This is a genomic window from Paenibacillus alginolyticus DSM 5050 = NBRC 15375, assembly GCF_000422905.1.
Classification (GTDB): Bacteria; Bacillota; Bacilli; order Paenibacillales; family NBRC-103111; genus Paenibacillus_E; species Paenibacillus_E alginolyticus.
Map to the genome: position 1 here is coordinate 57,672 of NZ_AUGY01000016.1, position 57,513 is coordinate 115,184.

The 57,513-nt window shown below is 44.7% G+C and carries 52 protein-coding genes and 1 pseudogene (1 of these 53 cut by a window edge); 9 read left to right on the forward strand and 44 right to left on the reverse strand.

Annotated elements, in window-relative coordinates:
- The 3 genes from G519_RS0109080 to G519_RS0109090 form a co-directional block, all read right to left on the reverse strand.
- A protein-coding gene (locus G519_RS0109080) for an amino acid ABC transporter permease (protein WP_029194409.1) crosses the window boundary here: on the reverse strand, window positions 1-239 show its start. Its footprint begins 409 nt before the window's first position; the window shows 239 of its 648 coding nt (coding positions 1-239); its start codon is at window positions 237-239; its stop codon lies off the left edge, out of view.
- Window positions 240-321: 82 nt separating this feature from the next.
- Window positions 322-1,110, reverse strand: a complete 789-nt coding sequence (locus G519_RS0109085; RefSeq protein ID WP_409372001.1) for a basic amino acid ABC transporter substrate-binding protein — start codon at window positions 1,108-1,110, stop codon at window positions 322-324.
- Window positions 1,111-1,346: 236 nt separating this feature from the next.
- On the reverse strand, window positions 1,347-1,649 hold the full coding sequence (locus tag G519_RS0109090; protein ID WP_029194411.1) for a YunC family protein: 303 nt from the start codon (window positions 1,647-1,649) through the stop codon (window positions 1,347-1,349).
- Between the two features lie 181 nt (window positions 1,650-1,830).
- On the opposite strand from G519_RS0109090, the gene G519_RS0109095 reads away from it, so the two are divergent.
- A complete protein-coding gene (locus G519_RS0109095) occupies window positions 1,831-2,328 on the forward strand; it encodes a hypothetical protein (protein ID WP_029194412.1) in 498 nt (165 codons plus the stop codon).
- Between the two features lie 44 nt (window positions 2,329-2,372).
- Here G519_RS0109095 and G519_RS0109100 read toward each other — a convergent pair whose 3' ends face one another.
- The 7 genes from G519_RS0109100 to G519_RS0109130 form a co-directional block, all read right to left on the reverse strand.
- Window positions 2,373-4,238, reverse strand: a complete 1,866-nt coding sequence (locus G519_RS0109100; protein ID WP_051253273.1) for a sensor domain-containing protein — start codon at window positions 4,236-4,238, stop codon at window positions 2,373-2,375.
- Between the two features lie 14 nt (window positions 4,239-4,252).
- On the reverse strand, window positions 4,253-5,638 hold the full coding sequence (locus G519_RS42365) for a PAS domain S-box protein (RefSeq protein ID WP_051253274.1): 1,386 nt from the start codon (window positions 5,636-5,638) through the stop codon (window positions 4,253-4,255).
- Window positions 5,635-5,787, reverse strand: coding sequence for a hypothetical protein (locus tag G519_RS50075; protein ID WP_154669560.1), 153 nt, complete (start codon window positions 5,785-5,787; stop codon window positions 5,635-5,637). The genes G519_RS42365 and G519_RS50075 overlap by 4 nt, the downstream gene beginning before the upstream one ends.
- A gap of 135 nt (window positions 5,788-5,922) precedes the next feature.
- Entirely contained in the window at window positions 5,923-6,285 is a 363-nt protein-coding gene (locus G519_RS0109115) for a DUF423 domain-containing protein (protein ID WP_029194414.1), read from the reverse strand.
- Window positions 6,286-6,324: 39 nt separating this feature from the next.
- Window positions 6,325-6,627, reverse strand: a complete 303-nt coding sequence (locus G519_RS0109120) for a hypothetical protein (protein WP_029194415.1) — start codon at window positions 6,625-6,627, stop codon at window positions 6,325-6,327.
- Window positions 6,628-6,716: 89 nt separating this feature from the next.
- The gene (locus G519_RS0109125; protein ID WP_029194416.1) at window positions 6,717-7,637 is read right to left on the reverse strand and encodes an AEC family transporter; all 921 of its coding nucleotides are present in this window, start codon (window positions 7,635-7,637) and stop codon (window positions 6,717-6,719) included.
- A gap of 36 nt (window positions 7,638-7,673) precedes the next feature.
- Window positions 7,674-8,114, reverse strand: coding sequence for a MarR family winged helix-turn-helix transcriptional regulator (locus tag G519_RS0109130; protein ID WP_029194417.1), 441 nt, complete (start codon window positions 8,112-8,114; stop codon window positions 7,674-7,676).
- Between the two features lie 159 nt (window positions 8,115-8,273).
- On the opposite strand from G519_RS0109130, the gene G519_RS0109135 reads away from it, so the two are divergent.
- Window positions 8,274-9,206 carry a hypothetical protein gene (locus tag G519_RS0109135; protein WP_029194418.1) on the forward strand — a complete coding sequence of 311 codons (933 nt, stop codon included), beginning with the start codon at window positions 8,274-8,276 and terminating at the stop codon, window positions 9,204-9,206.
- Window positions 9,207-9,286: 80 nt separating this feature from the next.
- Window positions 9,287-9,526, forward strand: a complete 240-nt coding sequence (locus G519_RS0109140) for an NHLP leader peptide family RiPP precursor (RefSeq protein ID WP_029194419.1) — start codon at window positions 9,287-9,289, stop codon at window positions 9,524-9,526.
- Between the two features lie 47 nt (window positions 9,527-9,573).
- On the opposite strand, the gene G519_RS0109145 is transcribed toward G519_RS0109140, so the two are convergent.
- The 10 genes from G519_RS0109145 to G519_RS0109190 all read right to left on the reverse strand — a co-directional run bounded on the left by G519_RS0109145 (window position 9,574) and on the right by G519_RS0109190 (window position 22,147).
- Window positions 9,574-11,427 (reverse strand): sensor histidine kinase, encoded by a 1,854-nt coding sequence (locus tag G519_RS0109145; protein WP_244280075.1) that lies wholly within the window; start codon window positions 11,425-11,427, stop codon window positions 9,574-9,576.
- Window positions 11,428-11,634: 207 nt separating this feature from the next.
- Window positions 11,635-12,861 (reverse strand): amidohydrolase family protein, encoded by a 1,227-nt coding sequence (locus tag G519_RS0109150; RefSeq protein ID WP_244280068.1) that lies wholly within the window; start codon window positions 12,859-12,861, stop codon window positions 11,635-11,637.
- Window positions 12,862-12,914: 53 nt separating this feature from the next.
- Window positions 12,915-13,694 carry an ABC transporter permease gene (locus G519_RS42370; RefSeq protein WP_244280076.1) on the reverse strand — a complete coding sequence of 260 codons (780 nt, stop codon included), beginning with the start codon at window positions 13,692-13,694 and terminating at the stop codon, window positions 12,915-12,917.
- A gap of 131 nt (window positions 13,695-13,825) precedes the next feature.
- Window positions 13,826-15,163, reverse strand: a complete 1,338-nt coding sequence (locus tag G519_RS0109160) for an FAD-binding oxidoreductase (protein WP_244280069.1) — start codon at window positions 15,161-15,163, stop codon at window positions 13,826-13,828.
- Between the two features lie 21 nt (window positions 15,164-15,184).
- A complete protein-coding gene (locus G519_RS0109165) occupies window positions 15,185-15,982 on the reverse strand; it encodes an ABC transporter ATP-binding protein (protein WP_029194423.1) in 798 nt (265 codons plus the stop codon).
- A gap of 47 nt (window positions 15,983-16,029) precedes the next feature.
- The gene (locus G519_RS0109170) at window positions 16,030-16,851 is read right to left on the reverse strand and encodes a creatininase family protein (protein WP_244280077.1); all 822 of its coding nucleotides are present in this window, start codon (window positions 16,849-16,851) and stop codon (window positions 16,030-16,032) included.
- Between the two features lie 139 nt (window positions 16,852-16,990).
- Window positions 16,991-18,370: an amidohydrolase family protein gene (locus tag G519_RS0109175; RefSeq protein WP_244280070.1), complete on the reverse strand. Its 1,380-nt coding sequence runs from the start codon at window positions 18,368-18,370 to the stop codon at window positions 16,991-16,993.
- Window positions 18,371-18,407: 37 nt separating this feature from the next.
- Entirely contained in the window at window positions 18,408-19,508 is a 1,101-nt protein-coding gene (locus G519_RS0109180) for an ABC transporter substrate-binding protein (RefSeq protein WP_029194426.1), read from the reverse strand.
- Between the two features lie 200 nt (window positions 19,509-19,708).
- Window positions 19,709-20,704 (reverse strand): aromatic ring-hydroxylating dioxygenase subunit alpha, encoded by a 996-nt coding sequence (locus tag G519_RS0109185; RefSeq protein ID WP_029194427.1) that lies wholly within the window; start codon window positions 20,702-20,704, stop codon window positions 19,709-19,711.
- Window positions 20,705-20,761: 57 nt separating this feature from the next.
- Window positions 20,762-22,147 carry an amidohydrolase family protein gene (locus tag G519_RS0109190; RefSeq protein WP_029194428.1) on the reverse strand — a complete coding sequence of 462 codons (1,386 nt, stop codon included), beginning with the start codon at window positions 22,145-22,147 and terminating at the stop codon, window positions 20,762-20,764.
- 268 nt (window positions 22,148-22,415) lie between these two features.
- Here G519_RS0109190 and G519_RS0109195 point away from each other — a divergent pair, with 268 nt between their 5' ends.
- The gene (locus G519_RS0109195) at window positions 22,416-22,877 is read left to right on the forward strand and encodes an Lrp/AsnC family transcriptional regulator (protein ID WP_244280071.1); all 462 of its coding nucleotides are present in this window, start codon (window positions 22,416-22,418) and stop codon (window positions 22,875-22,877) included.
- A 62-nt stretch (window positions 22,878-22,939) separates the two neighbouring features.
- Here G519_RS0109195 and G519_RS0109200 read toward each other — a convergent pair whose 3' ends face one another.
- The 13 genes and pseudogenes from G519_RS0109200 to G519_RS0109255 form a co-directional block, all read right to left on the reverse strand.
- Window positions 22,940-23,896: a 3'-5' exoribonuclease YhaM family protein gene (locus G519_RS0109200; protein WP_029194430.1), complete on the reverse strand. Its 957-nt coding sequence runs from the start codon at window positions 23,894-23,896 to the stop codon at window positions 22,940-22,942.
- A gap of 142 nt (window positions 23,897-24,038) precedes the next feature.
- Entirely contained in the window at window positions 24,039-24,884 is an 846-nt protein-coding gene (locus G519_RS0109205; RefSeq protein WP_161632913.1) for a stalk domain-containing protein, read from the reverse strand.
- Window positions 24,885-24,960: 76 nt separating this feature from the next.
- Window positions 24,961-26,172 (reverse strand): VWA domain-containing protein, encoded by a 1,212-nt coding sequence (locus G519_RS0109210; protein WP_029194432.1) that lies wholly within the window; start codon window positions 26,170-26,172, stop codon window positions 24,961-24,963.
- Between the two features lie 3 nt (window positions 26,173-26,175).
- On the reverse strand, window positions 26,176-28,548 hold the full coding sequence (locus tag G519_RS0109215; RefSeq protein WP_051253276.1) for a DUF5682 family protein: 2,373 nt from the start codon (window positions 28,546-28,548) through the stop codon (window positions 26,176-26,178).
- Window positions 28,506-29,597, reverse strand: a complete 1,092-nt coding sequence (locus G519_RS0109220; protein ID WP_029194434.1) for an ATP-binding protein — start codon at window positions 29,595-29,597, stop codon at window positions 28,506-28,508. The genes G519_RS0109215 and G519_RS0109220 overlap by 43 nt, the downstream gene beginning before the upstream one ends.
- A complete protein-coding gene (locus tag G519_RS0109225; protein WP_029194435.1) occupies window positions 29,573-31,387 on the reverse strand; it encodes a HEAT repeat domain-containing protein in 1,815 nt (604 codons plus the stop codon). Before G519_RS0109225 ends, G519_RS0109220 begins: the two co-directional genes overlap by 25 nt.
- A gap of 24 nt (window positions 31,388-31,411) precedes the next feature.
- Window positions 31,412-32,851 (reverse strand): hypothetical protein, encoded by a 1,440-nt coding sequence (locus G519_RS0109230; RefSeq protein ID WP_029194436.1) that lies wholly within the window; start codon window positions 32,849-32,851, stop codon window positions 31,412-31,414.
- Window positions 32,852-33,416: 565 nt separating this feature from the next.
- Window positions 33,417-33,941 (reverse strand): annotated as a pseudogene (locus tag G519_RS42375) (TatD family hydrolase); the annotation flags it as partial.
- A complete protein-coding gene (locus tag G519_RS0109240) occupies window positions 33,934-34,512 on the reverse strand; it encodes an RNA 2'-phosphotransferase (RefSeq protein WP_029194437.1) in 579 nt (192 codons plus the stop codon). The gene G519_RS0109240 and the pseudogene G519_RS42375, both read right to left, overlap by 8 nt.
- Window positions 34,513-34,711: 199 nt before the next feature.
- Entirely contained in the window at window positions 34,712-35,701 is a 990-nt protein-coding gene (locus G519_RS42380) for an AAA family ATPase (RefSeq protein WP_244280072.1), read from the reverse strand.
- A 6-nt stretch (window positions 35,702-35,707) separates the two neighbouring features.
- Complete coding sequence (locus G519_RS52080; protein ID WP_244280073.1) at window positions 35,708-35,866, reverse strand: hypothetical protein; 159 nt, start codon at window positions 35,864-35,866, stop codon at window positions 35,708-35,710.
- Window positions 35,863-37,284: an RtcB family protein gene (locus G519_RS0109250; protein ID WP_029194438.1), complete on the reverse strand. Its 1,422-nt coding sequence runs from the start codon at window positions 37,282-37,284 to the stop codon at window positions 35,863-35,865. Before G519_RS0109250 ends, G519_RS52080 begins: the two co-directional genes overlap by 4 nt.
- Window positions 37,285-37,299: 15 nt before the next feature.
- Complete coding sequence (locus tag G519_RS0109255) at window positions 37,300-38,082, reverse strand: nucleotidyltransferase domain-containing protein (RefSeq protein WP_029194439.1); 783 nt, start codon at window positions 38,080-38,082, stop codon at window positions 37,300-37,302.
- A gap of 409 nt (window positions 38,083-38,491) precedes the next feature.
- Between G519_RS0109255 and G519_RS0109265 the strand changes: the two genes are divergently transcribed.
- Both G519_RS0109265 and G519_RS0109270 read left to right on the forward strand, forming a co-directional pair.
- Window positions 38,492-38,716, forward strand: coding sequence for a hypothetical protein (locus G519_RS0109265; RefSeq protein WP_029194440.1), 225 nt, complete (start codon window positions 38,492-38,494; stop codon window positions 38,714-38,716).
- The gene (locus G519_RS0109270) at window positions 38,706-39,104 is read left to right on the forward strand and encodes a PIN domain-containing protein (protein ID WP_029194441.1); all 399 of its coding nucleotides are present in this window, start codon (window positions 38,706-38,708) and stop codon (window positions 39,102-39,104) included. The genes G519_RS0109265 and G519_RS0109270 overlap by 11 nt, the downstream gene beginning before the upstream one ends.
- 238 nt (window positions 39,105-39,342) lie before the next feature.
- On the opposite strand, the gene G519_RS0109275 is transcribed toward G519_RS0109270, so the two are convergent.
- Both G519_RS0109275 and G519_RS0109280 read right to left on the reverse strand, forming a co-directional pair.
- Entirely contained in the window at window positions 39,343-39,798 is a 456-nt protein-coding gene (locus G519_RS0109275) for a DIP1984 family protein (protein ID WP_029194442.1), read from the reverse strand.
- A 26-nt stretch (window positions 39,799-39,824) separates the two neighbouring features.
- On the reverse strand, window positions 39,825-41,243 hold the full coding sequence (locus tag G519_RS0109280; protein ID WP_029194443.1) for an RtcB family protein: 1,419 nt from the start codon (window positions 41,241-41,243) through the stop codon (window positions 39,825-39,827).
- A gap of 156 nt (window positions 41,244-41,399) precedes the next feature.
- Here G519_RS0109280 and G519_RS0109285 point away from each other — a divergent pair, with 156 nt between their 5' ends.
- Together G519_RS0109285 and G519_RS0109290 are read left to right on the forward strand one after the other, a co-directional pair.
- Window positions 41,400-42,725 carry a helix-turn-helix transcriptional regulator gene (locus G519_RS0109285; protein ID WP_029194444.1) on the forward strand — a complete coding sequence of 442 codons (1,326 nt, stop codon included), beginning with the start codon at window positions 41,400-41,402 and terminating at the stop codon, window positions 42,723-42,725.
- Window positions 42,700-43,500: a WYL domain-containing protein gene (locus G519_RS0109290; protein ID WP_029194445.1), complete on the forward strand. Its 801-nt coding sequence runs from the start codon at window positions 42,700-42,702 to the stop codon at window positions 43,498-43,500. The genes G519_RS0109285 and G519_RS0109290 overlap by 26 nt, the downstream gene beginning before the upstream one ends.
- Window position 43,501: 1 nt before the next feature.
- Here G519_RS0109290 and G519_RS0109295 read toward each other — a convergent pair whose 3' ends face one another.
- From G519_RS0109295 to G519_RS42385, 6 genes are all read right to left on the reverse strand, one after another.
- A complete protein-coding gene (locus G519_RS0109295) occupies window positions 43,502-45,025 on the reverse strand; it encodes a solute symporter family protein (protein ID WP_029194446.1) in 1,524 nt (507 codons plus the stop codon).
- Window positions 45,026-45,165: 140 nt separating this feature from the next.
- Window positions 45,166-46,686, reverse strand: coding sequence for a solute symporter family protein (locus G519_RS0109300; protein WP_029194447.1), 1,521 nt, complete (start codon window positions 46,684-46,686; stop codon window positions 45,166-45,168).
- Complete coding sequence (locus G519_RS0109305) at window positions 46,683-47,000, reverse strand: DUF485 domain-containing protein (protein ID WP_036632469.1); 318 nt, start codon at window positions 46,998-47,000, stop codon at window positions 46,683-46,685. Before G519_RS0109305 ends, G519_RS0109300 begins: the two co-directional genes overlap by 4 nt.
- A 135-nt stretch (window positions 47,001-47,135) precedes the next feature.
- Entirely contained in the window at window positions 47,136-47,897 is a 762-nt protein-coding gene (locus G519_RS0109315; protein ID WP_029194449.1) for a LytR/AlgR family response regulator transcription factor, read from the reverse strand.
- Window positions 47,884-49,656 (reverse strand): LytS/YhcK type 5TM receptor domain-containing protein, encoded by a 1,773-nt coding sequence (locus G519_RS0109320; protein WP_029194450.1) that lies wholly within the window; start codon window positions 49,654-49,656, stop codon window positions 47,884-47,886. Before G519_RS0109320 ends, G519_RS0109315 begins: the two co-directional genes overlap by 14 nt.
- Window positions 49,657-49,695: 39 nt before the next feature.
- The gene (locus G519_RS42385) at window positions 49,696-50,511 is read right to left on the reverse strand and encodes an RQC-minor-1 family DNA-binding protein (RefSeq protein ID WP_064743411.1); all 816 of its coding nucleotides are present in this window, start codon (window positions 50,509-50,511) and stop codon (window positions 49,696-49,698) included.
- A gap of 143 nt (window positions 50,512-50,654) precedes the next feature.
- Between G519_RS42385 and G519_RS0109330 the strand changes: the two genes are divergently transcribed.
- Window positions 50,655-51,863, forward strand: a complete 1,209-nt coding sequence (locus G519_RS0109330; RefSeq protein ID WP_029194451.1) for an SEC-C metal-binding domain-containing protein — start codon at window positions 50,655-50,657, stop codon at window positions 51,861-51,863.
- A gap of 736 nt (window positions 51,864-52,599) precedes the next feature.
- Here the strand turns inward: G519_RS0109330 and G519_RS0109335 are convergent.
- The 3 genes from G519_RS0109335 to G519_RS51590 all read right to left on the reverse strand — a co-directional run.
- Complete coding sequence (locus tag G519_RS0109335; protein WP_029194452.1) at window positions 52,600-57,030, reverse strand: coiled-coil domain-containing protein; 4,431 nt, start codon at window positions 57,028-57,030, stop codon at window positions 52,600-52,602.
- Window positions 57,014-57,256 carry a DUF6063 family protein gene (locus G519_RS52085; protein ID WP_322786722.1) on the reverse strand — a complete coding sequence of 81 codons (243 nt, stop codon included), beginning with the start codon at window positions 57,254-57,256 and terminating at the stop codon, window positions 57,014-57,016. The genes G519_RS0109335 and G519_RS52085 overlap by 17 nt, the downstream gene beginning before the upstream one ends.
- A partial coding sequence (locus G519_RS51590) for an IS630 family transposase (protein ID WP_029194453.1) occupies window positions 57,189-57,513 on the reverse strand: 325 nt, incomplete at its 5' end. The genes G519_RS51590 and G519_RS52085, both read right to left, overlap by 68 nt.

The window sequence follows — 57,513 nt, forward strand, 5'->3', positions numbered from 1 at the left end:
GGAACGATTCCAAAGTGGACGAGTAATATTTGAACGAGCAGCGGTGTGCCGCGGAAGAAGTTTACATAAATACTAGTTGGCCATCTTAGGTAGCCACGGTGAGACATTTTACCCAACCCAACAGCCAACCCTAAAACCGAGCCGAAGAGGATGGAAAGAATGGATATGCCAATGGTCCAAAGCGTACCCTTCAGTAATAAAGGTATATATTCAATAATGATGTCAAAACGAAAATCCATTCCACACTTCCTTTCTTCTTTATTCTGCTATTTAAAGAACAAAAGCATGCGCGAGGTTGAAGTCACGCATGCTGTTGACCTATTATTTTTGTTCAAGTAATTTCTTTGTATCCGGATCTTGACCGAACCATTTTTTGTACACTTTTGCATAAGCGCCGTTCTCAATCACTTTCTTGATCGCCGGGTCTAGCTTTGCTTTAAGCTCGCTGCCTTTAGGAAGCAGAATACCGTAGTACTCAGACTCAAAGTTTTTCGGATCAGAAATCGTGACGAATTTCTTGTTTGGATTATTTTTCACATATTCACGAACAATAGCAATATCAGCGACAACTGCGTCTACACCGTTATTTTCAAGCTCCATTAAAGCTAATGTGTTATTATCCAGACGTTTCAAGGATGGGTTCTTCTCACCCATAATTTTGCTCATCAGCGTATCCGCCGTTGTAGAAATTTGAACAGCTACTTTCTTGTCTTTCAAGTCTGCCGCGCTTTTGATCGGGCTGCCTTCTTTAACAAGAATCATGTTCGTAGATTCGAAGTAAGGAATGGAGTAATCGTAAGTTTGTTTACGCTCGTCTGTAATTGAAACGCTGGAAATTCCTGCTTGAAACTCTTTACCTTGCTTCACACTTGTTAACATGGTATCCCAGCCTGTGTTCGTGACCTCGTAGGAAAGACCTGCTTCCTTCATCACTTCTGCAAGAAAATCGATATCAAAGCCTGTCATCTTATCTTTATCCATATATTCCATTGGTGCATAGGCAGCGTCAGTAGCGAATTTATACTTCGTGCCACCACTTTGTTTAGAACCACAACCTGCTAGAGCAACAACTAAAACTGCACTTAGTAATAAAAACATTAATTTTCTCAAAATTATTCCCCCGTTCTATGTAATGGACGAATCATATTTTAACACTTGGTCAATAAAATAACAACGCCTTTGTTAAGGAATTTTGTTAGAAATATATTGAAAATGGCTCATTTTTCACATTTTTAGGTATATGCACAAAGGTATGAAAACAGGTTGGTCATCATGCATGCTCAAATAAATAAAAACGCCGAGATCCTAAGATCCCCAGCGTTCTAATTTTATCATTCAAACTACCTTTACATCATTTTCAAAATGGCTTCCCTTCCTGTCATCCCAGCAACAATGCCCAAATCTTCTGCGGTGTGTGTTACCGATTCAAGCGGCGCTTCCAGAAGTTCCTCAATCGTGCGAACCCCCGTTGCCCGTGCCGCCACAATATTCCTATCCCTTAAGCGTTCATTGAGCAGCGCAACATCGAGTGCGCCACACATAATGTAACCTTTATCCGTAGTCACAACCAGCAGCGTTGTTTTCGGCAGTTTAACTTCTATAGCAATTGCTGTATGTCCTTCAAGGAGAATGGGTTCTACGCGCATCATGCTCTGCACAGCTCCTCTTCGCAGTCTTACGGTAGTATATGCGCGCTCGGCTAGTACGGTGTGAGAAAGGTTTGAAAAATTTCAGGCGAATTCCCAGATTCATGTAAAAAGCAAGCTATTTTTGGGCATGATATCATGATATAGTAAGTGCAAGAGTAGTTTTTGGCCGCAAGGAGGCTTTATGAGTCAAGGGAAAGCAAACACAAGTCCGAATGGACATCTATTTACCGTCGAAATTTTGATTGAAGACGCCACCAATGGCCTTGCCATGGAAAAGCTCCTTCATCTTCTGAATGTGAACACAGTCAAGGATTACCAAATCATTAAAGGCATTCAACTTGGCAAGTTGATTGAACTTAACACGAAAAATGAGAGCCCCCCTCCGTTACAACCAAGTAAAAAAACGACTGCTGTCCCACCTTCTAAGGAAACAGCTCCGGCGAAAGCCACCACCAACACTGGAGCTTCAGATAAAATTATTGAGCAATTGGAAAGTTTCAAAGCGAATAATACGTTAATCCGTTTAACGGTCATTAAAGGACAAGGAATCAAGCTTAATCTTCCTTGTCGTATTTTGAATTTTGATAGCAGTAATCAAAATGTATCGGTGTATCATGTAGATGAGAAGAAGGTCTACTTATTCAAATTGAATGAAATTGATGATTATGTCGCATTTTAAATAAAAGCAAGAGGGTATCCTAGAATAAGGATACCCTCTTGCTTTTATTTGGCATGAACAGACGCAGCTGAAGCGTTCGGAATACCCGTTTTTAGCATTTTTTCTAGTTCATCCGCACTTACGGGTGGACTAAACCAGTAGCCCTGCACCTCATTACAGCGATTCTCATGCAGGAAATGCAGTTGATCTTCGGTTTCTACGCCTTCAGCAATGACCTTCAAGTTCAGATGGTGCGTCATCGCAATAATCGTGGCCACGATGGCCGCGTCATTCGGATCCACCATGATATCTCGAACAAAGGAACGATCGATCTTCAGCTTATCAATCGGAAATTTCTTTAAGTAGTACAGCGAGCTGTAGCCTGTTCCAAAATCATCAATGCTTACATTCACACCTAGCTCCTTAAGCTCTAGTAAGGACTGAATGGCGTGATCAACATCCATTGTCATGCTTTCGGTGATTTCAAGCTCCAAATACTGCGGATCAAGTCCTGTTTGTTCTAAAACATGTCTGATCTTGCCTTTGAGATTATGCTGGAAAAATTGCCGCATAGATAGATTCACAGATATCGGCATCATCGGATACCCTTGATTCTGCCATGCTTTATTTTGCTTACATGCAGCGCGCAGTACCCACTCACCGATCGGAACGATCAATCCGGACTCTTCAGCAAAGGGTATGAAATAGTTTGGAGAGATGAGGCCTTTCTCCGGATGATCCCAGCGAATCAAAGCTTCAACACCGACAATACGCCCCGTCTCAATGTCGACCTGTGGTTGATAGTATAAGACGAACTCATCTCCGACAATCGCCCTGCGAAGCTCACTCTCCAGCTTGAGTCGATTTATTGAAACGGACTTCATGTCCGTATTGAAGATCTGAAAGTCGTTGCGCCCCTTCTCTTTGGCTCTGGCTAAAGCAATGTCTGCATATTTCATAAGTATATCCGCGTCATCGGCATCATCCGAGGATATCGCAACGCCGATACTAGCTGTTATATGTAATTCATATTGTTCTAAAAGAAACGGCTTCTCGAGGACACGATTAATCTCTGCTATAACCGCAATTACGTCATTAGAATCGGCTACGTTCGTATAGAAAAAGGCAAATTCATCGCCTTCCGTACGTGCCAAATAATCATTGTCCGTGACACACCTCGTGAAACGTTCCGCCAGCTGCAGCAGCAGCATATTTCCATAATCATACCCAAAGCTGTCATTGACCAGCTTGAAGCGATCGATGTCCAAATAGAAGACTGCTACCTTTTGTCCAATGGATTTGGAAATACTTAGCCGCTCATTCAAGTTATCTCGGAACATGCGCCTGTTCGGCAGACCTGTCATATCATCATAATAAGCCATATAGCGAACTTGTTCATCGCCGCGCTTACGTTCAGTGATATCCTGGCAAATCAGTATATTGCCTTTGGAATTAGGCTGCAAATCAACAGGAACAGCGGTAACGTTCAAATCCACTCGGTAGCCGCTTTTATGAATGACAGCTGTTTCGAAGGTAACAGGAGTCCCGCTTTTCACTTGTTCAAGCTGGCTGCTTGTCCGCTCCAGCTGTTCTTGTGTAACAAAGCTGATAAACGGTTGATTAAGCAGCTCATCTACGGAGTAGCCTAGGATCGTTTCTGCGGCTAGATTAATCCGAATAAATTTGCCCGCTTGATCAAAAATACCAATCGCATTCGGATTGTGCTCGAATAAGGAATCAAGCACATTCAAATACATGTGATCTCGCGGCATGTCCTTTTTTAAGGATTGTGTACTTCCACCCTTTCTAAACAGAACGACTAGCAGCACTAGTGAGGTAAGTAAACAATTCCATACAGCATACGGCTTTACGTAAAAGCTTACGAATATCGCGACTAACAAATATCCGCCAATATAGAGCCGGTTTTTCACAAATTAGCCTCCTCTTACTGCTCACTATAGGTAATAGGAAGCGTCACACTGACAACCGTTCCTTCTCCCACTTTACTCTCAACAACAAACTGGCCATGATGATCCTCAATGATTTTATTCGTAATCATGATGCCAAGCCCAGTCCCTTTTTCCTTCGTTGTATAGAAAGGCTCTCCAAGTCTAGCCAGTGCATTATGCGGTATCCCATGCCCTCTATCTTGGAACAATACTCGCACGGCCTTGTCTTCAATTGAACATAGTTGAATATCGATTTGCCCGCCATCTGGCATTGCTTCCATCGCATTTTTGAGCAAATTAATGAAGGCTTGCTTCATTTGGTTTTCCTCACAAAGAACAAGCGGCAAATGATTCTCCATAGCAACAACGAATTGAATATTACTAATAATGGCTTGTGTTTCAAGCAGGGTTATGACACTTTTAATTATATTCTCGATACTTTTGGGCTGGTAGTGTATGAATTGCGGCTTAGCCAGAACGAGCATCTCTGTCGTAATCAGCTCGATCCGTTCTAGTTCGGACATCATAATATCGTAGTATTCTTTCTTATTTGCAGCACCCTGCTGAAGAAATTGCATAAATCCCTTGAGCGTAGTCAATGGGTTACGAATTTCGTGAGCAACCCCAGCAGCAAGCTGCCCGATAAGGGACATCTTGTCTGACTTGCGGAGCAGCTCTTCTGTGCCCTGCCGCTGAGTAATATCAATAAATGATAGGACAACTCCAATGATTTGATCTTGATCCAAGATCGGCGAAATCATATATTCAACCGGGAACGAGTCTCCATTTTTTTTGTAAAAGAGCTCGTTTGTACACTCACAAACCCCTTCAAGCATCGTTCGATATAAAACTTTTTCATACTTGAGTTGCAAATCTTCACCAGTACCATACGCACGTGTCAAAACCTGATAAGGATTCTTTCCCATCATTTCTTCGTAGGTGTACCCCGTTAAGCACTCCGCCGCTTTATTCCAAAACGTAGTGCCAAAATGCTCATCGATGCCAAACAAGCCCTCTGAGACGGCATTTAGAATGAGTTGATTTTGGTTTTGATTCAGCAGGGATTGATAACTGCGCTTACTTTCCTCAAGCTTCTGCTCCAAACGCTTTCTTTCTGATACATCTTGAATCTGAACCCATGTAAGGCTAGGATTAGCATCCGTATCACGAACGATGGAAACTTGAACCATTCCCCAAATGATGGAACCATCCTTATGGACATAGCGATTCTCTTTTTGAGAAGATATCCGCTCGCCAAGAAAGGTCTGTTTACATAGTTCTTCATAGATTGCCACATCTTCAAGATGGGAAATCTCTTGAATCGGCAGACCAATCAGTTCTTCTTCTGTGTAGCCTAAAAGGCGGCAAAATGATGTATTCACCCTGAGTAACCTGCCGCCAGACTAACGATTGCCATTGCGATGAGTTCGCAGCCAAACAATTGATGATACAGCTCTTGGCTTGTGAGCAGCTTTAGTTCCGAAGCAATTGACTTTCCCGTTTCTGATTGGTTCCCCATGAAATCAACCATGCGCCACATCCTCTCAATGAAGGAAGAATGATCGTATCCGTCATGGACTACTTTCTACATGATCCGCGCTTTTTCCTGCTAAGCAGACACAAAACAATGAAAAAAGAGTCAGATTCCCTGACTCTTTCCAATTTATTATTTGTAAGCAGCTATGGCCAGAAGTATCCATCCAACCAAGAAACTCAGTCCGCCTAACGGGGTAATAGGTCCAAAAACCTTGAGTCCAGTCAAACTCAGCGCATATAAACTTCCTGAGAATAGGATAATCCCAATAAAAATGGCCCACCCTGAGGCGTTCACCATAGAGCTATTTGCCAGTTTATCCGACAATAAAGCAATAAGGATGAGCGCTATAGCATGAATCATGTGATATTGTACACCGGTCTGAAACACATCGATCTTATCCGGAATCCTTTGTTTCAAATAATGAGCCCCAAACGCGCCTAGAGCAACAGAAAGAAACGCATTCACACTGCCTAACAGTAAAAAAAGTTTCATCATTTTCGTCTTCTTTCCTTCCGTAACGATTGAATTTACTTACTCTACTTCGCCAATATCATGCTGTCCGACAATTAACCGTACGGGCTCCAAAAAAACACGAGTTACCGAAGGCTTTTTAATAAGATCGAGCTCAATGTCTACAATCTTGTTACGAGCGGTTTTGCCTTCTCTTTTGTCATAAACAACATCAAATTGCTTCAGGCCAAGTTGATAAATCACAACAGATGAACCAATCGTTAATGCATTCGATTCAAAATCGCCATGGTCAAATAATACCTCAGACAAAATCTCTTCATTCATATCCACAATCGTAACATACTGGAAAAATTGGTAACGCATTAAGGATGTCCCCCTTTATAGATAAGTATGGTTACCTATTCGCTGAAAAATGTCGAAATTCCTGCTAATTTCATGATTCCCCTCTATGTTCATATAAAATTCAAACAAAAGATAACAACTGGGATTGTAAACATGCTAAATAAAGTTGAAGTAAAGACTGCCTGTGAAGAAAACTCCGGTTCATTCTCATATTCAATGGCCAGCAGCACGCTGCTTAGAGAGGTGGGCACAGCACATGAGAGGATCAATGCTTTAGCCGTAATTCCTTCAATCCCGAGCAGCCAAACAACGAAAAATCCAAGCAGCGGTCCTATGGCAAGTCTTAATATATTTGAAACAAGCACATTGGAAAAATGAAATTCCCATTTCATGCCGCCAAGCTGCACTCCCAGGGTTAATAAGGCTGTCGCCATAAAGGCATTTGAAATATACTGCAGCGGGATATGAATCGATCCTGGTACAGGTAAATGGAAATATCGCAGCAGAAGCGCAATCGGAATGGCATAAATGACCGGTAAGGAAAGAATGGTCTTCATCGTTGCTTTCCAGGTTGACTTATGTGCATTTAAGGTATAGATGCCATATGTATTGGGAATTAACGTTTGCATAATCATGATCACGATTTGGATAGATAAGGTATAAGCATTCCCAGCAAAAACAGTTTGATTCAGCGGCAGTGCGTAATTAGCGCTATTATAAAAAATCACGCTATTTCGCATGGCAATACGCATACCTCGCTGCATCTTTTTCAACCGAATAATGACCTCAATGCTAGCAAAAAGAAGACTAAAGAAAAGGACAAAAAACAAGAGAACCTGCATTAACACATGCAAGTTCATTTCGGACTCATACAGCTTAACAAAAACGAGCGCAGGAGAAAAAACGTAGAAATTAAGCTTCGACAATGTCTTAATATCGATTTGAAAAGCGCGGTACATCGCCGCGCCAATTGCGATCATTATACTAATAGGTACAATGTTATTCACTAAAATGTATATGAAATAACTCATTCCAGATCCTCAATTCAAAAAACCTATAGTCGTTCCTTAATCGAACGCATTTACGCTGCTAATAATACGTTTTAACTGTTCATTGAATTTGTAAATTTCTTCAGGAGATAACCCGCTTGACGCAAGCAGCGACTGTGGAATACAAAGCGCCTTCTCGTAAAGGGCAAGACCCGCTTCTGTAATTTGAATATTCACGACACGTTCATCTTCAGAAGATCGTTTCCTTTGAACCAATTGCTGAGCTTCCATCCGCTTAAGCATAGGTGTCAAAGTACCCGAATCCAGATCGAGCTTCTCACTAAGCTCTTTGACTGTGCTTTCCTTTTGATCCCAGAGAACCAATAGCACCAAATATTGCGGATAAGTGATCCCCAAACCTTCAAGAAAAGGGCGATACATCCGAGTAATGGCTCTAGAACTTGCATATAGACTAAAGCACAGCTGATTTTCTAGCTTTAAAAATTCACTGCTGCTCATTGGATTGGTTTCCTTTCTGTTCAGTCATATTGTAAACAATCGATTTGTTTCAAATGTATATAAAATTAATCCCTCTGTCAAGAAAAATACTAATTGTATACGCCGTGAATTCGTGCTAGTCTAGTTTCAAGAATCTACCAATAAAGGGGGTAATGACCTGTGAACTGCTTCCTTGCTCATGAGAAAGATCTCGCTGACGTATTTGCAGAGGCAGAACACATCATTAGCACATTTCCAACACCGTTAGATCACCTCGGACTTGCCTATCTAGCTACATTTGACGGGAGAAAAGAAGAAAGCACTAAAAATTATATCTGTTACCTTCTTCCATATTGGATGAAAGACATTACTGAACTGCCGCCAGAGTCGATGAATAAACTCTCATTAGCGAATGTATTCGTAATGCTCTACTATTTTATACAAGACGATATTATGGATTCAGCCAAAGGTGAGCATAAGGACAAGCTGCCGCTTGCCAATTTATTTCATATGCATTTCCTATCCATTTATAGAGAAATGTTCCCTGCGGGGTCGCCTTTCTGGAGTTACTATGAGACGTATCTCACAGAATGGTCTGAAGCTGTTTCCAATGAGCAGCAATCCGATTACTTCCATCAAGACATTGTCAAGGTCGCTAAGAAAGCAAGTCCAGTCAAAAATGCCAGCACCGGCGCTCTTCTATTAGCCAATCAAGATCACCTTATCCCTATCGTCACTTCAGCTGTTGAACAAACACTTATCACTTTACAAATGCTGGATGATTGGGCTGACTGGGAAGAAGATTTGGAAGAAGGATCTTACAACTGCTTATTAGCTTCGATGCGTAAGCGTATGCAGCTTTCAACGGATAGTACTATATTGCCAGAAATGGTGAAGCAGCAGCTGTATGTACATGACTTTCTGGATTTCTATGGGCAAATCGCTATTACTCATCATGAGCAATTACTAGACTTGCAAATATCTATGACACGAATGATCAATTTCCATGATTCTCTTGTGCAAAACATACAAAAAGTCGCACTGGAAATCAAAGAAAATAGAAAAATGTTAACATTAGGTGGATTCTATTATTTTTTGTCGAAATCTAGTTGATATTGGTAGATTATTCCGAATATTCATGCTACAATTTGTCTTGTAGGTAAAATTACCTAATTGACAAGGAGTGATTAGTAATGTCGACCAATGGAATTTTAAAAGAGAAAATTATTCAAAAAGCTTGGGAAGATGAAGCATTCAAGAACCAACTTATTGCTAATCCCAAAGCCGCGCTAAAACAAGCTTTTGGCATTACACTCCCAGATGACATCAAAGTTAAAGCGGTTGAAGAAACCTCAACGGAGTTTGTTCTCGTCATCCCTACGAATCCTGCAAAAGTATTAGTTACTACGAATGCCGTTGAAAATATGTGGTAAAACGAATATGAAATAGGTGCTGTGCTTTGTTAGCACAGCACCTATTTTTATTTAACAGCAATGGAGGGAAAACAGAGAATTACCTCCGTCCCTATATATCTCTGACTTTGGAACTCAATATGTCCCTGCATCGCCTCAATGATTCGAAAAGTAATCATGAGTCCAAGTCCTGTCCCCTTTGTTTTTGTTGAATAATAGGGTTCCCCTAATTTGATCAACTGCGCGGGTTCAATCCCCTCACCGTTATCTTTGATATGAATATAAACCTTCTCCTGTTTAACATATGCCCATATATGAATTTGACCATCAACCTGAAAGGCTTCAATGCTATTTTTGATAATGTTAATCAGCACTTGCTTCAATTTCGAAGCATTTCCGCGTAAATATAAATCATTAGGAACACTAACGGTTATCCGCCCGCCATGCAAGGTGGCTAGCGGAACAATAATACCTTCAATCTGGTTAATTTCCTTGGAAACATTTAAATCAACGAGATCATCAAGCTGTGGCTTGGCAAATGTCAGGAAATCCGTGATAATTACAGAAGCCCGATCTAATTCTTCTATCGCGATGCCCATATATTCTTTGTTCTTATCATCTGTTCTAGCAGCAATAAGCTGTAAGAAACCTCGTGTTACCTGCAGAGGATTTCTCACCTCATGAGCGACAGATGCGGCCAACGAGCTTATCATTTCCATCTTATCCGAGAGCTGAAGCTGATGGTTATAGAATTCTAATTCCTTGGAATAGTTAATCATATGTTCCTGATTGATGGCAAAGCGCCTGCCTAGTACGACAATAGTGGCAATAATAAATCCTACAACTCCCCATTTCCAGAAGAAAAACTGATAGTTTTGAGAACTAGAATAGAAGCATATAAGGTCTAGTGTACTCATAAAAGCTAACAAGAAAAAACCGGATGAGAAAATAACAGCTTCCTTGTTCCCTCTTCGTACAAACATAATGGAGAAACCAATCATTAAAATGAACTGACTAATCATAATAATTCCTAAAACGTTAACCGAAACAAATGAATAAGCTTTGCTAAAACGATAATCATTGAGTTGATTAACGAGCATAAAAGTAATTGAAAAAATTGAATACATAACCTGGAATTTTCTAAACCAACGAATCAGTTTATATTTGCCGTCATCAATTATTTTTTCAAAATAATAAGTGAGTGTCGGCAAGAAAACGGCAAGCGATATATCAAACAAAGCAATATATAAACCACCATAGTTCGTAAAGTTAGTGTACATGAAAGCGGAATATGTAATAAAAATAGTTCCAAGCGTTAAACTAAGTACACTAACTAAAACCCAGCTTATAAGTTGAACTTTTCTCAGGAAGAAAGAACCTAGCGGTATCATCACAGCCACGAAGAGAAAGACACACCCTAGTATAATGTCCGGCAAATCCTGAAATACAAATGTTCGCATCAAAGCCGTATAATTATCCAGCTTAATTGCTGAATGTATACCCAAGCGATCCATGTTTGTCTCCAGCTTTAAATAAACGACTTCCCCTCCATCCTCAATGCTAATAGGAAATAAACTTCTTTGACTATCATATGGAAAATCAAACTTGGTTTCTCGAACTAAGCGATCACCAATATACACCCAAAGGTTCTGCGTATGAATTCCTTCAATGTATATGCCATAGTCTTTAGGTATATGGGATGGAAGTTGGAGTTTAATCCATGCCGAAGAAACTTCTTCCGGTTTCTCAGGAGATGATTCGCCGTTATTGACTTTAATCCAATGATTGGAGGAAGCAGCAATTACTCCTTCTAGACCCCCTGGCGGGTCGCCCCACATGATGCTCCACTCTGGGATCGCTTTCAAATCCGCTTTCTCTTCGGCATAGGCATTGGAAGACATAAATCCACAACAAATAATCATAATCAACATCGTTTTCCAGAGTTCTCGAGATATTCGTTTCATTTATTTTCCTCCCCCGAAGAAAACTGTAAGTAATTAACAATATAAATTCGACAGGTTTCTTTTCATTCCCTTTTTATTTCATGGTAAACATTTGAAAAACAAAACATAAACAACCCCCTGTGTAATAACATCAGGGGGTACTGCTAATTGTATAAATTTTTACATTTATAATGCGGTGAACATTTGACTCCTTGCAGGCACAGTCTCAGCGACAATGCGGCCTTGGCTCACCACATACCGACAACTAGGCTGCTCACGAACAAGATCCATAGCATCATTTCCAGGCAGCATAATGAAGCTGGCGGGCTGGCCAAGCTTGAGCCCGTATTCCTTGAGCTGCAGGGTGTTCGCTGCACGTGTCGTGATCATACGCACAAGCTCTGCCACTTCTTCGCGCCCCGTCATATGCGCTAAATGAGCAGCGATATGGGCTGCTTGCAGCATATTCCCTGTACCCAGCGGGTAGAAAGGCGTCTGAATATCATCATGCGCAATGCTTACATTCACACCTGCCGACCATAATTCCTTTATCCGGGTAATGCCTCTACCTTTGGGATAGCCGTCGTATCTGCCCTGCATGGCACTATTGATAAGCGGACAACAAACAACATTCACACCCGAACGCGCCAGCAGTCCCTGCACCTTCTGGAAATAAGCTCCACTATAATAGGCTGCTGCGTTCGCATGCGCAGCTGTTACTCGCTCACGCAGTCCAGAACGAATCGCGAGATGGGCCACGTTTTCTAAGAACGTGGAGTGAGCATCGTCCATCTCATCGCAAAAAACATGGACGAAGCAGCCGTACTTTTCGGCTAGATTGAAGCAAATTTCCAGCGAAGCCAAACCTTCCTCACGCGTAGGCTCAAGATGCGGAATCGCTCCTATGCCATCAACGCCAAGCTCAAGCGCTTGCTCCAGCCGACGCTCATTATCGGGACACGCGCGAATGCCATCTTGAGGAAACGCGATAACTTGCAGGTACATGTATGGCTTAACGCGCTCGCGCAAGGCAAGAAGTGCACGTAGTGCAGTCAGATTCGGATCTGAGATATCTGCTTGTGTGCGCACGTGAAGGATACCGGCAGCCATCTGCATCCGAAGCACCTTCTCTGCTCGTTCCGTGACGTCTTCGTAGGTGAGTGCTTGTTTCCGCTTTTGCCATAATCCGATGCCTTCGAATAGGGTCCCGCTCTCATTCCAGGCGGGCTCCCCTGCCGTTAGGACGGTGTCCAAATGAATATGGGACTCCACAAACGGAGGGAGCAGCATGTGCCCAACGCCATCGATTTCGCGTTCACCCTGCTCGCCAATATGTCCAAGCATGGCGATTTTGCCGTTTTTTACACCGATATCTACAGGACCGAGGTCCTCTGAATGTCCAAGCCTACGCACATTACGAAATACAATATCCAGCAGCTAACTCCCCCTCTTTACCTTGGTGCCGTTTAGTTATCCTTTTTCATCTCTGATTCGTGCCACGAACTAAGCAACCATTTGGCAAAAGCGTTGACTAAAAGGAAGAAAATAATGCCTAGCGCTGATGCTGAAAGTCCACAGGCGAATAAATAAGGTGTTTTTAAACGCGCAGCGGCATACGTTATCGCATAGCCAAGTCCGCCTTGGCCCCCACCGATACCGGCAATGTATTCACCGACAATAGCCCCGACTACGGATAAAGTACAGGAGATTTTAAGACCCGCTACAATATAAGGAAGGGCAGCTGGTATGCGCAGCCTCCACATTGTTTGAATCGGATTCGCATTGTATAAATAAAACAGGTTGCTCATATTTTGATCCGTGGAATTTAGACCGATTAATGTATTTGAAAGCATGGGGAAGAATCCGATTAAGAATGTAATAATGACAATCGCATTCACACCCGCATCGAACCATATCACAATGAGAGGGGCAATGGCGACAATCGGAATCGTTTGTAAAATAATCGCATATGGATATACACTCTTCTCGATCCATTTGGAGCTTGCCAATAAAATGGCGCCTGTGACACCTAATATAATACTGAGGAAAAATCCAAGCACAGCTTCCAGCGTCGTTGTCCTTACAGATACCCATAGTCCATGTCTGTTTTCTACGGCTGCTGCGACGATATCGGAAGGCTTAGGCACGAGATAAATAGGTGCTTTCACTAAATAAGCGATGAGTTCCCAGCCTCCAATGAAAACAACAAAAGCAACCAACGGCGGCAAAAGATGTTTAAGCAGCATCTGAAGCCTACGCCCTGAAGCACCGTCTTCCAATCGATTAGCCCAAGCCACCCGTTCGCGGGCAGGGAATATTTCATCCGGTAATATTTGCAGGTATTTAGAATCTACAGCCATTGTACGTCCCCCTTCATTTACATCTCATAAATGATTTTCCCTGGATTGAGCAGCCCACGCGGGTCATTCTCACGTTTCTTGCGCTCCATGCTGCCAACTTCACCGCGTCCGCCATGATCCAGCACCCAGGTATGAGGATCAAATATTTTCACGCCGATGGATTCACAATATTGAATAATCTCGTATAAGCGTTCTTCGCTTTCAAAGCGAACAATAGGAAGCGAATTAGGCGAGATTTCCCCACCGCTGCGTACCCATTCAAAATGCAAGTACACTTCTTCCCCATATGTATCTTTAATCTTCCGAATTTGTTCCATATAGGAATCCAGCTTAAAGCCAGCTTGCAGATACGTCATCGAAGGGTCCGTTTTCATTGCCCATAACGTCGTATGATTCCATGTAAAATCCGACACCCCGATCGTTTTCCGGTAATTCTTAGCCTCAATCAGATGGCCGATGTGCCCGCCATAGCTTTGGGCAAGAGCTTCTACTAGCGGCAGCGTCTCCTCAGCAATTTCAAGCATGACAGCGGCCATACCCGACTTGATCACTTTGGCAAACGGAACGAAATACGAAGGAATTGGCCATTCCATGGGAGCAATAAGTCGTTTCAGAATAGCTTCCTCTCTTGCAAGAGCCTCACCGAATCGCATCGACTGCTCGAAGGTGTCGAAATTAGCAATTGCCTGAGCCCACTCGGTGCGAGGAGAAAGCGGGATGGTCACCTCAGTCAAAATACCGGTCGTCCCATAATTATGAATATAATCAAATAAGTCACGGCCTTGGATAACCAAGCGCTGAGGAGATTCTTCCATGGTGTAAATAACGGCTTCCAGCACATTGCCATCCCACAGGTTTCCGTGGGTAATCGAGCCGATTCCGCCGGAACCACCACTTACAAAGCCGCCCACCGTCGCTTTGACATAAGTACTGGGGTAAATGCGAATTTCTTGCCCAACTTCGCGAGCCTTTTTATCAATGACACCTAGACGAACTCCACATTGTAAACGAGCAAACCCAGGCCCGATTTCGAGAATTTCATCCATTAGGCTTAAATCTAAGACAATGCCGCCCTGCAGGGGAACCGCCTGACCATAGTTGCCTGTACCGGCTCCTCGAACCGTAACGGGAATATTATGGCGGTAACCAAAGGCTAATACTTCTGCCACCTCAGTTTCGTTACGCGGTATGGCAACGACATCGGCCGCTTTCATATGCTGCAATTGACGATTAAGTACAGGGGAGTACCAGTAATAATCTTTAGAGAGCTTTTCTCTCGTTTCGCCATCAACAAACACGATTTCTTTCGCAAGCTGCTCCTGTATCTCTTTCTCCCAGCTAATATTCATGGCCATGGGCCTATTCACCCTTTCGTATCAATGATCCAAAGCGGCAGATACTTCACGAACTAAATCACTGAACTGCGTCGTTGTACGGAAGCTGTCATCTCGAGGAAAAGGGACTGGAATATCAATCCTTGCTGATATTTTACCGGGACGCGGTGTCATGACAACAACACTTGTGGATAAGAAGACCGATTCGAATACGTTATGCGTGACGAACAGCACAGTCATGGATGTATCCTGCTGCCAAATATTGAGCAGCTCCATTTGCAAGGTTTGACGCGTAATTTCGTCTAGGGCGCCGAAGGGCTCATCCATGAGAAGCAGCTTAGGTCTCGAAATGAGGGCACGCGCGATGGAGACACGCATCTTCATCCCTCCAGAGAGCTGTCTAGGCAGCACCTTCATATAGTCCTTCAAGCCGACCAGCTCCAACACGCGCTGAGCCTCTTCTTTCTGTGTCTTCTTATCTACTCCGCGCAATTCTAGCGGCAATCTTACGTTAGCTTCTACCGTAGACCAAGGCAGCAGCGTATGATCTTGGAAAACAAAGGCGATATCACTTTGTTTGCGCGCTTCTTTGGGCGTCGTTCCGAATACGTCTAAGGTCCCTTTACTCGGCTTGGCAAGACCTGTGATCATTTTGAAAATCGTTGATTTCCCACATCCAGACGGACCAACAAAACAAAGGAACTCCCCTTCTTGTATCGTTAAATTCACATCTTGCAAGGCAATTGTTCCGTTTGGGTACGTCTTAGAGAGATTCTCCATACTTACGAATTTAGGGCCGGATACTTGTGAACTGGATGTATCGATCAGAGAAGAATTCATAGCCATTTACTTCATCTCCTGTATGTGATTTTTGGAACTTTCCTCCGTTATTGTTCCTTTTTCAATGACTTCATCTCAAAAGCTTGAAAGGTGAGCAGCGCCTCGGCAATATGTGCACCGTACTTTGCAGCCATCGCATGGCCTTTCGTTATCGTTGCTTGTGTGGCATCACCAGAAATGCCCGAATGAGATAAATCATCCATGACCCAAGCAAAAGCACGATTGCGAAAGCTCAAATAACGCGAATCCGGGTAATTCGGATATTCCGTAGGAGCAAGCTCCATATGGACCCAATCAGGCTTAGCAGACATCACTAAGGAAGTTTCCATGTCACCCGCATGAATACCAGCCTGCTTCTCCAGCGGCGTTATCCACTCATCAGCGGCACCAAGTCCGCCAGGATCTAATCGAAATACAGCCAGCCCCGTTTCAATGCGGATTTCCCGGCCCATCATATTTAATAAATCCGTGTTGCCCCCGTGCGTGTTCACTAGCACCAATTTCTGAAACCCGCTTTTACGCAGGCTTTTCGCTATATCCATCACGACAGCCATTAAAGTAGTTGCTGATAACGTTATGGTCCCTGGATGGCCAAGGTGCTCTGTACTTTTGCCATACGGAATGGCTGGAAGCAGCCATATATTCGCATCATCGGGAAGCTGTTCGAAAGCCTCGGTCAAGAGCACTTCGGAAATTAACGTATCAGTAAACACCGGCATATGCGGACCATGCTGCTCTATCGCGCCAACTGGCAGAACGATGAGCGCATCATCTTTGGGAACCTGAGCAACCTCGAGCTTACTTAAGCGGGGAAAAAAGCAGCGATCCCACGCCTTACCTTGATAGCGATTGAATGACAAGCTGAGCACCTCCGAATGAGTGGACATTATTGTACGCATAAGCTCTTATGAAAAAAGACCCAGACTCAGAGTGAAGAGTGGATCTTAAGCTTTCAAATTAGCATCGTTCAAAATTAAGGAGAGACTAACAGGTTAGCCATTAAGCTGCTCACCCTTTCGCGAATTCATGGTTATGGAAGGATACATTCTCACTTACTTCTTGCCAAAAATGAGCTAAGGCCTTATCCTGCCACTCCGTTTTTTTTGCAGCCATCCGCACAAAGCTTCCTTGACTATATACAAAGCGGCGTTCAGGCAGCATGGTAAAGAGCTCTTCCGGCGTACTTCCGTCCAAGATAACAAAATTCGCCATGTTGCCAGCCTTCACCGCATAGGCGGTGAGACCCAACACCTTTGCAGGCACATCTGTGATCATGCGCAGCAGTGTGCGAAGATCATCCGGTCGCCCCATATGAGCGGCATAGGAGCCAATAAGAGCAATTTGCAATAAATCGCCTCTGCCAAAAGGGTGAAAAGGATCGTGAATATTATCAGAAGCGACAGCAATAGGAATGCCTGCTTCCCAAATCTCCTTCAAACGAGTTACGCCACGTCTAACGGGGAAACTGTCATGCCTTCCTTGCAAATACAAATTAACTGCAGGTAAGGAGACTGCTTTGAGCCTCGCGTCAGCCATGCGTTCAATGATGCCGTGAGCATCCTGATTCGTCATCGAAGCTAACGCACATAAATGATCGACAGTAACTCTTCCTGAATACCCCTCTGATTTCGTTCGCAAAGCAATATGATCAATGGTGCGCATGGCTGGATTGTCTGTTTCATCACAATGCAGATCAATTGGCACATCATATTTCTCTGCTAATTTGAATATATAATCGATATCTTCCTTAGGGGTTAATGACAAGTGCGGTGCTCCACCAATCCCATCAACGCCCATCTTTAGTGCTTCCTCCACGGCATCAGCATCTAGTGACATGAAATTGTAGGGACACATCGGAAACAGCTGTAAGCTGATATAAGGCACTAATGCTTCTTTGGCTTCCAAAGCAGCCTCAATTGTGCGTAATGCTACTTCTCGAGAGGCTCTCAAATTAAAATCAAGATGTGTGCGAATGTGCGTTGTACCAAAAGACAAAGCTTGCAAAGCCGAACGCATGATTCTTGATTTAATCTCATTTTTGGTAAAAGACGGTGATGCACTTGAGTAATTGCGTACAGCCTCCTCTAATGTCCCACTCCGGTTCTCAACCGAGGTTAGCGAGAAAGATTTGTCTAAATGCATATGAGCATCTACGAAGCCAGGCAGTAGTATTTTTCCCTCAAGATCAATGAACGAGACGCTCGATTGGCCTGTACCCAGCTGCGGGTTCCATTGCTCCAATGACACTGCATTAGAATGGGCAGCATTAGCTTCTTGCTTCTGAATCTGAGTCCAAATGCCTTCACGAATCGAGAGACGAAACAAATGCCCCTCATCCTCCACTGGCAATCGAACGTTCACTAAATCCATATTCATATTAGAAGCCAATGCCGCCACCTCCTGATTATTTCTTCAACTTTATTTCTTACTTCTTAGGTAGAAATTGCGTTGTGAACACTTTGTCGATGTTCTCTGCTGTTTTTAGAACACCTACATCAACAAGCTGCTTCTGAACTTCTGTCCAGCGTTCTTTGGTCATTACTCCTGTTCCCTTGGACGCTGCATCTCCGCCGAATACGAAGTCCATCTCTTTAGCAGCGCTAAATTTCATCATATCTAAGCCCATATCTGGATTCTTCACTTGAATGGAAGGATTAATCTCCTCGGAATGATCCTTGTAATAATCCCAACCTTTAACCGTAGCTTCGACGAAAGCTTTTACTTGGTCAGGATGTTCAGCAATCATTTTCTCCGTCGTGAAGTATACACCAGCGTAAATGTTGTAACCGGAATCGGCAACCAGGAGCGTACCGTGCTCTACCTTTTGCTGAGAAAGAGTGAATGGTTCAGAAGTTACATATCCTTGTGTAAGAGCTTTTGGATCGCTGACAAAGTTAACTAATTGACCTGTATATTTCATTTCTTGGGCACTGTCTAATTTGTATTTCTTCTTAATAAATTGCCAAAAGCTGGCCGTTGAAGCCACATACACCTTATGTCCGTTTAAATCACCAAAATCTTTAATCGCAGTATCTTCTTTATGAAAAAACACAGCTTGTGGACTCTTTTGCATGGAGGTTGCGATAGCTACAATCGGAATACCCTCTTGTCTGGCTACCAGGATATCATCACCATTCGCCATACCGAATTGCGCTTTGCCTGAAGCGACGATTTGTGTAGAAGAAACCTGCGGACCTCCCGGCATGAGCGTCATATCGAATCCTGCGTCTTTGTAGAATCCTTTGGCCAAGGCCGCAAAGTTCCCGCCATGTTCGGGTTCGGCGAACCAGTTTAAAACAACCGTTGCAGGTACGACTGCTTTAGTAGCTGTAGTTGAAGCCGGTGAAGCTGCTGGAGCAGCGGAAGCCGTCGCTTGCGCCAATGGTGCTGTAGATGGCGCTGACGTTGAAACCGAGGAGCCTGCGTTACCGCATGCGGCGAGCATACTTGAGATCATAACTAAGCTAATGGACAAAATAACCGGGCGTTTCGCTGCAAGCGGGTTAGTAAGATTAAATGGTTTCATATTAAACTTCCCCTCCATATTTGGTTTCTCTACAAAAGAACATATCAATCTTTAGTCAAATATAGAGTTGATAGCCTGTTCAAGTCAACGAATAGACTAACGTTTTGTATTTTCACACAATAAAAGTACGTCTTTTTATTACTTTTCCAAGAGTTATTTTAAATAAATGCACTAATATATCATAGAACACGAACATTCACTCAAATTGTACCAACAACCACACCTAATTCTTTCAACCAACGACGATACGCAATGGAGAAACGATCTACCTTATGGTTGAGTTCGACCTGCAGGTCCAGCGGAAGCAGCTCCGGCTTCTGAGTCTCGATTACCCTCGCATCTTGTTCAAACACGATATCCTGGAAGCGAATAAAATTGGCATCATCAACGTCATAGGCATAATTCCGCGAAACCATCATGAACACGACACATTCTTCTGCAGCCACAGGCAATACCGTCAACATAATCCACAAAGTTTGGCCATTGCTCGGATCTGCCTTGGACAATCGAGCGGATAAAGGCCGATAAACTTCTTTCATATAAACGTAAGTCGTCCCTTCACTCTTATCCGAGCCAGAATGGGCAACCGGTTGAAAGATCGGAATATTTTCGATATAAATGCGTTCCTTCTCTTTGATAACCTGAAAGTCGGGCAGCTCCGCATAGTCGGGGTGTCCGAGCAGATTCTGATGGACGAACATCAAATGTGCAAAGTCTGTGAAATTCTCAATAACCCTTGTCCCAGCTGCCTCAACTTTGTAGGGGCCGCATGGTAATGGACGAAACTCCGGATTAGCAAACTCTTCGAAATGAGGCAAAGGTGCCACGGGTTCACCTATACATACCCAGATGAAGCCATACTTCTCTTCACAGGCATAGGTTTGCGCTTTAGCTCTGAGAGGAATTTTCTCCCCCTTCGGCTGCGCCGGAATACAGACACATTGCCCAGATGAATCATACTGCCAGCCATGGTATGGACAGACAAGGACATCATCTTGTACCCACCCTTTGGAAAGCATTGCTCCACGGTGAACGCAAAGATCTTGCATCGCATAAACCCCTTTGCTAGAGCGGTAAATGGCTACTCTTTCACCCAAAATGATGACACCCACAGGTTGGTCTTTCAGCTCAGACGCGAGGTACACAGCATGCCAATCATTTTCAAGTACAGGATCATGTAGACGTTGTAAAGCCATTGAAATCATCCTCCTTATCGTTTCTGAAAATTTGTTTAGCGCAAGCTTTAAGATGAATTACTCTATATTTGAAAAAATAGGATATTGCCCAGCCAGTTTATTGCGCAGAGCATCAACCCTTGCTTGGGCCCTTTGCAGAATTTCTTGCTCATCGATCCACGTGCTTATCCCCTTCTCTACAACAACCTGACCGCCAACAATTACGAGATCGACATCATTGCCATTCGCGTTATAAACTAGCGCTGAAGAAGCGCGATGCACAGGACTAATGTGTGCTTTGAGCATATCTACGGTCACTAGATCTGCCTTCTTACCTGGCTCGAGACTGCCCAAATCAGCACTCCTTCCAACGGCCTTTGCGCCATTCACTGTAGCCATACGCAGCACATCCATCGGCGGCAATAAGGTAGCATCCAGCTCATTCACCTTATGCAAGCATGCCGTGAACTTCAGCACTTCCAAATTATCTTGGCAATTATTGCTGCCAGGACCATCCGTACCTAGGGCGACGTTAATGCCCATACGCAGCATTTCAGGTACTCTGGCAACACCAGAAGCTAAGTACATATTGGATACTGGACAATGGATGACGGAAGCTTGCTTTGCACGAATCAGTTCTAATTCTCCATCATCGAGCCACACACCATGAACAACCTGAGTTTGCTCGCCCAGCAGTCCAACTTCATTCAGCAATTCCAAATTGCGGAGACCATAGCGGGCCATCGTCGTGTCGATCTGTTCGCTTGTTTCGGCAACATGTACATGAGAAATCAACTTGCGATCCCGGCTAAAGACAGCCGCCCGCTCGAGATACCCTCGGGAACATCCATATAAATTAAGCGGCCCTAGTGCAATTCGAATCCGGCCGGACGCAGCCCCATCCCATTCATCGAGCAAACGATCAGTACAGTGGAAGATCTGTTCCTCTGTCTCCCGCAAGCGGACTTCACCAGCCAAATCCGAGCCACCTCTGGCCAAATGTCCGCGAATCCCTGAATCCACCATCGCTTGCAGTACACTTGCATCATTCTCTGGATACGTGTGGATATAATGGTGATCCATCATATATGTCGCGCCCGATTTCAAATTTTCAATACACCCAATTAACGCAGCCAAATAAAAATCTTCAGGCTCCATCGCGAGACTCATCGGCCAAATAATCTCCTTCAGCCACTGTGTGAGTGGGGAGTGATCCGATACCCCTCTCATGAACGTTTGAAACAAATGGGTATGACCATTGATGATCCCGGGAATGACGACTTTACCCGAAGCATTGTACGTATACGAAGATTGTGAGATTAAATGGTCCAAGCTCCCATCGGATCTCCATTCCCCCACTTCACGGATCACATCATGCTCCATATACACATAGCCGGGTTTGAAAATCTGATTGGTGGCATTCATGGTCAACACTGTACCGTTGTAAATTAACTTATTTGACATGTTACCCCCCTCTATCATGTTATATAATTTAACATTAATTTGTTTATTTTATTTATGTGTTATGTTAATTAACATCATTATATGAATGAACCTTTTTACCGTCAACTCCATTTGTAAATGAATTCACTGTATATAGTTTCGTTTTTAACATAATATTAGTTGATTCGATTAACATGGTTTGATTTTTCACGTAAAATTTGTTCTTTTCATGAGAATACTGTGATAATATTAACAACTGTATATATTTCACGAAAAAGGAGTCATGCCTGTGTTAGAACTCCCTCACCTCGACCAAGTCGATCAAGACATCATCAAGTTACTACATGAGAACGGCCGAATATCCTATGCAAAAATCGGAGAAATACTCAATCTCTCACGTGTTGCGATTCAAAAACGAGTCGAAAACCTCATCGAAAAGGAAGTCATCGAAAACTTCACAATTCGGTTGAACGCGACCAAATTAGGTAAAGTCGTCAGCGCTTTTTTCGAAGTCGAAGTGGAGCCGCGTTTTGCTGAAAAAGTAGGTAATCTGCTCTCCGCTGACTCCAACGTCATTAGTATTTATCAAATGACGGGGAGCAGCTCCCTGCACATGCACGCCTTGCTCAAAGACGATGCTGCGCTCGAAGACTTCCTCTACCAAAATATTTACAAATTGAAAGGCGTCGTACGCGTTAACACGCAAGTCGTCATTAAACGGTTTAAACAAGGGACTGGATTGGAACTGTGAGAAAAGACAAAAAAACTGCGCGAGCATCTGTGCTCACGCAGTTTTCGTTATTTTGAGATAAATTATAAGTTCAAACGATACATCGCCTTATTTTCTAGTCCGCGGATCATTGGCGTCCACGCTTCTGTTTCCGGCGTTGTCAGCAGGGTGTCCTCAACCATTTGCAGCTTCGCATCCATCGAATCAATGTAGTGCAAAGCAACAGCTTCTGGAATTTGAGGCAGTACTGGACTCCCCCATTCAGGCAAGTTGTGGTGGGACAAAACAATATGCTGAAGACCAATGACAACATCCGATTGAAGATCAAACCCATGATGTAAAGCAGCTTCCGTAATCCAATTGGATGCCATTGAGATGTGTCCAAGCAGCTTTCCTTGCACACTGTAATCAGAAACGATTCCTAGCTGCGCGATCATCTCTTCGGGTTTGGCAATATCATGCAGAATGATGCCCGCTTTAATTAAATCAGGATTGAGAAATGGCCGTTGTTTACAAATAAATTCACCAATCTCCAGCATCCGTACGATATGATAAGCAAGGCCGCCGAAATAGGCATGATGGTGAGTCTTGGCGGCTGGGGAATGGTTTAACTTCTCCTCTACTTTGCTCACACAAAACGAAACAATCGATTTGATGGTCGGATTCGTTATACTTTCCAAAACTTGATTTATCGTATGAATAAGATCGATTGGACTAATTGGTGCTGAACGAATGAACTCCGTAATATGTACGCCATCCTCTGGCAGCGCCTTGCGTAATCTACCGATTTTCACCTGTAGTTTATCTCGATAGGTTTGGACTAAGCCTTGAACTTTGACCAACGTCATCGGGAAAAATGTTTCTTTATCGGTCGCGCTAACATCCCATAGTTTTGCAGAGATCTGCCCACTAGCATCGCATAGAACAATGTCCATGAAATCTTTGGCAGGCGTGGTATTCGTTTGTTTAACTTCTAACTCTTTAATGAGGTAGTAACCTACAAACTCTTCTGGTGCTTGCAATTGCTTAATTAAAGTCATTTTAGTTCCTCCATATGTCGTTAGGAACATTATACTACGAATAGGATAGAATTAATTAATAGAAAATGATAGAAATTTGAGAAGTGCTAATGTTTTCACTCAAAGTCTTTTATAGTCAGCAACCTGTTGCGAGGTATCTCGCTCATCGGCTGTCAATCCATTCGATTTCAAAACCAAGTTTTTCGGCGATGATGCGTAGTGGAACAAAGATTTCATCGCCCGAAACGAACGCTTCCGGATGTTCCTGCAGGGTTTCATTTTTCACTTTGATTTTAATATCTTTGTACGCTGCGCTAATTTCATTAGGTGCCCCTTTATGGGGAGCAAGGAGGTCATCGGAATCTAGCTCTTCGAATTCCAAACGGTTCATTGTATCGATGACAATTTCATTCTTATCCTCATTCCAGTCTGCCGAATGCCAAAGTGTATCGTTGAAAAAGGAACGAGGAACATAAATGGAGTTGTTCGTTATGAACGACCTTTTCGAGTACCCTCTATCATGATGTTCAAAAAATACCCGGATCTCTCCTTGTCTGTGAGCAAGAATAGTCTCAGTACGGGGAGACAAAGGTTGTTGTTTCTCAGTCCTATCTGAGAGCCAATGAGTCAGGTCTTCTGCTCTTTCCGTACCACGAAGATGCGTATCAAATACACTAACGTAGGGTAAATCCCATCCATGGGAGTAAAATAGATAGGTTTCCCCAACTTCGATACCGGCACCGCATTGGTCCGAATCATCATTGGTCAAAACAAAGGACGGAGACTGTCCCTTGAATACTTTATCAGGTTCCACCACTGCCGCTTTCTGCGACGGATACACGGCAACCACGCTCGTGACTTTAGCCGTAAAGATCGCGCTCGCTTCTAGAAAATCTTCCTCAAACGTTGTCGGCCCGCGGGAACAAGCATATGCCGTAGGTGTCACAAAGCCGATAAACAGACCCAGCAACCAGACAAAACACAACAATCCGTGAATCCTACCTTTCAAGAGCACACTCCCTTTCCCACAAAAATACTGCTCATTGAATTTACGCATAGGACTGTTCTGCAGCTAGCATTATTAACTACATCCCCTTACCATGCTTCACCCTCTCCGCAAGCACCGCAAGATCATGCCCTTTTAATGCACCTTCAATGAATTCCGGGAGCTTCTCAGGAGAACATCCGAAACAAGCGATACCGTATTGTGCTAGTTTTTTAGCAACAGCATCGTCATAAGAAGGAACGCCCTGGTCAGATAAAGCGAGTAAGCAGATCGTCTTCACGCCTGCCTGGTGCATGTCGACAAGTCTTTGAATCATCTCTGTCCGATTGCCGCCTTCATATAAGTCTGAGACCAAGATAAACAGCGTTTTCTTCGGCTCCGTGATAAAAGGCTCGCAGTAAGCGATGGATTTGTTAATATCTGTTCCCCCGCCAAGCTGAATCCCAAACAGCATATCAACGGGATCTTCTGCACACTGCTCACTTAAATCAACGACTTCGGTGTCAAAAGCAACCACTCGCGTGTCCAGAGCCGGCATACTGGCGAAAATAGAACCAATAATGGACGCGTAAATGACAGAGCCCGCCATCGAACCGCTTTGATCAATATCCAGGATGACCGTCCATTCTTTGCTCCGACGTGCTCGGTCAAAGAAGTAGACTTTTTCAGGCAACAGGAGACCGCGCTCCTTGTCATAGTTCTTGAGATTTTTGCGGATGGTTGTGTTCCAGTCCAGTCCCGTGGACGACGGCAGCGGCGAATGCTGTCTGCGATTCAAGGCACCAGTTACAGCTCGGCGCAAATCCTGCGAAAGCCGCTTCACGATTTCATCTACAACAGCCTTCACTAATTGCCTTGCTGTTTCTTTCGTTTTCTCCGGAATTTTCCCTTTGAGTGCCATTAATGTGGCTACCATTTGGATGTCCGGCTTCACTTGGGAAAGAAGCTCCGGCTCGAAGAGCAGCTGTTTCAAGCCTTTGCGCTCAATGGCATCGGACTGAATGACGGAGACCACGTCCGGCGGGAAAAAAGTGCGGATATCGCCCAGCCACTTGGCAAGCTTTGGGGACGAAGGCCCCAGCCCCGCTTTGCGTGGGCCGCCCACGTTCGATCCGTCATCAGCACTAATGCCGGATGTCTCATCATAGATCGCGGCAAGCGCCTCATCCATGAGTCTCGACTCCTCGTCGAGCATTCCATCTCCAGCGCCAAAAGACTTCAGCTTCTCTTCGGAAGCAGCACCCAGAATTAACCGCCAACGCTTCAGTTGTTCTTGATCTATCATCGTCATAGGCTACAAATCCCCAAAATCAAAATCGTTGAGCTCATCCAGCTTCTCCTTCTCTTCCTCGCTTAACGGCTGCTGCAAAGCAGTTCCGGCGTTATCTGCACCAACGCCCCAAATATCGCCCATCATCTCGGCCACCGTTGCCTTCTCCCTCGGTTCGAATGAACCGAAAGCACGGCGTAGAAACACAAGTGAACGTTGGAAGGCCTCTTTGTCCAACGATCCGATATAGGTATCGAGCTGCTGCCACAACGTTTGTCTTGACAGCAGCGCATATCGGTTGCGCATCGACATCCCTTCGAACCATCCCGCTCCCAGATCAACGGGAATCCCAGGTGATAAGCGGCGCGAAACTTCCTGAGCAACACGCTCATCCGGTATTTCATTTCGCTCAAGCAAAATAGCGAAAGCGAAGCCCGAAAGCTTAGCATTTCGATCATCACGCGAAGCCAGCTCTTGCAGTTTACTCAACCATAAACTATCGTCTACCGTTTCAAAATGGTCTTGAGCAATTGTGTGCAGCAACTGCATCGCTCGAACCATGCCCTGAGCAGCTTCATCGTTGCAGCCCGCGCTATCTAGGAGAAGCAGCGTTCCGCGCAGGAATAGCTGCTGAAGCAGTGGAACAAGGGTATCCGTTTCGATTCGGCGAATCGATCCATAACGGATCAACACCGACAGCTCGTAGGCCGCCCCTGCGACCTTCTCGAAGTTGCCGGCATCCACCGCAAGCCCTTGCAGCGTGGATTTGGCCTGCTCCATTAGCTCGGTCAACGAAGCATCGCAGGCGACCCGAATGATGCGCGAAGCTTCCGCGATATCGCCGCAAACGTCGAGCCGTTCCTTCAGTACAAAAGCCGCCGCTAGCTCAATCGTCTCCCCCTTCAAGGTCGACTCCACGGCTTGGATCTCGGCTTCCGGCGTCCACTGAAGTACCCAATTCTCCGCCCATGATGCGGAGTCTTGATTCACTCTTTGCTTCTTGGCAAAGTTAATGCCCAGCAGTTCAAGACGGTGAAGGAGAACAGACCGCTTCAAATCCAGAAACGCAGCTTCCTCCGACTTCACCCTGCGGTTCTCACGTAAATCAAGCTCTAAGGTAGTAGCTACCGTAGATTTATATTTCTCCAGCTTAAGTCGCTTAAGTTTTCTGTTCAAATCATCTTGAATTGGCGTCTGGCTGACTCCTTCGGGCAATCTGCCGATGGCCGTGCCCACGTCCGTCCTTGCCAATGCTTCCGCAATTGTCGAAAGCTCCCCATGACCGAGACATACCGTTGCTGCGTCCCGAAGGTCTTTCCACGTAGGATGATTACCGTCGTGTAAAGCAGCAAGAGCCTCTGCCAGCCTCACACCTTCGATGAGCGAAGCTGTGGATCTAAAAGTGCCATGTTCCCTGAGATAACCAGCTACCTGAGAAAAATACAAGGAAGGAAGCCTGCTCAAGTCACCTTTTTGGAGGCACTGCCAAAACAATTCGAAATAAGCGGGGGCCTGGTTCCCTGCCCCATAGCCCGAGTGCGAAGACAGCTTATAGTAAGAATAAGGCATCAGCGTAAGCTTAGTTGTCGTCTTGGGCAGCCCCCTCATCTCTTCATCCGTCATCACCGGAAAGCGGAAATCTAATGCGGAGGCATGATGCGCGCCAGTTACGACTACAATTTTCTCAGGAGCGTGCCCAGCTTCAATAGCATCCTGAATTTTGCGCCGCATGTAAGCTTCCCGAATCTCATTGTAGGCCGCCTCTTGTGGCGTATATTGCCACTCCTGCTGAGCGGTAAGCTCACGCATTTGAGCCGAGAATTGATAAATGCCATGACGGTAGGCGTCTTTTTGCAAATTATGTTCAAAATGCCGCTCCCAGTATGCCTCGTAATCCGGTTCTTCTGACAGTTCAGCAAGCTGCTGATACAGAGTCCTCTGTTCCTGGACATACGCCCGAAAAGCGTCGTCCTCCGTCTGATTGCCCTCTCCCTCAGCAGAAGAGGACCTCCGCTGCCTCTGCTCGTATAAGGCCAAAGCATGCTCGGATGGCAAATCGATAAACTCAGCCTGCGCACCGTTGCGGCTAGCCCATTGAAACGCTTGATATTCCGGTGAATAATCTGCATATGGGTACAACAAGGTCCTTACAGGCAGTTGATCCGTATACGCCAAAATGGCAATCGGCGGAACAACGCCATGAGAGGTCAGTTCAGCAATAAACCCGCTTGCGTCGCTAGGTCCTTCAACGAGCACGGCCGTAGGCTTCACTTCATCTAAGAAAGCAAGTAGGTGGAAAGCGCCTGCAGGAGATAAATGCCGTATACCGAAAACATGAAACCCCTGACTGCGATCTAGTTGTTCATCTCCGAGCACGCGAAGTACAGATTTCTCCATGTCGATCCCCGCTTTTTCATCACATTTTCTAGATATTCCTTCCATACAAGACGGTCTTTCTCTTCATCTTTCACAATAGCTCCCTGGAGCCCGGCCGCTATGTCTTCTTCACTGATCTGACCGCTGCCAAAGCTCCCTGCAAGCGCCATGCTGCCTGTTAACAGCGAGATCGCTTCAGCCGTCGAAATCACGCCACTCGGCCCTTTCACCTTCTCTTTGCCGTCGAGTGTCATACCGCTTCGCAGCTCACGGAAAATCGTCACAACCTTGCGCACCGCCTCCTCCTCTGGGAGCGACGCTCTCAACTCATAGCTCGTCGAAATCTCTCTGACACGTTTGCGAACAATCTCCACTTCCGTATCGATATCCGAAGGGGATGGGAGCACGATGATGTTAAATCGCCGCTTCAATGCGGCTGACATCTCGTTCACTCCACGGTCGCGCGTGTTAGCCGTTGCGATGATAGAGAATCCTCTTGCAGCAAACACTTCTCTGCCCAGCTCCGGAATCGAGATCGTCTTCTCCGACAGGATGGAGATCAAGGCGTCCTGTACTTCGGACGCACAGCGCGAGATCTCTTCGAATCGGGCAATCCCACCTGTTTCCATTGCGCGGAAAATCGGGCTTTTAATAATCGCTTGATCGGAAGGGCCTTGCGCCAGCAGCATGGCATAGTTCCATGAATAACGAATATGCTCCTCGCTCGTGCCTGCCGTTCCTTGAATGACCTTGCCAGAATCCCCATGGATCGCTGCCGTCAAATTTTCTGAAAGCCAAGATTTAGCCGTTCCCGGTTCCCCGATCAACATAAGGGCTCGGTCTGTCAACAGAGTAGCTATCGCCATTTCTACCAACCGCTTGTTTCCGATATATTTCGGCGTAATCGCGACCCCTTTTACATTTCCACCAATCAGGAACGTCAGTACTGCCTTCGGAGAGAGCTGCCACCCGGCCGGCTTCGCATCTTGATCCAATTTCTTCAAAGCTTCCAATTCGTGGGTGTATAAACGTTCAGAGGGTAACCTTACGACATCTTGCTTTTGATCCATCCCCATAATCCCTGTCCCTTCTCTTCGTTATCTGAGCGTTCGATTTGTTCCGGCTTCGCAGCTATCGTTTCCGCGATTTCTAGCAGTTGATTTTTCATGCCTTGATAGGATAGCCCTTCTGCAAATTGCTGCAATCTCTGTGCATAATGCCTTGGCAGTAAAGAAAGCAATGTAAGCTGGACACGATCCAAGTAATAGAACTGCTTGGCTCCGCCTTTTTCCAATATATCCATGAGCAGCCTAGGCGCATCCTGATAGTTTTGGCTGAAAAGAATCAACAACATATTAGCTGTTTTATTTCGGTTAAAATTAGGCAGCTCCTCGCATTTTTTGACTAGATAAGCCGTGACTTTCGGGTCCGGGTCTTGAGCAAATCTGCACACGAGCTCTTCCTCATCCAATTTCACAAACAGATGCACCCATCTTGAATCCCATGTTACAAAATGAGGTGAAGCAGCCTCATTTGGTTCATCTGCTTGGTGCAGCAGCGTCGGTGTCACTTCATACAATACTCGCAATAAATCTTTAGCCGCAGGCTGCTTTTTATCCTTAAGATCATGGCAAAAGCGTTCGTAGACGTCCTCTGGAGGAAGAATCTTGATGGCCGCTCTAAAGCTATAAGCAATAAACTTGCGATTGTACGCCTCATGTAAAGAAACAGCAAACCGGTCTGCCTCCGGCAGATCCAATTGCAGCAGAAGATCAGCAGCAGCCTCCTGGACAGCTTCCGTTTCCGGAACAATAAAACTAGGCATAGACAGTACTTTTTCTAGGAAATTCACGACTTCCGGTACTCTTTTGCCTTGTAAGCTGCGGATGTCCGCCAACAACTGTTGTGCGGAATCTTCCACGTTTGTACGTTGAACGATTCGCTCCAACACATCTTCCGCATGCCCGATGACGTTGAGAGTCAAATCATTGGCCTTGCACAATTGAATCGGCTCTATCGCAAGATCCTGATCCTTCGAACCCAGTGCCTTGTAAAGGCGAGCGATGGCTTGCTCCGTTCCAAGACGAGATAAGGCGAACAAGGCGGCTCTGCGTATCTCTTTTTTCTTATCGTCAGCTTGCTCCAGAATAAAATCCTCTTGATCAGGATAATCCCCCAGAAGTTCAATCGCCGTGGAGCGGACTTCCGTTGAACCCTGTTTGGCAGCTTGAAGAAGGAGGTCTAAGGCAGATAGCGCAAGCAAACCATGGATAAGCTCCAATCTGCGGGCGTCACCTTTCCCGCCATCCAGCTGGAGTTGCTGCTGAAGCGCGGGAAGTGCCTCCATTCCGAGTGCGGGCAGCACCTTTCGATGAAGAAAATCGGGTATTTCTACATAACTGTCGTCTAACGCAGAAACAGCCGCAGGTATGACGCGGAAATCATGAAACAACCCATCGTCGTACCCTTGACGAAGCTGCTCCATTCGGCCCTGACCTTTTTGCGTCAATGCCTCAATGAGTGGGTGCAGCTTGCGGTAAGGGATTAACGTCGAAAGCTTCGCCCCAGTTCCTTCCACAGGAATGAGTTCCTCTTTCGTCTCCGTTTTCCCCTGCGTGTACAGCACAGAATTCAACAGTGTGCCTAATTCTAAAAGTCTGCTCGCTGAGCCACTCGTCTCGGCCTCTAGAACTTGACTAACCGCCTGAGCCATTCGATTAAACACCGGCGCTGACTCGCCCAACTTCTGCAGTTGGGGAAGCATTTTCTGCAAACGTAAATCACCCGCCGCCATCCCGCTCCCTGCTATAAACAAACGCCGCACCTCATGCTGCAGCTCAAACAATAGATCTATACTCATGGGTTCGTCTCCTAATTCTATTCGTCAATAAAGTAAGCGAACGACTTCATTTGTCGTTACGATGCTTAAAGGCTGCGCCTCAAGCCTGTTAATCTTCCAATTTTGTTCGAACATAACCAGAATCGCCTGATTCTGTAAGAACGTCTTATTCAGCATAGGCAGCAAGTGAGTCGTAGGCTCGCTGAGATATGGAATGTCTGCAAGAGGAAGCTGATTGCCTTGTTCATCTAACAGCACAAAGGATGTTTCCGTCTTCTTGATCTCAGCAAAATGCAGTAGTACGACAGGGCGCTTGTCCGAAAGTGGATTTTTAATCTGATTCTTTACTTGTTTAATAACTTCTGGGAATGACTTGTGAGCTGAAGCACGGATTTTCTGAAAATCCTGTGAATCGGCTTCGCGTAATATCGCTTCTTCCCAACGCACCCTCGTGTTAAGCTCCCCGGGATATTGCGCAAGTTCTTTCGCTTCGACGACTTGAAATATAGAATCTTCTTCACGTATGTATTTCGCTGCACGGAATGGCCGATACGTTCTTGTGATGTGGAGCTGTCCGCTTAGTAGGTCCGCCCAGTATCCTTCATCTATGAACTCGCCTCTCGCCTGATCCGTATAGGATCGGAACGACAAGTGAAGCAATTCCGAGGACTCGCTGCGAACGCGACCATACTCCCTCAGTTCTGCGATTTGCCACGCATGCCCAATCCATTCTTCCAACATTGATTCCGTATCCATAGGATGATCTGGATTTTCCAATCTGCCGTTGAGATACTCCCTGCTTTTCTTGATCAACGCTTGCAGTGTAGTGAGCTGCTCGATCACGTTTGTATACAAGGTCTCCCGATCGTCATCCGCGCGGAACTGCTGCGTCAAATCACGAAGCGCCGTTTGGATACCCGGGATATAATAGTTGCCGAGCTGTTTGGCCTGCTCTTCAGCAGTTTGCATCGCCTTTTTGTCCAGGCTTCCTAGTCCTGACTGTACAAGCTGCAAGATAAGCTTCTCAGCAATACTGATTCCTTCCAGCTGTGCAGCTATTTTCTTCACTAATGCTGACTTGTTCGTCTTGCGCTTAACAACTGGAGCATCCGGGTCGACAGGTTCTTTCTTCTTTTCCTCCCGTTTCTCAGCCTTTTCCCTTTTATCCGCAATATCTTGTGGAACAGGTGCAGTGATGAACGTCTTGCCTGACGTGTAGGCATACATCAAACCGAGATTGTGTTTGCACGGAAACTGACGGCTCGGGCATGAACAGCGGAATACGGGATTCCCCTCTTTCGCCACATCAACTGAACACTGATATGGGTCCTTCCCGCTGCCTTTACACTCCCCAAAAATGATCGTCCCGTCCTCCGACTGACAGAGCAGCGGAAAACTATTTTTCTTCACCAAATCCTTGCCATTCTTGATCGCACTGCTGTTAAGCGCCAAACTATCTACATACGATTCCGTTAAATAATTCATCTTGTACCCCTCATAACTTGGTTATACAAACAATTTCCACACTGTTCCTAAATTTTCCTTTTTCATGGGTATGAAACTCCAGCTGTGAATAGAACGAAGAACTCGAAAAACTAAATAAACGGCTTACGCCGTCCATGGGTGAGAGTGTTTATAAAGTTTGATACAAAGCAAGCTACGCTCAAGAGGAAAATGCTTAGACATTCATTTGCTTATCCGTGTAATGTTGTATATTTGAGACCGTCGATTCATTCGGCCAAACTTGCTCTACATTGATTTGTCTTAAATCGGGATCAATCGTCTTATAGGCAGAATTTAGGTTGCTGGATGAATGAATTCATATTCGCTGTTGAATGATGTTGTAGTAAGTGCAACAATTTATGCCTAAATCTCGCCTTGCTCCCTTCATTGTTGCATAATGTACAACAATTTAGCCCAACGTCTGCCCTCACGAAAGCTGAATGACGCTAAAATCGTGTATTGGAAAAGCTGCTTTCGGAATGCCGAAATCTTACACTTTTTTATGTAGTCAAAAAATTCGTTCATCACAGATCCAGCCTGTGATTCAGATATAAAACCCCAACTGCAAATAAATCTGAAGCTCCTGCAGGGACCCTGTAAAACAATGGACCACAGCCTTCATTGAGCCAATATAAGGCTTCATTATGCGAACGAAATCATAATGTGCTTCACGTTCATGTAGGAAAAGCGGCATTTCCAGCTCGCAGGCAAGCTGAATCTGTTCCTCAAACCATTTCCGCTGCACGTCGCGAGGTGAAAAATCACGGTTATAATCCAGTCCGCATTCACCAATAGCAACGACTTGAGACAGCTTCGCCAATTGACGCATCTTATCAATGGTTTGCACCGTACAATTGCGCGTATCGTGCGGATGAATCCCAGCCGTCGTAAATAATTTCCCCGGAAATTTATCGGCATAACGCGCAGCTCCTTCGCTGTTTCTCACGCTTGTGCCAGTCAAAAGGAGTGGAGATACTCCCGCTGCTAATGCCTTTGCAACCACTTCGTCGCGGTCCTGATCAAAAGAACGATGCATCAAATTAACTCCAATATCAATGAGTTGATCATCCATTTAACAGTCCCACCTTTTCGTCCCCATAAACGCGACAAAACTCGGCAGGAACAGCGTCTGCAAGCCATACTTCATTGCCTGCATAGTAGAAGACTACCCCAGCATTGGAAGCTTGCTCTGCATCAATGGCTAAAATAACTAATTCCCCTCTTCGTTTACCAGCGAGCGTTGCAAAATGCAGTCCTTCGGACAAATGGACATATTGACGCTTCATGGGACGCAGCCCTTGTTTTAAAATCACAGGAGCAGCCTGCACATTCGTGCCATGGTAGAGCACAAGAGGAGGCACAGCCATTGGGTAGCTGACTTTATCATGGCTATGTCCGTATCGGGCCCGAATCCGATCGCCGATAATTTCAAATCGCTGCTTTTCACAACGCGCTACAACTTCTTCAATATCGCTTACTTTAAGCTCTGACCACTTCGTCTGTACACGAAGAATTTCTAGTAAATCAGCAATCGCACATGAACCATCTACAGAATTCAGGATCAGACCGAAATCTTCTGGCGAATGCCGCAGTATTTTACTCATAAACTTACTTAATTTTGTTTGCACCTTATCATGTAACATGTCAATCACGTCCTCAAATCTAATCCTTATTAATTATCACACTTCTCAACTAACCAAAAACCCAACCCTCACATCGGAATCCTCTTTCATCCATGACATCGTCTGCCCTTTATGCAGATCCGACTTCATCGATTTCACCAGCTTCTCGATATTCACGCTTTGCTCATAATGCCACTGAAGCGCAGCCGATACATACAATTCATTTAACTGGGCAAAAGAACCCTTCTGTTTGCTTCACCGTTATACGAATCATTTCTTCGTTCAGAAGCTTCCCTATCCCCTTTTGCTCCAAATAGATCTGTCTCAGCTCTAGATCTGGAAGCTTGATTTCATAAGCTCGGTCGAATCTCCCTGCCCGGTTCATAAGAGCCGGATCAATTTGCTCCGGATAATTCGTTGTCCCAATGAGGAAAATGCCTTCTTTGGAAGTCGCACCATCCAAAATGTTTAAAAAGTACGACCTCGCCCGCTGAGGCATAGCGTCGATATCTTCAATAACAAGAATCATTGGCGCCATGTTAGCCGCAGCTTGAAACACCTCTTGAATAGATTCACTACCTGTGTTCTCCGTTATTTGCCAATAAGCAACAGGAGCTTTCACGCTGCCGGCAATCGATTTGACAAGCGTCGTTTTACCATTGCCTGGCTTCCCATAGAGCAGGATGCCTCTTTTATAAGGAAGCTGATACTCTTTGAAAAAAGCACGATCCTCAGCAAAAAACTGATCGATTGAGCGATAAATGTCTGTCTTCACTTCGTCCTTCATAATGACTTCCGAACGGTCGACCATGCGAGTAATAGGAGCTAGTTCCTTCTCCATGCCATGAGGTCCATCCGTGAAAACAGTCACCTGCCTTCGGTCCAAATCCCTACGGCGCTTCCGAGCATGTTCTAGAAAACGCAACAGACTCGCATCATCCACAGCAAAAACAAAATCCTCTTCTCCGACGCCATTCATGCGAAAGATAGGTACTCTAGCTAACGCGATTCCCCAGGACGGGTAAGCAAAAACGTTATTGCGCAGTGTTGGAAACGTGCGATAAGCCGCAGCTTCACTTTCCGCATCTATTCCGAATGCACGTGACTCCATATGGTCAAATATCTTTGTGACGAACTGCACATCACTAGACCCTGTCTTCACATCCTGTTCAAGCAGCTCCCAATACTCTTCTTTTCCATCATCACTCAAATAGGGTTAGAAGTCGTGACCATATTTCTCCCCCAGCACAGATTGAATGCGTTCTAATACATAGGCATAGTCCCCATACGCTGTTAAAGATCTGCCGTCAGACCTAAAAGGAGCCGATACAGCCGCTGATTCTTCATTCATTTTTACGATTTGAACATGTTTCATTTAGCACCCTTTACTGCCGCCAAAGGCTTACATTTGGCTACAACTTCAGCCAATCCTGCTCCGACGACACTTTCAATAATTTGATCTACATCTTTGTAAGCCTGCGGTGATTCATCTAGAATCGATTCTAACGATCTTTGGTTAACGACAATTTCCTCATCCGTACCTACTCGCATGGAAGAGGCGAATTCATTCAGCGTTATCAATCTTTTCGTCGCGCTGCGAGAGCGAATTCGCCCTGCTCCATGACAGATGGAGTGAAAGTTGGCTTTGCCACCCTGAGCTCCTACCATAATGTAGGAAGCTGTCCCCATCGAACCCGGAATCAGTGCAGGGTGACCTGTATTTTGATAAGGCTGCGGATTATCAGGATGTCCTGCTGGAAGCGACCTCGTCGCCCCTTTTCGATGGACAAAGTAGGACTCACCCTCATGTTTTTCCTCCCAAGCATAGTTATGCATAAGATCGTACAAGGTGGTCATTTCAAACTTCGACCCAAACACATCTTTACCAGCTTCACGAATGGCATAGGTAATGAGATGGCGATTTACAACAGCATAATTGAGCGCTGAATACATGAGATTTACGTAAGTCTGAGCTGCCGGATGATCTAAAGGTGCAAATAACAGCTTAGGATCAGCCGTTCCTAATCCGTTCATCCGCATCACCTTCAACATGTCACTGCTGCAATATTGACTCACAGAGCCGCCCCATGCACGCGAGCCCGAGTGAATCATAACGACCACTTGACCATCGAATAGTCCCCATGCTTCAGCCACCTCACGGTTCTCTTCGGCAATCTCAATTGACTGAATCTCCGCAAAATGGTTCCCATTCCCAAGCGTCCCAAGCTGGCGATGTGACCGATGCCAAACGTCGCTCGGAAATCGATTCAATGCATTTTCATCCAAAGTAAATTTGCTGCTTTCTACATGTGTAAGCGAAGTCGCCTTTCGAGGCGTATAGCCGTCGGGAATATATTTCTTTGGAAGTCCATGTAGTCCTTTGGTGACGATGTTCTCCAATCGGATGTCCGAGAAGTGACCACGTGCGTGATCTTCAACAGGCAAATACTTCTCGATCGTCTTCACCAGCTTGCGGCGCAGCTTCACATCCTTCAGTTCATCCTTGTGCAAATTCGTCATATGCACCCTCATGCCGCAGCCTATATCGCTGCCGACAATGGATGGTGATACATAGCCGTCATGCGTATTCCATACTGCTGTCGTGCCTATGCAAGTACCAACTCCGACATGTACGTCAGGGGTATAGCTCATATACACTTGATTGGGAATCTGCAAATTGTTGTTAGCCATTTGAAAAACTTGATAATCAAAAGATTTAAACAACTCAGGTCCTGCGTATACATGCACAACTCCCGAGGGGAGCTGGACCTGCTGAATATAATTTTCTTTCATTCGTTTTGTTCCTCTCTATGAACCCCAAACCTCCCTCAGCGCATCTCGGAATAAAGCATCTAATGCTGCTTCTTGCTTTTCACCAGAGACAGCGATATGTTTGGCAGTTTCTTCAAAATAAGCGATTTGTCGATCTAAATAATCGTTGATTACCGTAATTTTCGGCTCTAAATCGAATTCGACACCAGCCTTTTTACGCGTCAACAACGTATATACTTCTTGTTTTAATTTCGATTCTGGCAGCATTTGCTCCACCAGATCTTCAAAATCCATCGGCGGCATGCTGCCGTGTTCCTCAATCCATCGGCAAGCCAGTATGGGGCGTAACACATAAAAATACTTTTTGATTTTCACATACTCACCCTGCAAATATTCCCGAAAGTTCCCTTTGGCCATATGCAAATAGTGATACATACTGGACCGCGGTGAAAAGGTTAACGGAGATAGCTGGCGGATTTGCTCCGTTACACCATATTGCTCCAAATACTGAATCGGCGACTGCAACCATTCGAGCAAAGGCGGGTTCGACTTGCGAAACAAGTTCAGCGCCTTTTTCAAATCCCAACCGTTGATGTCCAGCTGATCACTGATCGGACGCTCAATGACATCTCTTTTCTCGAATAAGGATAAGTACCAATCCACAGGTCTAACGTAGATAAACCTCACATCATAATCACTGTCTTTCGATGGAAATCCCCAGGCTCTACTACCCGATTCGCAGGCATAGAGGATGCGTACGTCTTCTTCTTGCTCTATTCGTTTGAGCTCACTATCTATTTTTGTCATGTCAAATGTCATGGGACTCACCCTTTCTTCGTATTATGAGGACGCAAAAAAGCCATAGACCAACATCGTCTACGGCTTTATCATGTCAAATTTAAACTAGGCCTACTCAAAGAGTACCTACGTATTCGTCATTAGTCCGGTTGAGACCGATGGTATGAGGTGCTTTTCAATTGTCAGGTTATTCTTAGAAATTTGATTGCGAATCATATCGTCGGCCTCCTTTCCATTCATTTACAAACATCATACGAGTCAAACCTAAGTACTGTCAATCTGTTGCGGCGGAAAGATTAATTATAATGATCGTGTCAATTAATAAAATTTATCATTACAAATCCTGTTATATACCTGCTCTATTTGTTCAGTCAGCTAAATGCTGTTATGCTGTTATTATTAAAGTAAATCAGAAAGGTGGCACCTTTTTATGGCAAAAAAACTGGATAGTCACACACTAAATCTAATTAAGGAGGCTCTCTCTAAAATGGATGTTAATTATAAAAAAGTAAATATTGACTTGGAGAGCGGAGATATTACTGAAGATCCACGCAGCATGAACATAGAGGATTTATTAGCATTAGGAAAAGGAATCAGCAAAGAAAGAGCTAAAGAGTGGGCAAAGGACGTAGAGGAGGCAAGAAATGACTGGTAGAAGTAGAGTCCTTCTTGACACCAATATCGCAATAGGACTAATTATTCAATATCCAGAAATAACCCAAACGCTTAATTTATTACACAGCAACGGCATCTCATTCTGTATGTCAGTTATTTCAAAATGCGAACTTCTTAGTGGTGCTAAAAATGATATAGAAATCGATCAGATCATAAACCTAGGCAATGAAAATTTTGTCGAGGTTAATAATGAAATAGCTCAAATTGCCGGAGCAATTCGTCGCGAACAGAAGCAAAAGCAGGGAAGGGCTTTAAAGACTCCAGATGCATTAATTATAGCAACAGCCAAACATCATGGATTTGCTCTCTATACAAAAGATAAAGGCATGCATTTTATTGAAGAGTACGGCGTGGCTTTAATCAAATAATTACTTCACTATGAAAGTCCCCGTTCCCACCCTCACCACTTCGTCTGAATCAGCACTTGGTCGTAACAATAAACATAACATGTACATTTATAACTGTAATGGGCATTAGTAGTTACAGTAGGATTCGAACCTACAGGACATGGCCCCTCACATCCACCATCAGGGTCCAACTTACCCAGTTGGCGGGTTGTGCTCACCTTCAGACAAAAGGCTACCAACTTCATAATGAAATAACTACTTACAACAACTCTGTTTTCCAATTTGCTTCTTGAATGGTCGTGTCTAGCTCGCGAAAAGCTTTCGAGTACTGATCAACCTGCTTTTGCAAATCCACAATAGATACAGTTGAATAAAACTTCACTTCCGATTTACTGAATCGGTCCTGTCTAATAGCTGCAGCATTTATAACATCTTGAATGATAGATCTCCGCGTGGATAATGTATCCCTTTGTGCCAAAGCTTCCGCAAGTGTAACCCCAGTGCTCAACGAGACTTGAGAATTCGTCCGATTGATAGCTGTCACTAAGGACTCAAATTCATTTAAGGTGTCGTTCAACTCTTGAAAAAGGTCTGTTGGATTCTCAGGCGGTTGCTCGCCTTCTTGGACTTTAGCACTCCGTGTTAATCGCGCTTTCAATTGCTCCACACGCTTTTGGCAATCGGCTCTATTCATTAAAGCTTCTGCTAATTTCATTGTTATCACCTCAAATATTTATTTTCCTAAATGCCTTTAATCGCAACCATCGGCTTACAAGTGGCCACCACATCAGCAAGCGATGCGCCCACAACACTATCAATAATCTGATCCACATCCTTGTAGGCCTGCGGACATTCATCAAGTATCGTTTGCAGGGAACGATGATTAACGAGAATCTCATCGTCTGTCCCAACTTTCATCGATTGCGCGAATTGATCCACAGTGACAAGCTCTTTTGTCGCTTTCCGCGATCTCGCTCTGCCCGCACCGTGACAGATGGAGTAGAAGTTTTTCAGCCCTTCCTCTTTCCCAACCATAATGTACGATGAGGTCCCCATAGAACCAGGGATTAAGGCCGGATGACCCGTTTCTTTATAGGCAGCTGCATTCAGGAAATGACCTGGCGGCAGCGCTCTTGTCGCTCCCTTCCGATGTACGAGCATCGGCTGATTGCGATGAAATTCTTTTAATGCATAGTTATGCATAAGGTCATACAGTACAGGCATCTCCAGGTCTTTGCCAAATACTTCTCGGAACGCTTCTTGAACGCCATAAGCAATCATATGTCGATTACTTACTGCAAAATTTAGTGCGGAATACATCAGATTTAAATAGGTTAGCCCTTCATGACTTGCAATTGGGGCATATAAGAGATTCCGATCCGGATTTACGACACCCCAGCTGTTCATTACTTCTCTGAAAACCTTGGTAAATTCTTGACCCAACATAGCTCCCCATGCACGTGATCCGGAGTGAATCATGACGACAACCTGACCGTCGAACAAGCCCCATTTTTCTGCCAAATCCTTATGAGCCTCCGCCACTTCTAGATACTGAATCTCTATAAAATGGTTCCCGCCACCGAGCGTCCCAAGCTGCCCATGGGCATATTTACGGATTTTTGCTGGCAAATTCTCAAGGTAGGCGTGGTCGAACTCGAACGTAGATTCTTCTACATGCGTAAGCCACTGTTCATTCGGAACGTATTTATCAGGAAGTCCTTTTAAGCCGTGTTGAACGACATCCATGATATTGATATCTGAATAATTCGTATTCGTGCGCTCATTCGTTGGAACATATTTCTCGATCGCTTTAATTAGTGCTCTACGAACACTTTTGTCTTGAATATCACGTTTATGCAGAGATGTCGTATGCACGCGCATACCACAGCCGATATCCACACCAACGATGGAAGGGGAAACGAACCCGTCTTTCATGCTCCAGACTGCCGTTGTCCCAATACAAGTACCAATTCCAACATGGGCATCCGGGGTGTAGCTCATATGCACATTACGCGGAATCCGCAGGTTATTATCTGCCATTTCAAATACTTTGTTTTCAAAAGATTGGAATACATCTGAGTTAGCAAAAACGTGCAAATTGCCATGCTCTAGTTCCATTTCATAATGATTACTTCCGTGAGCTTTTGTTATCATATCCATTTGGTTAACCTCCGTTTATCTTCTAAAGCTATCTTCGCTGATTTGCGTTCGAACGAACATGGTGAAAGTATGACGACAGTGAAAAGTTTTCCATTTTCTCCATATCTCTCCCCTGTTACAATAAGATAAGGTTGAAATGAAGAGTGAGGGATACAAATGGCTAAGGAAAGCTTTGATAAAGAAATTCAATTTCTGCGAATGCTTGTCCTCACTAGTGGCGCGTATAGTCGTCAGCAATTTGCGGAGAGGCTGGGTATCTCGGTTCATACCTTTGATAAAACCTTACGCCGGCTAAAAGAAATCGTAGCGACGATGTATCAACAGGCGCCGGACACACAAAGGAAAGAATTCACCGAGATGCTGCGATACAGCTATTTCGATTCAACGGATCCTATGCTGTTGTTCTTATTTCGAGCGAAGTCATTGAAAGAATCCGAAAGTCAGCGAATATCTACGCTTCTTGCTGCTTTGAATGAGCAGGCACTTACCGCTATTGAGCTGCTGGACGTATGTTGTAAAGATATTCAAACAGATTCCTCACTTCCTGATGAGAAAACGGTTCGAAACGACTTGAAATACCTCGAAGAAGTCGGTGTCATCAAAAAAGTACCAGGACCACGCCCCTACCGTTATCGCATACACAATGATTTAAGCCAAGAGCTTACACAGGATGAGCTTGTTGATCTATATGATTTTGTCGATGTGATGTCAAATACACAAGTACCTTCGGTACAAGGCTATTTACTGCGAGACGGGCTAAAAAAGCATATGAATCGAACTTTATCGGAACCGGCATCCATAGAGCCATTCCTTTATAAATATCATTACCACTCACGTATTTTGGATGAAGCGCATCTGTCCATCCTTCTATCAGCGATCCAAAACCGCCGCAAGATCGATTTCTTATACTTTTCGCCCAAAAATACGCAATCTTATTCATCGAAAAACACAAACCCATTGTTCGAACGTGAAATGGAAGGGAAGCTGCAGAAAACTTTACCGCTCAAAATTGTCTACGATCACCAATATGGACGCTGGTACCTTCTTGCTAATGACTCTCGGCATGGTATCAAGAAATATCGCATGGAAGGTATGACTCAGATTGAGCAGGGTGAGACTGTCGACTCCATCCTTTTTAATGAGAAGAAAAGTGTATTGGAAGAGAGCATAAAGCATAGCTGGGTCCTTGATACCGGACGATCGGTTATCTTGAAAGTAAGATTTTTTAATCCAGGCGATACGGGGCCGAACTTCATTAAAGATCGTGTCCTTCTTCAGGGGCAGTGGGGAGAAATTACGGAAGAACAGCTCGATTCGTTTATTTTCGAAATTAAGGTTAATGGAACTACGGAAATTAAGCCTTGGATTAGAAGCTTCGGATCTAGCTGCGAGGTGCTTGAACCGATCTATTTTCGGAATGAGATGATTGCGGAGTGGAAGGAGCTTGAGGCGTATTATGAACCTGTTCAAGAAAATATTTAACTATCAAATGATTACGCGCCTAGAGAATTCGGGCACTTTCATGATCACCGCACAGGAAAGGTCATGGCTGAAGACCATGCTTAATCACCCTTCGGCGTCCCATGCTTTCACCCCAGTGACACTCAAAAAGCTTGAATCTGTGCTTGTTGATGAGAACCCCTTGGATTTTTCTGATGCCTTTATTGAGAAAGCTCGAAGCAAGGAGAAGCTAGTCTATCACCCGATGCTTCGCGCATTACGTCGATTCATTACGAGTCAAGCCGCTATCCAACTTACATACAGGGTGAAGGATGATCGGACTTTTACCAATGAAATGGCTTTTCCCTATAAGCTTGAGTATTCCTTGGTGAAAAAAGAGTGGTACTTGCTCTGGTATCACATCCGACATCGAGCAATGATGAGTACGAAACTGGAAAAAATTGAATCGATCAAAGAGTTGTCCATTTCTCCTGAGCGAGCTACCCAAATTGGTTTAGACATTGAGAAACTGCTGCAAAAACGTCAGATTCATGCGACGATCGAGGTTATAAAGGAGTACAATCGAGAATTGTCGCGGATTTTATATGCCTTCTCTTGCTTTGAGAAGCAAGTCGACTACGATGAAATGCAAGAAACGTATACAATCCGATTAACCTTTTTAAATAATGAAGCCGAATATGTCCTTAGCAAACTTCGCTTCTTGGGTAAGCGCGTGCGTGTCACCCAAGGCGAGCATTTGCAAAGGAGAATGCTTGAATCGGCCAAAAAAGCTTTGGCTAGGTATGGGGAGTCCTAGACTATTCTCTCAATTCCACCCGCGCCAATTGGGACAGAACAACCAACTTATCGTAATGATCCGGATCATTCTTCTTGGTTAGTAAGGTCCCCAGAATCCCTCCAAGGAATCCAAGCGGAATAGAAACAATCCCTGGATTATTCAATGGGAACAGCGCTTCACGACGAATCCAGCCAGACAAAGGATCCATCACATTGGGGCTTAGAATCACGAACAAGATCGAAGTGATAAGTCCCGTTAACAACCCGATTATCGCACCATTTGAATTGAATCGCCGCCAGTACAGCGTAAGCACAAGTAAAGGCAAGTTCGCAGAAGCCGCTACCGCAAAAGCCAACGAGACAAGGAATGCCACGTTTAACCGCTGGGCACCTAAAGCAAGTACGATAGACAATACACCAACCACTACCGCTGAACATTTGGCAACCAGCATTTGCTGTGCCTCTGTTGCTTTTCCCTTTTTCAATATACTACTGTAAATATCATGCGAAAAAGCGGACGTTGCCGCCAATACCAACCCTGAGACTACAGCCAGAATGGTGGCAAAAGCAACTGCTGAAATGAACGCCATCCAAAACTCGCCGCCAAGCGCCTTGGCAAGTAAGGGTGCCGCCATATTGTCCTCACCCAATAATAATGTTCGGTCAACGAAGGCTGCTGCACCAAAACCAAGAAAGATTGTCATCACATAAAAAGCGCCGATCAACCAAGTGGCATGAATGACGGAAGACCTGACCGTCTGCGCCTCTTTGACCGTATAAAATCTAGAGATGATGTGCGGCAGCCCTGCCGTCCCCAATACCAAAGCCAGATTAAAGGAAAGCGTATCCAAGGGTCCCGAAAATAAATTCCCAGGCTGCACAAACTTCTCCTTTAACGGAGTTGCTTGCGAAACATACACATATAGATCAAAAATATTCCAATGAAATCTGGCAAGTACTATCAGGCTGATCATAAAAGTACTGCACACGAGTAAAATAGCCTTGATGATTTGCACCCAAGATGTAGCAAGCATACCGCCGAAAGCCACATAAATGGTCATCAAGCTGCCCACTACAAGGATGGCAGAGGAATATTGCACCCCAAGCAGTAAATGAATGATCCCCCCTGCGCCAACCAACTGAGCAATCATATAGAAAATTGTGATCAAAATATTGTTAATCGCCATCCAACCTCTAAGATTCTTCTCTTGAAACCGTACTGCAATTGCATCTGCCATCGTAAAACGTCCTAGATTATGCAGCGGTTCTGCGATGATATAGAGCACAATTACATAGGATGCTAGAAAGCCTATTGAATAGAAAAAACCATCAAAGCCATATATGGCAATAGTCCCCGTGATACCAAGAAAAGAAGCGGCACTCATATAATCACCAGAAATGGCCAGCCCGTTTTGTAAGCCAGTGAGTCGATTTCCAGCCACGTAAAAGTCATTCGTGTTCGTTGTACGTTTAGCCGAATGGTACGTAATAACCAGCGTTCCAATCACTACGGCCACGAAAAAGACAAACGCGAAAAAATTCATAGTGATCCGATTCCTTTCTTGGCTGCTCTTTATTTACTACTAAAAGAATAGCATATTTAGGCCCACAAAAAAGCAATAACATGCAGCAAGCCTAATGAAAGGCTGACTGCATGTTTTTTGGGTTCAATAGGATGGGCTGCTTACATGCCCGTATTAGCTTTTACATTAATTTCAGTATATTTTACATCGTCTCTTTGTGTAGAAAGCATCGTTCCAATATAGGCTCCAAGGAATCCAAGTGGAATGGAGATAATGCCGGGATTGGCCAAATTAATAAGCGGATTGCCCACCAGAATCGCCTTCCCTGCCTCTCCCCAAATATTCGGACCCACGGCAACAAGCAGGATACAGCTTACTAGTCCACTTAACATACCGACAATCGCGCCTGTCGTATTAAATCTTTTCCAATATACGGTGAAGAGAATGACTGGCAAATTGGCACTCGCCGCAACAGCGAAGGCAATGGATACCAAGAAAGCTACATTGAGCTTTTGAGCGAACAGTGCAAAGATAATTGAGAGTACAGCTACACCAATCGAAGCGAAACGGGCTATTTTCAATTCTTCCTTATCCGTCGCTTTGCCTTTACGAACGATTTGTCCGTAAAAATCATGGGAGAAGGCCGATGCAGCAGAAAGCACCAATCCGGTAACTACCGCTAATATCGTAGCAAAAGCTACTGCGGAAATAAAGGCAAACAAGAAATCTCCGCCTAGTGCTTTGGCCAATAGCGGCGCAGCCATGTTTCCACCTTTATCTATCGCTGTAATATCTTTTGCACCAACAAATGCCGCAGCTCCAAAGCCAAGGAATAAGGTCATGACATAGAAAATACCGATAACCCATGTTGCCGAGACGACAGAACTTCTTGCCGTAGCCGCATTTTTCACTGTATAGAAACGTGTGAGAATATGCGGCAATCCAGCAGTTCCAAGCACCAAAGCAAGGTTAAGCGAAAGCGTTTCAACCGGAATCTTATATTTGTTACCCGGGTTTAAAAACGCCTCTTTCAAAGGTGTCGCTGTTTTCAATTGGGTAAACATTTCGGAAATACTAAAATTAAACTTAGCTAGAACGATAAGTGACAGGATCAGCGTCCCACCCATCAGAAGAACAGCTTTCGTAATTTGCACCCAACTCGTGGCTCGCATTCCGCCAAATACCACATAGATGGTCATCAGGATACCCACAATTAATACAGAGGTATAGTAATTAAAGCCGAATAATAGTTTGATCAAAGCACCCGCACCAACAAGCTGCGCGATCATGTAGAAAATGGAAATGGTGATCGTGTTTAATGCGGCAACCCCACGAACATTCTGATTAGCAAATCGCGCCGCGATCATATCCGCCATCGTATATTTCCCTAAATTCCGAAGCGGTTCCGCCACTAAATAGAGGACGACAAGATAAGCAACTAGAAAACCTAGACTGTAGAAGAATCCATCAAATCCAGTCAAGGCGATCGTCCCTGCGATTCCCAAGAACGATGCTGCCGACATATAATCTCCGGCAATAGCTAGCCCGTTCTGCCACCCCGTTAATCCTCCACCGCCTGTATAGAACTCACTCGAGCTATCCGTTTTCTTAGCTGCATAATACGTAATAATCATCGTTAATAAAATAATGCAAAGAAATAGAATGACGGCTGTTGGACTCATAACGAATTACCCCCAGTTTCCGATTTTATTTCTTCAATTTGTCGGTCGAATTCCTTGGATTTCCTGGAGTAAATGATACAGAGAGCCCAAGTCATCAGAAACTGGGCAAATGCGTACACCCACGCCCACGAAATAGGGCCGATTGCCGGATTATTCAATACTTTCGTGTAAGAGGTTAAGATGGGTAGAGTAAAGTAAAAAAGGAGGAAAAAGACTGTCATCGGAATGATGAATCTTTTCTTGCTGCCGATTAATTTCTTGAATTTTTCAGATTGTGCCACTTCCCCATACTGTATTGGCTTGTTGTTAGACATTCGCACGTCCCCCCTTAAATGTAAGCGCCTTCAGTTTGATTATATGCGAATTTTTGCCCCTTGTAATAAGACTGTCGCGAATCGTCATATTCCCCGCCTGAATTGCCAAATAAGGAGCTTTAATCGGTTTCATTTTTATTTGAGCAGCCTAAACAGCTCTTTGGCCATCTCCCGTGAAACGGGTATTTGCGTTCTTTTTTCATTTTTCAAAATCAAATTAAAAGCGCCATTGAACCATGGAACTAATTCATCGATACCATTTAAATTAACTAAATAACTGCGATGAGGACGAAAAAAAGGGAGTTCCCCGAGCTTGTTTTCCAATTCCTGCAGGCTCATTTTGGACATATAAATCTGGTTGGAAAACGTATAGATATGGATGCTTTTTTCTTCCCTTTCAGCATAAAGGATAGTTTCAGGATCAAGCAGGACATGCTTCTCCCCGTCTATGATTAATAGCTTATTCCAGTTCCTTGCTTTGGAGGAAAATTGCATTTTGCTAGGCAGTGATGTCGTTAATGGACTATTGGAAAGCTTGCTGCGAATCCTGGCCAGTGATTCCTTTAGACGCTCATGACTATAAGGTTTAAGTAAATAATCAACAGCATTCAACCCGAACGCCTCTACCGCATGATCATCGTGGGCCGTTGTGAATACAATTAAGGGCGCTTGTGCGGCAGTTTTCAGCATACGGGCTGCTTGTACGCCGTCTAATTCCGGCATTTGAATGTCCAAAAAAATAGCATCTGGCTCCCATTCATTTACAAGCTCCAATAACTCCTTACCGTTGGAGGCATGCGGCATCAGCTCTATATCTTCTTCCATCCCCAACAGGTAGATCAGCTCTTTACGGGCCAGCCACTCATCTTCAGCAATCATGACCTTAATGGGTCTCATCAGCGTATCCCCTCCTCTCGGAACTTGTCCCAGGAATGTTAAATGAAAATCTACATCCGCCATTTACATTATTTTCGATAAAAAGTCGAGATTCCTCGCCAAACAAGCCGATCAGCCGTTGATTGACATTGTAAACACCAATCCCGTTCCCATTCCCCTCGCTGCTATTTACTGGTCCTTTACCTAGTTGCTCTATCAATTCAGGAGGTATACCGCTTCCGTTATCTTCGATTGATATTTGTAAAGTATCCTCATGGTTCAATACCTCTATTCGGATTCGCCCTCCATGATTCCTATCTTTCAATCCATGTTTGATACAGTTCTCAACCAAGGGCTGCAGCGTAACGGGAGGAATCATAGCTATCAGCAAATCAGGTTCCATCTGAACTTCCATGGTTATTTGGTCCTTGAATCGAATCTGGATAATTTCTAAATACGAGCTAAGGTGCATCATTTCCTGTTGGATTGAAATTCGTTGAGACGCCATTAACTTGATATTAAGCCTCATGAAGGTACTTAGCTGCATGGTGATATGCCTTGCCATATCTGGCTCAATTCGAATCAGCGAGATGATTGAGTTCAATGTATTGAATAAAAAATGAGGATTGATTTGCGACTGCAGGATCCTTAGTTCGGATTCCTTCATTAATGCCTCCATACTCTCATGCATGGCCACACTAAGCTGATAGGACAACAGTTTGCCTAATCCTTCTGCAAGTACGATCTCAACCGAACGAATTTCCTGGGTTTTTTTAAAATAAAGCTTGATCAAACCTGCAACATGTCCAGCCTGCTTGATCGGAACGATGATCGCAGCTCTAAGCAATCTATGATTCGGTTGGATATCCTCATGGTTAATTGCGATTTGCAGCTTACCTGTGCCAATGGCTTGCCTCGAAAGCTCAGAGCGAATCGGCTCACCGGGTATGAGAATCCTATCACCGAGTCCAGCGTGAGCAAGAATATTCTCCGAATCGGTAACAGCAACCGCAGCCGTCTTAAGCTCCCTTAGCAGTAACCGAGCAATCGCATCAGCCGATTGATAAGTTAGTCCCTGCTTCAGATGAGGCAGTGCAGCTTCTGCTATGTGCAGGGCTCGCTGTGTTTCATAAGCAACGGCGCGTTCCTCTTCCCGAAAAACAACACGCAGCATGGTTGTGAATATCGCGATGGAGATGCTGTTCGTGAGCACCATCGGAATGCCGATCAAGTCCACAAGTTCAATAGCCTTCTCGGGTGGCGTTGATACAATAAGGATGATTCCCATCTGCACGATGGGTGCGAACATGCCGATAAAAATCGCTTTGGCCGGAGAAATCACCCGTTCCTGCAAGAAGAATCTCGCCACTCCGCCCGCTAACAATCCGGTCAGCGGAGCGGCGATTCCGCCCGCCAAACCTGTAAATCCACTCATCATATATAAGTGGCTTCCAGTAATTAAACCTGCACCGATCCCCACAAGAGGACCTCCCATTAAACCTCCGATGACAACGCCAACCAGAGCGGAATGGGCTAATGCTTGATCGGCTTGCAGTGGAAAGATCCAAAAGGAAGACGAGATGACTCCCTCTTCGATCACCACACCTGCATAGGTGCCAAGAATGCCGAACAAGCCAAATAAACAGATGAAATAAATCGTATTCATAACGGACATTTTTCTATCCAGAAGCTGACGAACGATAGGAATTCGCGTGAGGATAAATGTTACGATCAACAGAATACCCATACGCTCAAAAAGCAAAAGAGCAAGCGCTTCCATATTATCCCTCCTGCTATATAACTCGATAACACGATGGGTCTAATCAAAATCATTCCAAGTGAATCCTTCTATTTGCCTTCGGCGCTCCTCTCGGCAAGAAGAACAACGTTTTGGCGGATCCCAGCCACGCATGCGGAATACATCCTGTTCCTCTATCTTCCATTCAAAACGTTTTCCGCATTCCCAGCATTTAAGCCGTTCCGCTTCGCGCGGTTGATGAAACAGGTCGGAAGTAATTCCCACTTGAGGAGCTGCACCTTCTAAAGCTAAACGACTTTCCCCCTTATTCTGAAGATGAGCAATAACCTCCCTTATCGCTTTCTTCACCTTTTGATAATCGACAAGCTGCCACTGCTTGAGCAGAGGAATGAAGCGTTCATCCGAAGTGTCCGCAACTTTCTGTAAAAAAAGTAAAATCATGCCTCGGTTGCGATCTTTCAGATAAGTCATATCCATGTCACTAATTCCGGCTTCAATCCACTGCCTCCACTGATGCAGCAGCAGGTCAGTCAACTGATCACACTGGATCAGCCATCCTTTTTCTGTGAAAATAAGCACGGGCATATCGCGGTTGTACTCCAATTCAAGAAAATCATTCTTGATCATCCAATCGACTCGTTCTGTAATTTGCACTAGAGTCAAGTAACTATAGTAGCCATAAGCCACGTTCGTGTTCAATTCCAGCTCCAACAGCTTTTTATCACGTGAGCCCTTTAAAATTTTGGCTAACATGCTCCTTCCTCCTCTACCGATCAAACTATCTGCCGCGTGAAGGATATAACGAATTTCCTCTTCTCTTAAACTAGCTGCCAGCTCCGGTTTCGACTGCTTATTCTTATGATTCAATGTGGCCATAAACAACCGTTCCTCCTCGCCATACTTTTTCGGATTATCCAGCTTCAATCAACAGTTTCTTTTTCAGACTCATTCTAGTATTGTATTATTAATTATAGACAATATTTTAATATAGCAAAACTAGAATAGAAAGGTTGTTCTCCGTGCTCACACCTAATCAGATTAAACCGTTTATTTTACACCCAGAGCTAGTCGTTAGCCACGCAGCGATCAATTATTTTTACAACAGCAATTTATATTTGAATGATGATACACTTATGCCGCTCGTTCTTCAAAGGCTGAAGCAAATTCATAAAGGTGAGACCTTCTACCTGTACAAAGCCCGTTTATTCACTCAATCCAAGGAAACGATATCCGAAATCATGGAGCTTCTTCAAGCAGCGGATATGGATGTCAACATCAAATATCATTTAGCTAATATTCTCATTCATAGCAATCTGTCTCTCCTTGAACCTTATCTGGATGTTCTCGCTCAGTCTGAGGACTTGAATAAACGGATACAAACCAGAATGAACATTGCTAATTTGGAAAATGATGTTCTCTTCGATGCATTCGAACATTTCATTAAAGAAGCTTATGGCAAATACTTTAACGACATTGATACATTTTATGGAGACCAACTGATACATGAACTCGCACAGCGCAAAAGTGTATCGCCTGACCACATTTTGCATGTACTCGATTCCTACGACCCGGACGATTATAGTTACGAAATAATCTTTTACGCCCAATTGGCAGGTGAAATGCAGTTGGAATCGGCAATTCCGCTGTTATGCAGCTTTCTGGGAGATGAAAGTGATGTTCTGCCAGAAACTACTGTGAGAGCCCTTGTTCGGATTGGCACCGAATCTGTCATTACGACATTAGCTGAAAAATACGCTGCAGCATCCGAGAAATACTATCGCCTGTTTGCATCGGAAGTGTTCGGAAGAATTAAGCTGCCCGCTTCTGAGAAAGCACTGCTTGCGCTGCTGCCCAACGAAGATGATATCACTAATGCCACTAGACTGGCCGACGGACTGTGTGAGTTAGGCTCCACTATAGGTATTCCCTTGGTGCACGAACTCTTGGAGAATGGCTATGACAGCGGACTCCTGAATCTCAAGGAAACGCTTTATGCCCATTGTATAATGTCTGACGCTCTGCTGCCTCAGAGGAATATCTGGAAGCTAGAGCTAGAAGAAGCGGAGAAACGACGCGCCAAACGAACAAATGAGATAGATCGGCTCTTTAAGGGTAAAAGTTCAGTACCTATGTTGGCCCCTTCCAAGAAGATGGATAAAATAGGACGTAACGACCCTTGTCCTTGCGGCAGCAGTAAGAAATACAAGAAGTGCTGCAGCAATGCTTAGATAAATTTGGCTCTCATAAACAAAATCCCAACTACTGACATTTGGTTTGGGATTTTGTTTGGTTCATCAAGGAACAGGAACGCCCGGAAAAATAATTGCGGAAGACTCGCTTACAGCGGGAGCGCACGAACAAATAAGCGCGAAAAACGCGCTTTCAGCGAGAGCTCTGTGAGCCGAAGCTCGCTGACAGAGTCCGAGAAGTCGAAAATCGACTTCTCAGCAGACTGTCTCGCGCGTTCGTTCAGAATAAGCGCGGAAAACGCGCTTATTCTGGAGCGCACAAACAAATAAGCGCGAAAAACGAGCTTTCAGCGGGAGCTCTGCGAGCCGAAGCTCGCTGACAGAGTCCGAGAAGTCGAAATTCGACTTCTCAGCAGACTGTCTCGCACGTTCGTTCAGAATAAGCGCGGAAAACGCGCTTATTCTGGAGCGCACAAACAAATAAGCGCGAAAAACGCGCTTTCAGCGGGAGCTCTGGGAGCCGAAGCTCGCTGACAGAGTCCGAGAAGTCGAAAATCGACTTCTCGGCAGACTGTCTCGCGCGACCATGCAGATTAAGCTCGGAAAACGAGCTTAGTCTGCAGCGTAAGAAGTAAGCGTTTCTTACCCCAAACCCAAAACATATAAATTCTGGCGTCAAAAAAAGTCTGCCTGATCTCCTATGCATAATCAAGGGAGATAGGGCAGACTTTCTTAAACAGCACCAGTGAAGATGATCAATCGAGTGGTAAATTTCCTATATGAATAACTCCATCTGCTTAACATCCCCTAATCGCTCTAACGAAATCGGTGCGTAATCACGGAAATAAGCCTGATTAATTTCCTTCTCTTTCGTCATCACTAGTTTGCTCCCATTCGCCGCTTGTCTGAGCCTGCAGCTAAAGACGACAGGGAAATAGTCTTTGAGAAATTTCCCTTCCGCATGCGCGGTGAGCGCTATAATTTGGAAACCGAGCTGTTCGGCAATAAAAAAGACAGGACTCAAGACATGATCGCTCGACGCTTTCCCGAAAGGATTATCCAGGATTACGGTACGATGTCTTTTCATATTTGCTTGAATATGCTGACGTTTTTCAGCGACGTAGTTGAGTAATCCCAAGAATAGCGTCATATTCTTGCTCCATTTTTCCCCGCCGGACCAATTATTAGACTGCTCCCAGGAGAAGGAAGCCTTCGTTACGTTATTTTCATTGGTTACTTTGCGGCAGGAGACTTTCATCGGTCTTTCTTGCAAAACAATGTGCAGAAGCTGCTTGGTATCCAACCATTTTTCGATCTCCTTACGAACGGTGGATTTCACTTCCTGCCCGTTGTCATCCCGATAGTGACCTTTTTCCAGTTCGGCTAAAATCCATTCCAGATGCTTGCGCAGATGGTCCTTGGCCTCCAGCTCATCCCATTCAGGAATTTGGAACGAGTAAATGTGCTTCCACTGGTCCTCAACCTTTACTCTGGTTTTGTTAGGGATATCTCGAAGTTCAGAAGCAATCAGCTTTATATGGCTGTGCACATGAATAATATACTGCTCTAGCTGCTGATTATGGGTGCGCATCGTTTCTTCTGCGACATGGTTGACACGTTCAATCCGGCTGTGCATTTTCTGTTGAAATTGCGTTAGCTCCTGATAGTTGTCTTTTTTCTCGACACCTTGCTCGGCCATATCTCTCATTTTGACATCTTTGATTTGTTTCCGGCAAAAATCAATAAAATGAAGTCTGGCCTTTTTCACCAATGACTCTTCGACTTCCAGTTCTTTCATAACAGCAGATAACGAAGCCACAGATGTCCTGACCATTTTCATTCTGTCAAACGGAAACTCCGCTTTCTGCTCCTGAGCGATGAAGGCTGCCTGAATGAGCGGATTTTCAAAACCATGCATGATTTTGTACTGATTTAAATATTGGATAACCTCTTCCATTTTGCTTAATTGGGCTTGGATTTGCGCATGCTGCTGCAGTAAGCCCGTTTTCTGCTGTTGCAGACGTGTTTCCTCACTGTGGACTTGCTCATCCACCACGCTCAGTGACTCCGTAAAGGTTAGCGGCAGCCCACCCAAATGTGCAGCGCTAAACTGCTCAATCAGAAGTTTAATCCTCGTCGCCAGCGCATCAAATTGCTTCTCGACTCGCACGAAATCTTCTTTGTCACGAGACAATCGTGATTCATATTCCTTCAGCTCCGTTAACAGCTGCGACATCTGTTCTTCGCCGGTCACCGTGAAGGCAAGATCTTCATTCAATTCCAAGTCTGCTTGTTCCAGCCGGAGCTTGCTCATCTCTTTCTCCAGCGTTGTTCTGCTGGACTTGGCATGGCTCCATTCAGCTTCAAGCTGCTGTCGTCCTTGGGATATGTGATTTATCTTAAGATGCAAATCTTTTCTTTCTGTTTTCAACCAATCTAAGCTATGATTCGCTTCAATCGGCTGCATATCCAGCAATTCGATATACAAATCTTGACTTTGAAGACTCGCTTTCTCCGTTCTCAAATAGTTCATTCTGCTTTTCACGTCTTCAATCTGCAGCTTCACTTGCTCCATGGAGCGCTGTCTGCTCTCCCACTTGCTTTGCCGATCTTCTGACTGCTCAGCAAGCTGGTCGATGCCCCCATTCAAAATGTCGATTTCTTTGCCCAACTCGACATATTTTCGCCCTTTTTCAATCCACTGCTGGAGCTGAACTATCTCACCTTTTTGCTCGTCCATGACGGAATTGTGCTGCCCAATCGTCTGCTCAACCTGGCGAATGGATTTCCGAATGGCATCCACCTGGCTCTCTAACTCACGCACTCGTTCGCGATGAAGTCCAACTTGTCTTTCCATTTCTTGCACGACCTCAAGCGGATAAGAAGCAATGAATCGACTGAAAGAAGCTTGTAGATCAGAAGTGCGCTGCAAATTGTGTTCCTTTGCTTTTCGTGTCGTCCGAACTTCTTCCCCTTTTTGCGATATCGTTTGTTTCCAGCTCACGAATTCCGCTTCATCCGCATTATCACGCCAATGCTGCGGTTCAACCCAAGCGTTATCATCGACAGCTGCCGGTGTATCACTATTGGCAAGACGCGCTGCTTCCTGTGACGAGATCACTTGAATCGGGAACTGCATGTCCTCCGCATACTGCCGCAGCTTGCTCGCTACTACCCCAACCTCACCCTCGGTCGTAATTAACGTCACAGACCAAAGAGGATGAGTCATCGCCCGTTCGGTTAGCTCCAAGCCTTGCAAATATTGAATGCCTGTCTCCAATAAGACGAACTGATTTCTCCACTTGTCCACTAAGCCTGCCACATAGACATCAGCAAAAAATGTATCCTGGTAGCTGTAATCATCGATGTAACGGAAAGCAAGACGCTCCTTCAATAAGTAAGCTTCCTTCTCCAGCTGCTGCTTTTCCGTATCTTCTCTAAGCCGCTCTTCAATTGAACTCTGCTTCTCATAAACGGTGGAGAGTCTCCCCCATGAAGACTTGTACGCAGCAATTTCGGCAAGCATGGATTGATGCTCTTTTTTAAACACTTCGAGATTTTGCTCTGAACTTGCACGTTCCACGTAGGCGATCTTGAGGCTTTCACTCACACCTTCCAGCTCTCGCTCGCTTTCTTCTTTACCGAATGCCAAATCCTTGTTCTTCTGCACAAGCAGCACATTGCTGTCATCCAACTTCTGATAACGCTGAATCCAGTCCGCCATGCTGCCTTCCATGCTTTCGACGGCCGGGTTGGCCAAAACATTGGCTCTCAGCGCCTCTTTATCTTTCTCGCGGGCCTGCACGATAGATCTATGTTCAATGAGCTGCTTATTTAATTCTTCTAGTTCGCTTGACAGCTCTCTAAGCATCGTTTCCTCTAAGTCGGTCCGATTCAGATAAGCAGCTAATTCCTGACTCAGTTTCTCTTCTTCAACCTGCCACTCTTGCTCCATCTGGCTGTAAATACTGCGAATTTGCCCGCCATTATTGAGCCATGCTTCCCTGAGATCAGCTTCTTCCTCGGTATTGCCGAATCGATCCAGTTCGCGCTGCAAATAGTTCATGCGCTCCTCGGCTGAGGTTAACTGCTGCCTGTATTCGGCCAAACGCAAAGAGTAGTAGTGCTGCTTAGCACTTCGTACCAGCGTTTCTTTGAGCTCAACGTCTTCCTCAACCAATCTGAGCTTTGTTTCCAAAGCGGATTGCTCCTGCTTTTGCTTGGCAATATGAAGCGACTCCTTCTTCCGAGCCAATACCTGCGATTGCTGGTCGCATTCTGACATCTGATGATGCCATTGCGAGAGCTTGGCACTTTCCTCATTCTTCTGCTCATTCACGAGCAGCCAATAGGCCTTCGTTTCAGCTTGAGTGGCTGCATAAGCCATCTGTTTGTTATCCATTTTTGCAAAATGACCCACATAGCCATCCAGTTCCACGAGGATTTTTTTATTTTCTTCGATTTTTTCTTTTAATTCTTTATATTTTTTGAAGCTGTCCCTGTGCATTTCAAAATTATTCGCGAACTCGCCTTGTTCGTATCCGGCCATCGCATCTTCGACCGTTGGGATCAGCAGCCGATCAAACAATTGGCTTGTCGTTTTACATTCATCAAAAAAGCTCTCTACACCGCCCTCTGAGCTGTTGATCTTCGCAATACGATCCCACTCCGACGCGATAATGTGGTAATCGTTCTCCAATATTTTCTTGTATTCTTTTATCGAGGGAGGCAGCTTAGCGTTCATTTTTTTCGACGTCATTTGGTGGTAATAATCATTAATTTCGCTTTTATCCGCTGCTCTAAGATTGCCTGCACTTTCCTTGACAAAAGGTATCCGATCAATAGCATCTGCATCAAGCTCCTGATAATCATAGACATACCGGTAAGAGTCTATCCCTGTTGCTGTCAGAAACAAGCTGACGCAAGTCACCACATATCTCCGTGGCCTTTCACTCAGAATCCACTCGATCGCGATATGCGCAGGACCGTTTTCGAGACTTAACGTATCCTTCATTTTACGTCCGGCAAGCTCCGCGTGCGGAAGGATAGCTTGAATGGCAGACTGGATGAAAACCGTCTTGCCCCCTCCATTTTCGAGCAGGATTGCGCCATTATGCCCATCGAAATGAAATAATTCATCGTTATAGCGCTTATTTCCATCCTCATAGACCACATTCGTAAATCGTATTTTAGAGATCGCTGGCATGTTCGCTTCCCTCCCCCTCAATCGAATCGCTTTGATATAAAAACTCCAAAATGCCGCGGTTGTATTCCAGTTCCATGAAATAACGCTGTACAACCACTTTCGCCTTTTCGGTTAACGTAATTTCCTGATTGCCAATATCGATTACTATATAAGTTGAACTAAAATTGTTCAGGGAAATGATCGCTTTCCAAGCGAAGACAGAGACGATCAATGACCGTTTGAGCATTGAGAGCTATGTTTTCCATAAATCCAGCAACTTTCTTGCGGATCTCGGTGACGGAATGAAAAAACACGTTATTAATGACATCAGACTTCAACCATTTCCAAAGTCCTTCGACCAAGTTCAACTCTGGACTATAAGGAGGTAAGAATACGAGTTCAAGACGCTCGCTATGGTCCTCCAAAAAAGGTTGGAGCAACTTGGCATGATGAATACGGGCATTATCAAGCACAATCACAATCTTTCCTTGAGGGTAGACTTCA

Coding starts and splice junctions, on each gene's coding strand:
- G519_RS0109090 (WP_029194411.1), bottom strand. CDS start 1,649: ATGATGCGCGTAGAACCCATTCTCCTTGAAGGACATACAGCAATTGCT.
- G519_RS0109095 (WP_029194412.1), top strand. CDS start 1,831: ATGAGTCAAGGGAAAGCAAACACAAGTCCGAATGGACATCTATTTACC.
- G519_RS50075 (WP_154669560.1), bottom strand. CDS start 5,787: ATGGTTGATTTCATGGGGAACCAATCAGAAACGGGAAAGTCAATTGCT.
- G519_RS0109115 (WP_029194414.1), bottom strand. CDS start 6,285: ATGAAACTTTTTTTACTGTTAGGCAGTGTGAATGCGTTTCTTTCTGTT.
- G519_RS0109120 (WP_029194415.1), bottom strand. CDS start 6,627: ATGCGTTACCAATTTTTCCAGTATGTTACGATTGTGGATATGAATGAA.
- G519_RS0109125 (WP_029194416.1), bottom strand. CDS start 7,637: ATGAGTTATTTCATATACATTTTAGTGAATAACATTGTACCTATTAGT.
- G519_RS0109130 (WP_029194417.1), bottom strand. CDS start 8,114: ATGAGCAGCAGTGAATTTTTAAAGCTAGAAAATCAGCTGTGCTTTAGT.
- G519_RS0109140 (WP_029194419.1), top strand. CDS start 9,287: ATGTCGACCAATGGAATTTTAAAAGAGAAAATTATTCAAAAAGCTTGG.
- G519_RS0109145 (WP_244280075.1), bottom strand. CDS start 11,427: ATGATTATTTGTTGTGGATTTATGTCTTCCAATGCCTATGCCGAAGAG.
- G519_RS42370 (WP_244280076.1), bottom strand. CDS start 13,694: ATGCTGCTTAAACATCTTTTGCCGCCGTTGGTTGCTTTTGTTGTTTTC.
- G519_RS0109160 (WP_244280069.1), bottom strand. CDS start 15,163: ATGGCCATGAATATTAGCTGGGAGAAAGAGATACAGGAGCAGCTTGCG.
- G519_RS0109165 (WP_029194423.1), bottom strand. CDS start 15,982: ATGAATTCTTCTCTGATCGATACATCCAGTTCACAAGTATCCGGCCCT.
- G519_RS0109180 (WP_029194426.1), bottom strand. CDS start 19,508: ATGAAACCATTTAATCTTACTAACCCGCTTGCAGCGAAACGCCCGGTT.
- G519_RS0109185 (WP_029194427.1), bottom strand. CDS start 20,704: ATGGCTTTACAACGTCTACATGATCCTGTACTTGAAAATGATTGGCAT.
- G519_RS0109190 (WP_029194428.1), bottom strand. CDS start 22,147: ATGTCAAATAAGTTAATTTACAACGGTACAGTGTTGACCATGAATGCC.
- G519_RS0109200 (WP_029194430.1), bottom strand. CDS start 23,896: ATGACTTTAATTAAGCAATTGCAAGCACCAGAAGAGTTTGTAGGTTAC.
- G519_RS0109210 (WP_029194432.1), bottom strand. CDS start 26,172: ATGACGATGATAGATCAAGAACAACTGAAGCGTTGGCGGTTAATTCTG.
- G519_RS0109215 (WP_051253276.1), bottom strand. CDS start 28,548: ATGGAGAAATCTGTACTTCGCGTGCTCGGAGATGAACAACTAGATCGC.
- G519_RS0109220 (WP_029194434.1), bottom strand. CDS start 29,597: ATGGATCAAAAGCAAGATGTCGTAAGGTTACCCTCTGAACGTTTATAC.
- G519_RS0109225 (WP_029194435.1), bottom strand. CDS start 31,387: ATGAGTATAGATCTATTGTTTGAGCTGCAGCATGAGGTGCGGCGTTTG.
- G519_RS0109230 (WP_029194436.1), bottom strand. CDS start 32,851: ATGAATTATTTAACGGAATCGTATGTAGATAGTTTGGCGCTTAACAGC.
- G519_RS0109240 (WP_029194437.1), bottom strand. CDS start 34,512: ATGTTACATGATAAGGTGCAAACAAAATTAAGTAAGTTTATGAGTAAA.
- G519_RS52080 (WP_244280073.1), bottom strand. CDS start 35,866: ATGAAACATGTTCAAATCGTAAAAATGAATGAAGAATCAGCGGCTGTA.
- G519_RS0109250 (WP_029194438.1), bottom strand. CDS start 37,284: ATGAAAGAAAATTATATTCAGCAGGTCCAGCTCCCCTCGGGAGTTGTG.
- G519_RS0109255 (WP_029194439.1), bottom strand. CDS start 38,082: ATGACATTTGACATGACAAAAATAGATAGTGAGCTCAAACGAATAGAG.
- G519_RS0109265 (WP_029194440.1), top strand. CDS start 38,492: ATGGCAAAAAAACTGGATAGTCACACACTAAATCTAATTAAGGAGGCT.
- G519_RS0109270 (WP_029194441.1), top strand. CDS start 38,706: ATGACTGGTAGAAGTAGAGTCCTTCTTGACACCAATATCGCAATAGGA.
- G519_RS0109275 (WP_029194442.1), bottom strand. CDS start 39,798: ATGAAATTAGCAGAAGCTTTAATGAATAGAGCCGATTGCCAAAAGCGT.
- G519_RS0109280 (WP_029194443.1), bottom strand. CDS start 41,243: ATGGATATGATAACAAAAGCTCACGGAAGTAATCATTATGAAATGGAA.
- G519_RS0109285 (WP_029194444.1), top strand. CDS start 41,400: ATGGCTAAGGAAAGCTTTGATAAAGAAATTCAATTTCTGCGAATGCTT.
- G519_RS0109290 (WP_029194445.1), top strand. CDS start 42,700: ATGAACCTGTTCAAGAAAATATTTAACTATCAAATGATTACGCGCCTA.
- G519_RS0109295 (WP_029194446.1), bottom strand. CDS start 45,025: ATGAATTTTTTCGCGTTTGTCTTTTTCGTGGCCGTAGTGATTGGAACG.
- G519_RS0109300 (WP_029194447.1), bottom strand. CDS start 46,686: ATGAGTCCAACAGCCGTCATTCTATTTCTTTGCATTATTTTATTAACG.
- G519_RS0109305 (WP_036632469.1), bottom strand. CDS start 47,000: ATGTCTAACAACAAGCCAATACAGTATGGGGAAGTGGCACAATCTGAA.
- G519_RS0109315 (WP_029194449.1), bottom strand. CDS start 47,897: ATGAGACCCATTAAGGTCATGATTGCTGAAGATGAGTGGCTGGCCCGT.
- G519_RS0109320 (WP_029194450.1), bottom strand. CDS start 49,656: ATGGAAGCGCTTGCTCTTTTGCTTTTTGAGCGTATGGGTATTCTGTTG.
- G519_RS42385 (WP_064743411.1), bottom strand. CDS start 50,511: ATGGCCACATTGAATCATAAGAATAAGCAGTCGAAACCGGAGCTGGCA.
- G519_RS0109335 (WP_029194452.1), bottom strand. CDS start 57,030: ATGCCAGCGATCTCTAAAATACGATTTACGAATGTGGTCTATGAGGAT.
- G519_RS52085 (WP_322786722.1), bottom strand. CDS start 57,256: ATGCTCAAACGGTCATTGATCGTCTCTGTCTTCGCTTGGAAAGCGATC.